Consider the following 55,509-nt stretch of genomic DNA (forward strand, 5'->3'; position numbering starts at 1 on the left):
ACCTCATCGAGATGCCACTTATCCGTGAGATACGGACGTTTGCGCCGTACCTGCTTGGCGTATTGCTGCCCAAACTTATGGCACCAGTCCCGAATGGACTCGTAGGTTACTTCAATCCCGCGATAGAGCATCATCTTCTCAATATCCCGATAGCTGAGTGGGAAGGTGTAGTAGAGCCAAACACAGTAGCTGATAATTTCGGCGGGAAATCGGTGACGAGAATACATGGGACGGTAGGTGCGATCAAGGTTGAACCAGCACGCTTATTCTACATTCGAGTTAACCTGACAATACCGTTGGCTGCTGTGCAGATCGCATTCTGCTTGATGTTGAAATCAAAGAATCCGGCTATGAAGCAGAAGTTTTAGAGGAATTGCAACCGTTGAATTTAGAGACGTTTGTGATTACGTCTTTTCGGCTTGAGGTGATCGATCGGGTTAAACAGCTCAGTCCCCAAATCACCGTCTGTTTTTTGATAGATGCGAAGACGATCGATTTATTGCCCGATGCAAATTCGCTAAACGAAAAACTGAACGCGATCGCAGTTGATTTCCTGGCTCCAAATTGGCAGATTCTCGATCATCCGATCGTAGCTCAGCTCTCGCCGCAAATCTTTTGGGTGTGGACGGTGAATGAGGCGATCGTCATGCAGCAGCTTATTGCAGAAGCACGCTCTCACGATCGACAAATTGCTGCCATCATTACCGATGAACCAGAAATGGGATTCGCAATGGCATCGAGTAGAAATGCAGCTAACCCTGATTAGAGGGATTTGAATTCTTTACAGTTTTCCTGGTGCGTGTTGAACTCCCTTTTCGCCTTGACCCTTTCTGCTGCCTTTGCGGACTGTTTTTTACAGGAGTCTTTGATGCAGGATCGGGGCCGCCATTCAGTTCACCATTCAGTTCACCGTTGAGGTCGCCAAACTTGGGACTCCAGAAACTTCCCTTTGCCGTGTAGAAATACACTGCATCTTTGTGCTTGCTGTCTTGCCTTTGAGTGCGATCGGAACATCGCAGCATGATTTTTTGCTGTCCGTCTTTTTGGTAGGTGTGTTCTTCCAGCGGCTGACGACAAACCGGACAGGGATAGGAAGTAAGTTTGTCGCTTGAGGATTGGGCTGAATTGGATGCAGATTGCCTTCTGGGCAATTCCCACTGCTGCGTTCGATCGCTCCAGAACAAAACGCTATCGCCGCATTGCTGGCACTTCAGGAAAAACCCCTTTGTCAGTTTACGACTCGGAATTCTTGCCATCTCGTGCTGACACTGAGGACAGGGAACATCGGTTAACTCGATAGGCTTACTGGGCATGGACTCAGCAATGTAGCTCAACATCTGCTTTTGTGCCTGGTCGATCGCAGGGGTAAAGTAGCCCTGATTCCAGTTCAGTAGCCATTCTTCCCAACCGACTTCGCCTTGAGCAATGCGATCGAGTGCCTGCTCCATTTCTGCGGTAAACACCGGATCAACGAGTTTGGTGAGCAGCTTTTCCAGAGCGGCATCGAGTTCCAGTCCGAGTTCCGTAGGCTGGAGTTTACCCTTCTCGACATAAACATAGTTGCGCTGTTTCAGCGTTTTGATCGTGGGGGCATAGGTAGAAGGTCGTCCAATGCCTTTGCGCTCCATCAGCTGTACGAGTTTCGGCTCAGAATAGCGGGGGGGCGGCTGCGTTTGCTTTTGGTCTGCCTGCGATCGCTCCAGGGTGAGTGCCTGTCCTTCAGTAAGCAGCGGCAGTTGAGCGTCTGCCTGAAGGTTTTGCCAGTAGCGGGTATACCCTGCAAACTCCACCACCTGTCCTCTGGCTTCCCAATAGAGCGGTCCCGACTGGGTGATCACCCGAGTTTTGCGTAAGCGGGCAGGATTGCACTGAGACGCAACCGATCGCTTCCAGACCATCACATACAGATCAAACTCATCGGTTGATAATTCGGTTCTAAGCTGTGCCGAAGGACGACTAATATCTGTCGGGCGAATTGCCTCGTGTGCTTCTTGTGCCCCTTTGCGGCTGCGGTGCTGCGTCACTCGTTTGGGAACGTTGTCTGGGTCGCGGCCTTCGAGCCATTGCCGCACTGCCTGACAAAACTCAGGACTGAGGCTGACGCTGTCGGTTCGCATATAGGTAATCAGCCCCTTCTCGTAAAGGGATTGGGCAACCTGCATGGTTTTATCTGGGCTGAATCGCAGCTTTGCCCCGGCTGCCTGCTGCAGTGTGGAAGTGGTAAAGGGCGGCGGCGGAGACTGATAAGCAATTTTGCCCTCAACCGAAACGACCTGATGCGGATGCGCTTGAGCAACGGCAACCAATCGATCGGCTTCCGCCTGAGAGAGGACTTGATCTGAATCGATCGCCGCTTTGGGTTCTCCGGTATCGTCAGTGGAATTGGCGGCTTCGGCTTCAGTTGGACCTGTCTGAGCCGAGGCATTGAGCCTGACCCGATAAAATGCCCGGAAGCCCTCGGCATACTCCACCCAGACTGACCAGTAATCGTGGGGCTGAAACACCCGAATTTCTCGCTCGCGCTGGCAAAGCAGATGCAGGGTTGCGCTCTGAACTCGCCCCATTGATTTCGCGCCAATGTTGAGCTTCCAGACCACATACTTGCTGCCCCGATAGCCCACCAGCTTATCCAGACAGTCCCGCGCCCGCCCTGCCGCAATCAAATTGGTATCGAGCGGACGGGGATGTGCGATCGCCTGCCGCACTGCCTGGGGAGTAATTTCGTGGTAAACCACCCGCTGAGGATTTTTGAGGCGCAACTCCTGTGCCAGATGCCAGCTAATCACCTCGCCTTCTCGGTCTTCGTCACAGCCTAAAAAAACGCGATCGGCTTGCTTGACGGCTTGACGCAAATCAGAAAGCACTTTTTTGGCTTTCGCATCACGGGGAACATAGCGACACTGCACCGTTTTGTCGGTAAACTCAAAGCCGAGCGCGTCTTCACCTTCGTCTGCCAGTTCTCGCACATGCCCCATACTGGCTTTGACAATCCAGCCATCACCAAGAATCTGCTTCAGTTTGGCAATTTTTCCCGGAGATTCAATCAAGAGAAGATTGGGCATAGCTAGAACGTCCACCGACAATAGCTGGCAGTATTTTTGTACTAATTATACCGCTTCAGCTTAAATCTGGGATAGTCCTTGAAACGCCGCCAGAAGGCAACCCCTGTTTAACAAGCTTTAATAGCCTTTAACAGGCTTTGATAGGCGTTTAATGGCAAGTTTACTCAGGAAGCACCTGAGCAAAATCCAGACTGCGCCAGAGATACCAGGAGGCGATCGTGCAGTAAGGCTGCCAGGACTGCCCCAATTCTCGGACGGCTTTCTGCGTTGGCAGGTCGGTTAGATGATAAGCGCGTCGAACGGCTGCCCGAATGCCCAAATCATCTACAGGCAGCACATTCCAGCGATGCAGCCGAAAGATCAGCAGCATTTGCACCGTCCAGCGTCCAATTCCTTTAACAGGGGTGAGCGTTTGAATAATCGCTTCATCCTCCATTGCGTCCAGTTCAGTCAGGGTCGGTAGCCCGTCCTGTATTTTTTGTGCCAGGTCTTTGAGGTAAGCAATTTTGGGGCGAGAGATTCCCACTTCGCGCAGCACTTCGTCGGGCGTATCAAGCACCTGCTCTGGCGAAAGCGACTCAGGATAAAGCGCAACAAACCGTTTATGAATTGCGGCAGCGGCTTTAGTCGAAATCTGCTGCGACAAAATTGATTTGCTCAGCACCGAAAACAAATCGCCCGTGTGCTGTTCACGATCGAGCCTGCATTCCCCCACGCGATCGATTAAATCTGCCAAAACTGGATCAGCTTGTTTGAGCGCAGTCAGGGCGATCGGATAGGTTGGGGAGGCAAAGACAGAAGACATGGGTGAATCGATCCATGAGGACAATAGTTCTATCATGGCGCGATCGATCGGGCTTCTGCGGCTCAGCGTTATTCTCGCTGCTTTCTTAAGAAAAACTGATAAGCCGTCAGCGCACTGGCAATCACCGCAAACGAAAACGCTGTGGTTAGCGTTCCCAAGGCATAGAGCGCAGGCGAAGTCACGTTCGTGGTCATCCCGAAGATTTCCAGCGGCAGCGTGTTGTACTGTCCTGAAACCAGCGACGTGCGGGTGAATTCATCGTAGGACAGCGTGAATGCCAGCAAGCCCACCCCGATTAGCGTTGGGGCGATCAGCGGCAGCACCACTTCGCGAAACGTTCTAAAATTACCCGCACCCAGATCTCGCGCCGCTTCTTCGTAGGACGGATTAAAACGGTTAAACACGCCGATCATAATCAGGAACGCAAACGGCACTGTCCAGGTGAGCTGTGCGCCCAGACCCGAAGAAAACCAGTCGGTTTGCAGCCCCAATACCTGAAACGCGATCCCAATGCCCAGCGACACCAGCACACTCGGCACGACTAGACTGGAAATCGTCAGATAAAACAGCACCGTTGACCCGGTAAAGCGACGACGAAATGCCAGTCCTGCCATCACACTGACGCCGATCGACACCAGCAGCACGATCAGACTGAGCAAAAACGATCGCCCAAACGCATCGGTAAAGTTGCCGACTCGCTGTTCCTGAAACACCTGCCCCAGCCAGTAAAAGCTAAAGCCTTTCATGGGAAACGTCAGTCCGCCATCCGGTCCCTGAAGCGACAGGATAAAAATGGCGAACATCGGTCCGTAAAGGAACAGCACAAACAGGACAAAAAAAGCAGCCAGCAGATAAAACGAAAGCGATCGACGTTTCATGATTTCCTACCTATCTCTTACCAGTTCCTACAGTTCCTTGCGAATATCCACCACGCGCAAAATGCCCGCTACCAGAATCAGCGTCACAATCAGCAAAATCACCGCATTCGCCGCCGCCAAGGGATACTGCAAACTGCCAATCTGGGTCTGAATCAGCTTGCCCACCGAAGCCGCCTGCCCGCCGCCCATCAGCTGCACCGTAACAAACTCGCCCATCACCAGCGTCACTACAAAAATCGAGCCGATCGCAATTCCCGGAGCCGCTAGCGGCAAAACCACTTCCTTTAACACCTGCGTTCCTGACGCACCCATATCCAGCGCAGCCGCGATTAGATTGCGATCAATCCGCATCAGGCTGTTAAAGATTGGCGCAATCATAAAAAACGTATAGAGATGCACCATCGCCAGCACGATCGCAAAATCGGAATAAAGCAGAAACTCAAGCGGTGCATTCACGATTCCCAAATTGATCAAAAATTGATTCACCAGCCCTTCTTTTCCTAGCAGCGGAATCCAGGAAATCATCCGAATAATATTCGATGTCCAAAATGGAATGGTGCAGATCAAAAACAACACAATTTGCCACGTCTGACTTTCAATATAGAACGCCAAAAAATATGCCACTGGAAAGGCGATCGCCAAACAAAAAAACCAGACCAGCAAAACATATTTGAACGTATTCAGGTACGTCGCAAACGAAACCTTAGACGTAAAAATTGATAAATAATTCTCAAACGAAAACGCCGGAGTCATCGAATAGCCGTTGAACTGCCAAAAGCTAACGATGAAAATCAAGGCGATCGGAAACACCAGAAACAGCAAAAACACCAGCGTTTGGGGTGTAACAAGGAAGTAAGGAGAGAGGGATTTCCAGAGTTTGGACATGGGAGGGTGAATGAGTGGAAGGGTGCAATGAGTGGGAGGATGGATGGGGAGATGCGTGAGGGGATAGGTGAGGAAATGAGGAGGAAATGGGCAGAAGAGCGAATGGGATGATTGACGATCGTCCTGTCTAGAATTGCAATCCTTAAGGAGCGTGAGTGCCTCGCGCAGGTCTGATGCCAGGCGCTTCCCTAGCGGCGATCGCTTCAATCACCGATATGCCTGCGCTCCTATTCATCCACTTATCCACTCATCTGCTCATCCACTTATTCACCCATCCACCCACTAACTACGACGCAATAAACTCATTCCACTTCTGCACCAAATAAGTGTTTTCCTGCATCGTGGAGTTCCAGACAACAATGTTGCCAAACCGCTCTTCAAAGGAGCCGCCGTCTCGTTTCGCGCCCTGCTTTTCCAGGGTTTTGCCGAAGGGATCAACCATGTTAGTTGCAGCAGTTTTGCCTTCGTACCAGAAGTCCCACTCTTCCGGTTTCATAAACTTGCGTGCCGTTTCGGGAGCTGCGCTGTAGTAGCCCTGACGACCTAGAAACGCGCCCACCCAGCCGTCCAGCATCCAGTTCATGTAGTCATAAGCCGCATCGAGGGCAACCCCCGACAAATTCTTCGACAAACCAATGCCGCCACCCCAACCGCGATAGCCTTCTTTGAGAGGGGCATAAACGCACTCAGTTCCCTTTGCTTTCACAGCCGTCACCGCAGGCGACCACATCGATTGCAGCACCACCTCGCCGGACGACATCAGGTTGACCGATTCATCAAAGGTTTTCCAGAAGGCGCGAAACTGCCCGGCTTGCTTCTGCTCGATCAGGATATTGGTGATCTGGTCGATTTCTGCACGGGTCATGTTGCCCTTGTCGCCGAATTTCATCAGTCCGCCCGCTTCTGCCACCATTGCCGCGTCCATAATGCCGATCTGGGGAATGTCCAGAATCGACGTTTTGCCTTTATATTTCGGGTCAAATAGCTCTGCCCAGCTTTGGATCTGGGTTCCCACCAAGTCGGGACGATAGCCCAGCGTGTCAGCGTTGTACTGGAACGGAATCATCGTCGCAAAATCAGTCGGAGTCGGCGAAAACTCCTTGGAGTCTGCGGCGGTCAGGTATTGCACCCTGTAGGGAGCCGTGCCCTGCGATTGCTCTACGGGCAGTCCCTTAAACTTGCCTGTGGTGAAGAAAGACACAATTTTGTCGTAGTTGGTGATGCGCTTGATGTCGATCGCCTGCAAGTTGCCCGACGGAATCACCAGCGGCAGCGAGAAATACTCCCCGTCAAAAATGTCGTACTGTCCGGGCTGCGTAATCGCAATCTGGTTGTTTTGCTCGGTGCTCAGGGCACGCATTTGCAGCTTGAAACCCAGGTCTTCCTGTGCCTTATCGCGCACTTCGTTGATTTGGGAAACGCCCGTGCCAATAAAGCGCAGCGTCACATCTTTGATCTGATTCGTGTTTACCTGCGGACCCGTTGCCGGATTGTTGGGCGTTCCCACGGGGGCTTCGTTGCGAGCGCAGCGCGTTGCCGTGACCAGGGCAGTTGCTGCTAAACCAGTCCGAATCAGTTGCCGACGAGAAATTTTAGCCATAGTTCTGTGAAAAATCCAAAAAAGAAAAAAGTGAGCGAAGCAATCTGTGAACTGAAATGGGGAAAGTGAATTGATGATCTTTCCACAATCCTCTTTGAGGCTCAGGAGAATGCTTGAGAAGTGACATAAGCTCTGTTTGTTTCGCCCAAACGATCGCCTGAGCGCAGCAAACCATTCTTCAAGTCATCTCCAAATCTGTTTTTCAAGTGTCTCCTATTGCAAGAAAATTTAATCTCCTAATGTGACAAAAACACACAGTCATTTGTTGCCCATTGCAACGTTACAAGCTGCCCTTCTGTGGCTTCCTGCGCGATCCAGTCGTGTGTTCGCACTTTGTAGGTAATTTCTTCTCCGGTTGCTTCCAGCATCAGCGAAACACGGGTGATATATCCCGTAAACTCGATCGCCGTTACCCTTGCTGCAAGCTGATTTGGGGCATCCGGGTCGAGTGCAGGGTAGGGAGCTATGATCATGCGATCGCTTCGCACACAGCAGGCTGCAGTCATGCCCACATCGGCGGCTTGTCCCCGACAGAGAAATGTACCAATGCGATCGACCTCAAGCTGCACCACACAGCCGCTTCCTGCGATCGTATTCGGTGAAACGCCCGTGACCTGGCCCACAAACAGATTGTTATCGCCGACAAAGCGAGCCACAAACCGCGAGGCAGGCGTGGCAAAAATCTGTTCCGGCGTGCCGATCTGATCAATATGCCCGTGATCCATCACCACGATTTGATCAGAAAGGGCGAAGGCTTCATCCTGTCCGTGCGTGACCTGAATAAACGTCATGCCAAATTGCTTTTGCAGCTTTCGCAGCTCGCCCCTGGTTTTGACCCGCAGGTTTTCATCCAGCGCGCTGAGTGGTTCATCCAGCAAGAGAACCTGAGGACGGGTAACGAGTGCCCTTGCGAGTGCGACCCGCTGCTGCTGACCGCCGCTGAGCATCGCAGGCTTACGCTGAGCAAATTTCTCCAGCCCAACGATCGCCAGCATTTCTTCCACTCGCGACTTCCGTTCTGCCGGAGTAACCCCCGCCATCTTCAAGCCAAACTCGATGTTTTGCCACACGGTTTTGTGCGGAAACAGGGCATAGTTTTGAAACACCATTGCCGTATTGCGCCTAGCAGGCGGAAGCTGATCGACCCGCTGATCTCCGATCCAGACTTCGCCGCTGGTGACTTCCTCGTGCCCTGCAATCATTCGCAGCGTACTGGTTTTGCCGCAGCCGCTCGGACCCAGCAAACAGCAGTAAGACCCTGCCGGAATTTCCAGGTTAACGTTTTCAACGGCAGTAAAAGAACCGTACTTTTTCGTGACCGATCGCAGCGTTACTCCTGCCGTTTGAGTGGGCGCTACGTGCAGCGCAGAGTCGATCGCAGAAGGATTGGCAGGATGAGATGCGGAAACAGAAGACTGAGACATAAAAAATTATTCCAGGATGATTAGAAAACACCGCAGCAAACCATCAGTTCTTATCGAAAATTTGGGGCTGCTTTCAGTACAAAGCCTCCGCTAAGGTGAGATTGTGTTTCTTGTTACAAGAGCCAGGTTTTCGGGAAATTTTTCAGGTTTATTCGGATCGAATGCTACTTGCTTTGGCTGAGCCTGCTTCAATTTCAACTGATGATAGTGAGCATCCAGCCGCAGCAGCGTTTGCAGCAGCACATTTGCCCCCGCGACGCACTGTTCGGGCGAGGTGTACTCGGTTCCCGAATGGCTGATGCCTGCCTGACTTGGCACAAAAATCATGCCCATCTCGGTAATGCGTCCCATTTCCATTGCGTCGTGTCCGGCACGGCTGGGCAAATGACAATAGCTCAGGTGCGTCTCCTCACAGATCTGCGCGATCGTCTGCTGAATGTGCTTCGCGGCAGGGGTTGGCTCTACTTCTAGAATCGGCTGAATTTCCATTGTGGTTTGCGTTGCGGTAGCAATCGTCTGCATTTGCTGCTGAATCTGGCTCAGCATGGTGTCCAGCACCTCACAGGACAAATCGCGCAGGTCGATCGAGAGTTCTACCCGTCCCGGCACAATGTTCACCGTATTCGGCGCAACCGTGAGATAGCCAACCGTTCCCACGGGCTGAGACGGCATCGCCAGGGCAATTTGCTGCACTGCCAAAATCAACTGCGCGGCTGCAACCAAAGCATCCTGCCGCAGGGTCATTGGAGTCGTTCCTGCATGGTTGGGCTGTCCGGCAATGCTGACCTGATACCGCTGCATTCCCACCACGCCCTGCACCACGCCAATCTGATTGCCCGTTTTTTCCAGTACCGCGCCCTGCTCAACGTGCAATTCCACAAATGCCGCCAAATCCGATCGCCGGGCTTGTGCCAGAAAATCCCAGTTGCCGCCGATCGCTTCCAGCGCGTCCTGAATCGGAACGCCAGTGGTGGTTTTGTAGCTCTCTGGTGCCGATTTGACGGTTCCCGCGATCGCCCGACTACCGATCATGGTGCTTTCTTCGTCGGTGAAGACAATTAGCTCGATCGGATGGTGCAGCCGTACGTCATTTTCCCGCAGGACGCGCACAATCTCGATCCCGGCAAGCACCCCCAGCACGCCGTCATAGCAACCGCCCGAAGGAACCGTGTCGATGTGGGAACCTGTCGCCAGCACGGGAGCAGTTTCATCCACGCCTGGGTATCTGCCAATCAAATTGCCTGCCGCATCGATTCGCACGGTCATGCCTGCGTCGGTCATCCACTGCTGCACCCGGTAACGTGCCTGCAAATCTTCAGGCGTAAAGGCAAGTCGGCAAATGTCTCCGTTGGATTGCCGCCCGATTTTTGCCAGCCGCTCGATACTGTCATTTAATCGATCGCCGTTCACCGTTAACCGTACTGTACTGTTCACCATCACCTCTACCCTTCCTACGCTCAAAATGATTTTTTCTCCTGTCGGTTTTTCTATCTGTTTTTCCTACCTTTTTCATCTTTTCTTCGATTCGTTCTCTAACTTATTCTCTAGTTTGTTTTCTGATTTGTTCTTAACGTTAACTACTTTGCTGCATCCGAGTGATGCAAATGCTCAATGCTTTTGATCACCCTGGCTTTGCTGGCAGTGAGATGGTCTTGAATCGCTTGAGCGGCTGCCGATCGATCGCGCTGAGCAATTGCCTCATAAATCTGCCGATGCTCTCGCCGTACTTCCAGCACTTCTGGATCATGGCGCAGGGTTTCCATTCGCAATAACGCCATTTTGTCGAATACCTGATCGAGCAGAAACACTAGCCAGGAATTGTTTGCGCTCTCAGCGATCAGGTGATGAAAGCAATAGTCGAGGTTAAGGAGGCGATCGGCACAGGTTTTAGAACGGGGAGCATCAGAGCTTTCCAGCGTCAGCAAATGTTCTGCGTCGGTGACGTATTGCGCCAACTGCTGAATCTGGCTCTGGCTAGCGTGCTGGCAGGCTCCAACCACTGAAAGCTGCTCTAGCGCAAGCCGACAATCATAAAGCTGCATCGCGTCTGTTGCTGAGATCGCCGTAACCCGCAGTCCACCGCTGCCGTCTGCTGTGACTAATCCCTCGCGCTGGAGCTGGCGAATTGCCTCTCGAATCGGGGTGCGGCTTACCTGGAGCTGCTGAGCAAGCTGAGTTTCAACTAGCCGATCGCCCGGAGCTAACTGACCTGCAAGAATGCTCGATCGCAGTGCCTCGTAGGTCTGCTGATGCAATGATTTGGTGCGCTGAATGGGTGGTGCAGAAACGTTCAACAAGACACCTCCAAAAAACAAGCGATCGCCGTTCAGTTTGCTTAAGGTTGAGTTCGCCTAAGGGCAATCAGTTAAAGCCAGATGCAGTAAACCTAGATGCAGTAAAGCGGTGTTGAAACCTATGATGAGACTTGCGAAATTTCGTGAGCTGGCGCATTGATGAACCCGAAAACTGCTCCAGCTAAAGAATTTTTTGAGAAAAGTAACAGTTGAGAAAAGTAACAATTTGTATGCAGAATACTGTATGCAATTTCGATGGAAACAAGTAGCTATTTTCTCCACAGCTTCTAGGATTAAAAAGTAGTTTCTGCTACTATCCCTTCCTAAAAATCAGAAAATTTTTAATTCTTATCATCAAGAAACCCAGGGCGATCGGAAGTTGGGGGAAAGGGGCAGCCCTGTTAAAGGGTGTTTGAAAGGGGAAAATCATGACCCAAACTGCGCCAATTCTCAATGAATGGAAGACTGTTCGCGATCGCGCAGGTGATCTTTGATAGGCTAAGTTGAGCCAATTGAAGGCAAATTTGTCGTTCTTAACCTTGTCGTTCTTACTTTATGTCTGCTGCTGACGCTGCTCAAAGCCTGGTTTCCCCCGTCGCTTCTTCCCATTCGTTTCCAGCACCGCTTCGGCTTGGTGTGATGGCATCAGGCAACGGCAGCAATCTAGAATCGATCGCCCAAGCAATTGCAGACGGTCAGCTTCACGCCCAGATTCAGGTGCTTGTTTATAACAAACCTGATATCAAAGCGGCAGAGCGCGCCGATCGCTGGAACATTCCCAAACATTTGCTCAATCACAAAGAGTTTGCCAGCCGCGAAGCGTTGGACGAGGCGATCGTTTCCCTCCTGCGGCAGTCTCAGGTGGACTGGGTGATTATGGCAGGCTGGATGCGAATTGTTACTCCCGTTTTGATTCAGGCTTTCCCCAATCGAATTCTGAATATCCATCCCAGCCTGTTGCCCAGTTTTCCCGGAGTCCGTGCAGTTGAGCAGGCATTGGCTGCCGGAGTCAAAATTGCAGGCTGCACCGTGCATTACGTGATCCCGGAAGTCGATCGCGGTTCGATCATTATGCAGGCCGCCATCCCCGTGCTGGACAAGGATACGCCCGAAACGTTGCATCAGCGAATCCAGGAACAGGAGCATCGCATTTACCCACAGGCGATCGGATTGGCAGCATCAAAGGCTATGCCGATTGCAGTTGATTGAGAATCTGCCGTCGATAAATCGTGTCTCGCTTTCGATCGGTCTGCACTTCCAACAACCGAATGCCCTCTTGAGGCAACGTTTGAATGCGATCGATCAAACCCTGCCAGTCTCGAATGCGGTGATAGTCCACGCCGTAGGTGGCGCAAAGCTGGGCAAAATCGATGTCCTGAGGGGTAGCGAAAAAGTCTTCAAAGGGTGGCTCAAATTGGGCGATCGGCAGCATTTCAAAGATTCCGCCGCCGTTGTTGTTGATCAGCACGATCGTTAGATGTCCTTGCAGCTTATTTCGCAGCAAAAAGCCGTTCGTGTCATGCAGCAGTGCCAGATCGCCTGTGAGTAAAACGCTACTGGGCTGACGGTGGGCTGTGCCGATCGCCGCCGAAAGCGTGCCATCAATACCGTTTGCGCCCCGGTTGAAGCAGGGCTGAATTTGGCGATTTCCCGGCTGCCAGAACCACTCTATATCGCGCACGGGCATACTGTTGGCGATAAACAGCGGCGTTCCAGGAGGCAAGTGCTGAGACAGTAGCCACGATACTTTGCCTTCAAACAAAAAGTCGGTCTGTGCCAGGGTTCGATCGCGCTTCTGGCGGGCGATCGTCTCCATCTCAAGCCAGGACTTTAAGTAATGAGAAGGCGAACCCGTCCTGCGGGTCATTTGTGCCGCCACTTGCTCGATCGACAGTCGCAGATGAACGGTTCTCAGGTGCAGCGGGTCAAGATTGCGATCGTCCGGGTCGATAATCCACTGCATCAGCAACGGGTCGGAATTGAGCCACTGGCGCAGAGTTTTGCTGGTGGGCATTTCACCAACGCGAATAACCCAGTCGGGCTGGAGTTTATCTGCCCAGTCAGAATTTCGCAGAATCAGGTCGTAAGTAGTAATCAGATTGGGATTCAGGTCGGCAGCATTTCGCACCGGAGACAGCCCTTCTGCCAGCACCGGAACACCCAGGGATTGCGATAAACGGGCGATCGATTCACAGTAGGTTTGACGATCGCCAGGCTGCGCGACGCCTGCAATGATTAAGCCGCGATGCGGGGCTGTTCCTGCTTCGGGATAATCGGACTGCTGCCACAGTGAAGGAACGGCAAATTGAGCCTCGAACTGCACAAACGGCGCAGGAGCAATTCCCCTGAAAAAATCGGTCGGAAAGCGATCGCCGAGTGCCTTTGCTTCAGCCTGGGGAATTGGCGCAAGCGGATCGCGAAAGGGCAGATTCAGATGCACACAGCCCGCTACCGGCTGATGGGCACGTTCCCAGGCATAGACGATCGTTTGCCGCAAATATGCCAGCAGCGACAGTTCTAGCCCCGGTATCGACAGTTCGCTGTACCAGTTAGGATAAGTTCCATACAGCTTTTGCTGATCGATCGTTTGCCCCGCATTGCATTCACGTAGTTCCGGCGGACGATCGCTCGTGAGAATGATCAAAGGCACACGGCTTTCCCGCGCCTCGATCACAGCCGGATAAAAGTTTGCCCCTGCCGTGCCTGAGGTGCAAACCAAGGCAACCGCCCGTCCCGTTTGTTTCGCCAATCCCAGCGCAAAAAAAGCCGCCGATCGCTCATCCAGTACCGGAATTGCCTCGATCGCCTTGTGCAGGGCAAAAGCAACCGTAAGCGGAGCCGATCGCGATCCGGGACAGATAACGGCGGTTTGGAGTCCCAGGCAGTGCAGCGTTTCCACCAGCACCGACGCCCAGACCGAGTTAGTATTGCTGAAATTGATCGGCATTCCTGACAGGCGAACCCAGAAAAAAGAGCAGAAGCTCCATTCTCACACTAATGCCCGCAGGAGTGCCTGAAGCTTCAGCCGGATTTCTGCCAGTTCGCGATCGGGATTAGACCCTGCCACAATGCCCGCCCCGGCATATAATCGGGCGCGATGTCCGTCGATCAGAGCCGATCGAATGCCAACGACAAATTCGGCGTTTCCTTGGGCGTCGATCCAGCCCAGGGGCGCGGCGTAGAGCGATCGTTCAAAGCCTTCGTACTGGCAAATCTGCTCACAGGCAACTTCGCGGGGTCGTCCGGCAACGGCAGGAGTGGGGTGCAGCTCGGCAACCAGGGCAAGCGGATGCAGGCTTGGCGGCAAAATTGCCTGAATCGGCGTATGAAGATGCTGAATATTGGCTAGTTTTCGCAGGGTTGGCGTTGCGGTGAAGCGAGGGGTTAGCCCCACATTGACCAATCTTTGCGTAATAAAATCAACAACGACCTGATGTTCGTGCCGCTCTTTGTCGCTGCGATAAAGCTGATCGCCCAGCGTATCATCCTCGATTGCCGTCCGTCCGCGTGGGGCAGATCCGGCAAGGGCATCGGTGAGAAAGCGGCGGTTTTGAATGCTCAACAATCGCTCCGGGCTCGCCCCAATAAAGCTCTGTCCGTTGCCGTTGCCGATCGAAAAAACCGTGCATCCTGAATGCAACTGCCGCAAATCGTTAAGCGATCGTCCCCATTGAAACGGAAGCTGAGAAATCACATCGATCGCATGAGCCAGCACCACCTTATCAAACTGATGGGTTTCGATCGATTTCAGCACCGAAGTTACGGCAGGCTGAAACGAATTGTGGTCAATAATTTCCCATTGATTGAGGAGTGGAGTAATGCCCTGCGGAAGCTGAAAAACGTCGTACTGCGCCTGACAAATCGATCGAAATTCCTGCCAGATCGTCTGGGTTAACTGCTGCAAATTCGAGTCAGATTGAATCGGCAAATTCACGATCGCCCCGTGATGTTCCTGCCAGCGAATAATCTGCCAGCGAGGGAGAAAAACGGTCGCGCCCGGAAAAGGAGAATCGCAATGAGTTTGCTGATCAAAAAAAGTAAAACTACAAAAAAATCGAGGCGTTGTCCAGGGAAAATCAACCGGATAGCTCGCTAATATTTGGTCAAGCTGAGTTTGAATGAAATTTTGTGCCTGCTTAAATCTTTCTTTGCCGTTCACTGTTAGCGCAACCGCTGAGCCAATCGCCGCAATCGATCGCCCTTGATCACGATTTTCTAAATAGAAATGAAGCTGATTCGATCGATGCAGATGATTAAGAACAATCAATGGATCGATTACGCTGCAAGAGGAAGTGCTTTGCATCGCCTCGATTTCAAGGGCAACACTAGCAATTTTAGGCTGATTTTCTGCAATCGATCGCTTGCGGCAAAAGTCAAGAAACTGATAAATTTGTTTACAGTCTTGCAGGGGTTGCAAGTGAGTAAAAGGCGACTGACAAAGCATCGAAGAAAAACAGTCCTTCTAAAAAATAAGTTGTCAAAAGGATCAGTCAAAAGGGTCACAGTCTGCTGTGTCGAACCGTCAGGAATTCTTACAATTCCTAATTCCTAATTACAGATTTTAACCTGCTTAGACTTTACCCCAGGAAGATGTTTGAGAAGTCATAACCCTGAGCTGCCTTCTAACTCACCAGCACCTTTGCGCCTCGCCGATCGCCCACTCGCATTCGAAACTCCTTCGGCGGCACAAACGTAATGCCCCGTCGCGTCGGTTTTACCACAGGCAGCATTTCGCTCGAACGGGTTAGCGTCACCTGGCGAAGCACCGTCGCCAGCACCAGCTTCATTTCATACATTGCCAACGCCATGCCAATACAGCTTCGACTGCCGCCACCAAACGGCAAATATTCATAGGGCGATTTCGCCTTGCCCAAAAACCGCTCCGGCTCAAACCGATCGGGATTCGGATAGGTATCCGCCCGGCGATGCGCCAGATAAATCGAGGGAATCAGCACGGTTCCCGGTTCAAACCGATAGCCCATAAGCTCGATCGCCTCCTTGGTCCAGCGCGGCTGCGAAATCAGCGCGATCGGATAAATTCGCAATGCTTCTTTACACACTGCGTTGAGATAAGGCTGGTTTGCTACGGTCATCGGGTCAGCCTGTTCGCCCAGCGTATCCAGCTCTTGTAGGAGGCGATCGGCAATTTGCGGTTCGCGCTGAAGCCAGTAAAAAATCCAGGTTAAGCCAGAAGCCGTTGTTTCATGTCCCAGCAGCAGCAGCGTCATGAGCTGATCGCGCAGTTCTACATCGCTGAGCGGCTGTCCTTCTGCATCCGTGGCGCTCATCAGCACCGATAGAATGTCCGATCGATCATGAATGCCCTGGCTCCGGCGATCGGCAATCTCGGCATACAGCAACGCATCAATCTGCTGCCGAATCCGCACAAACTGTCCCCACGGACTCCACGCCCCCAAATCCTGCTGCAACGGCGGCAAAAAAAACTGCACCGAATAGGTCGGCGAATTGATATCCTCCAGCAATCGATGCAAAAGCCGCTGAAGCTGCTGATAGCGACTGCCGGGCTTCAACCCGAACACGACGCGCAAAATGACTTCCAGCGAAATGTCCAGCATCTCTGACTGAATCTTTAGCACCGATCCCACCGACCAGCGATCGATCGCCTCGGTCGTCAAGTCACAAATCACCTGTCCCCAGCGATACAGCCCCTCCCCATGAAGCGCAGGCATAAGCATCTGCCGCTGTTGCTGATGGCGCGATCCGTCCTGCATAATCAGCGATTCATTTCCGGTCAGCGGACGAAACACATCCGTCACCTTGCCCAGTTCCAGCTTGCTCGACAGCGTGGTAAAAATCGCTTGGATCGCATCTGGGTGACTAAAGAACACTACAGGCGGCGAATTGATTCCCAGCACCCGCGTCGTAAAGGGATCGCCGTATCGCTGCGATTGTTGATCAAAAAAGGCGATCGGGTCCGCAATCAAACTCAGCGTTTGCAGCAAAGACGGCAGCCTGGAACCGCTCGGAAGCACCATAGATCTCCGCTCCATCCACAGTTTTGTACTCCACAGTCCATAGTCTACCGCTCAATCCCGCGCCCCCGCCCGTCCTGTAACTTCTCCTTACCCATGCCAATTGCCAGGCAGATTTTCTGCTCGGCGAATATTCAAACAGCACCAGTCCTGCCGCCTCCAGAGGGTTGCCATTGTCCAGCCGTGTTCCTCTAAGCAATCGGCGATCGGCTGGACCTGGTCAATCAAAATCCCGCTGAGAATGCCCCAGGTATCTGGCTTGGAAATGTCGCTAAAGGACGGAATGAGTTGCAGGATGACTTCTGCCAGAATGTTGCATACAAAGCCATCGACCGGAGCGGGCAGCATTTCCTTGAGGCGATCGAGGCTGCCTTCTTCAACCATCAGGCGATCGGGCGGCAGCTCGTTCAGCTCAACATTACTCTTGGTCGCATCGACTGCCAGAATGTCTGTATCGACGGCATAAGCTCGCTCTGCACCCAGCAAAATTGCTCCCACCGAGAGAATGCCGGAGCCGCAGCCAATATCCGCGACGATCGTTCCTGGTAGCGGGTCGTTGAGTCGCATCTCTAATGCTTCCAGGCAAAGCTGGGTCGTGGCATGCGCACCTGTGCCAAAGGCAACGCCCGGATCGAGTTTGATGATCAGCCGATCGGTTTCGGGGATGGGAAGCCAGGCGGGATTGATTAAAAAACGATCGCCGATCGGTTCAGGATGCCAGTGGTCTTTCCAGCTTTTAGACCAGTCTTCTTCATCGATTAAGTGCCATTGGACGATCGGCGCGGGCAGTTCGGCGCAGAGCAGATCTTGTTTGAGCAACAGAGCCAGGGCAGCCAGATCGAGCTGCTGGGATTTGATTTGCGGCAGGTATGCCTTGACGGTGAACGTGTTGCCCCGTAACTCGCTCGCCATGCCGCGACAGCCAAACGCCTGCAATCGCCAAAAGAGGAGTTCCTCTGCCGCCGGATCAGCCCCGACCTGAATTTCCCACCAGCTACTTGCCAAGAGTGATCACCTCACGAGACCTCGGTTCAGGAAATTTCGGCTAGGGTCACGGTGTAGGCATCACGAATTCCCTGTTCTTTTTTGATTTCCTCCAAAACGCCGTCTGGCACGGGGTCATCAATGCTCAGCACCATCACGGCATCGCCGCGCACGATCTTGCGTCCGACCTGCATACTGGCAATATTGACATTCAGGTTGCCCAGCAGTGATCCCAGCTTACCGATGATCCCCGGCATATCGCGGTGCAGCGTAAACAGCATATAGCGGCTTGGCGGCACGTTGATCGGAAAGTCATCGATGCTGGTAATGCGAATTTCATTGTCGCCCAGGAGTGCGCCCGTGACGGAATGTTCGCCCAGCGAGCCGACTGCCGACAGATGCAGCGAGCCTGGATAGTCACGCACCGACGCATCGCGAGTTTCGATCACGCGGATGCCCCGCTCTTTTGCCTCAATGCTGGCGTTGACGTAATTGACCCGCTCCTGCAAAGCGTTGGACAATAAGCCCTTGAGTGCTGCGACGACCATCGGCTGACTGTCGTTCGTTGCCAGATCGCCCTGTAAGCGAATCGTGAGCGACTCGATCCGTTTGCCGGAAAGCTGACTCACCAGATTGCCCAACGTTTCTGCAAGCTGCAAGAAAGGACGCATTTTCTCCATCACGTCGGGACGCAGACCGGGAATATTCACCGCCGATCGCGCCGGGAGCCCCAGCAGCACATCGCGGATTTGCTCTGCCACATCGATCGCCACATTCACCTGCGCTTCTTCAGTGGAGGCTCCCAGGTGCGGCGTGAGCACTAGATTTTTACTCAGGCTGGTAAGGGGCGATTCGCCCAGCGGCTCGTTTTCATACACATCCAGCGCGGCTCCGCCAATTTGCCCGGCGTCGATCGCCTTTGCCAGCGCAGCCTCATCGATAATGCCGCCTCTGGCACAGTTGACAATGCGAACGGTGGGCTTCATTTTTGCCAGCGCGTCGGCATTGATTAAATGATAAGTATCCGGCGTTTTGGGAATGTGAAGCGTGATGTAGTCCGACTCGCGGAAGAGAAAATCAAGCTCGACGAGCTGACAACCGATTTGCTCTGCCCGTTCAGCCGATAAATAAGGATCATACGCTAGCAGACGCATTCCCATAGCGCGAGCGATCCCGGCAACGTGCGACCCGATCTTGCCCAAGCCAACGACGCCTAGCGTTTTCTTGTAAACTTCTACACCCGTAAAGCTCTTGCGATCCCACTTGCCGCCCTTCACCGACTGATTGGCATCAGGAATGTAGCGTGACAGAGCCAGCATCATTGCTACGGCATGTTCCGCAGCGGCGACCGTGTTTCCTTCGGGCGAGTTGACCACCAGAATTCCGCGTCGCGTGGCAGCAGGCACATCCACATTATCGACTCCGACTCCGGCTCGTCCAATGATCTTGAGCTGCGTTCCTGCGTCGATGACTTCTTGAGTTACGCGGGTTCCAGAACGAATCATCAGGGCATCGTAGTCTGGAATGATCTGCACGAGTTCGGCAGCGGAAAGGCTGGTCTTCACGTCAACCTGAGCCACCTGGGAGAGAATATCAATGCCAACTTGATCGATCGGGTCGGAGACAAGAACCTTGGGCATGGGATCAGCTACATGAGATAGAAACCGGGAAAACAAACAGCAAGCAAAAAGCCAGGTTTTCCACAAGTCGCCATTCTACTGCAAACCTGTCCTCGTCATGGGTCTTTCCCGAAAAGTTTTCTGCTTTTATCGCCTTTGCGAATGGGCGGTGAGCAGGGATGTCGAGCTGCATTGAATTTTGAGCTGAATCGATCGTCTTTTGCGTCTTTGCGATAACGTTAAAGGCGGTTTGCGGCGCGGCTATCTGATGCGTTTCAGCCAGGCTGTTGCAGGCGAAAATGCTGGCTATTTTTCATTTGCCAAGGCACAGAATAACCAGTATTCTGCATAAGGTCGCTCTTATCGTCTCGTAAAGCCCATCTGGTTTGTTTTTCGACGTATGCGCTCTCCCAATCTGCTTGTTGCGATCGGCATCACCACCCTGATTACTGTTGGTGCAGTTCATTCTGGCTCTGCTCAAGCAAGTTCGCCTGTCCAAACTCCATCGCCTGCTGAACCCTCAGCTTCCGAAAAGTCAGAGCAGCGATCGCCCCGGTCTGACGTGCCTGCGGCTGAAGCGACATCTCAGGAAACTCCGGCTACCGAAGCCGCACAAACGGAGGCAACTTCCCCGGTCGCTGAACCGGTAGCTGAAACTGCGGCTAAACCCGTGGCTGAATCTGCCCAACCTGGCGAAGCCAAAACACCTGCTTCTGAGACTTCTGCTGCGGATACTGTTTCCCAGGCAGAACCTTCCACAGGAGAAGCAGACGACCCGCAAACGGAACCGTCGCCGGATTCAACCCCGGATTCAACCCCGAATACCTCAGAAACAGATACTTCGGATACTCCAACAGCAGATACTTCCGAGACAAATACTTCCAAGACAAGTACTCCATCAACCGATACTCCAGAGGCAGACACTCTAACGGAAGAAACAGATACTTCTACTTCTTCAGAAACCGAAGCCTCAGATACTCCAGACACAGATACTCCAGACACAGGCACCCCGACAGAAGCAACTCCTTCCTCCCCCAGCACGAGTGGCAGAGTCCAGTCTCCCGACTATCTCAACCCCAGCCCAAATCCGCTCGATTTTCCGACCCGTCCTGAAGAAGTCGAACTCCAGGGAACACAGCCGATTACGCTGCGGCAGGCAGTTGATTTGGCAGTTCGCAATAATCCTCAGCTTCGCCAGGCGCGGCAGCAGCGCGATCAGGCACAGGCACAGCTCGATCAGGCAAGAGCTGCAAATAATCCCACCGTCAGCGTCAATGCAAACCTGGTGCAGCAGGGTCAGGAAAGCCCTGTTACGTCTCAGCAGCCCCCGTTCACTGTGAACAATCAGGGACAGGTTGTACCCAACCCAAACGCGGGACCCGGAGAAACCGAAATTCAATCGAGTGATGCTGCAAGCCTGAGCGGTAATTTAGAAGTGAGCTACGCGCTGTTTACCTCTGGAAGGCGATCGTCGCTGATTCGTGCCTCAGAAGGACAGGTTCGGGTTCAGCAGCTTGAAATCGAGCGGCAAACGAATGAGCTCATTCTGCAAGTCGCGACTGCCTATTTTGATTTGCAGCAGGCAGGGGCACAGGTGAGAATCTTTCAGTCCAACGTGGAGCAGGCAGAACAAAGCTTGCGAGATGCAGAGGCACTGGAGCGGGCAGGCGTTGGAACCCGGTTTGATGTGTTGCAGGCGCAGGTTGATGTGGCAAACGCCCAGCAAAATTTAACGCAGCAGCTCAGCAGTTTTGATATTGCTCGTCGCAATTTAACCCAGTTGCTCAATACGTCGAATGGCGTTGACCTCACCGCAGCCGACCCGATCGAAGTCGCCGGAGACTGGAACCTGAGCCTGGAGCAAAGCATTGTTGAAGCACTCAGAAATCGCGCCGAGCTAGAACAGCAGCTCATCCAGCGAGAGGCATCCGAAGAGCAGCGACAGGCAGCCCTGGCACAGCTTGGACCACAGGTAAACCTGCAAGGCTCCTTTGGTTTGAACAACAACCTGGATGCGGGCAACGGATTCTTAAACAACTATCAGGTCGGCGTCGGGCTGAGCCTTAACCTATACGATGGAGGAGCTGCCAGAGCAGAAGCAAGAGCGCAAGAAACGAATATTGCCCAGGCGGAAAGCCAATTTGAAAGCCTTCAGAATCAAATTCGGTTTGAAACCGAGCAGGCATATTCTCAGCTTCAAGCTAGCGCAACCAACATTCAAACCACGGCTCTCGCAGTACAGCAGGCCGCAGAAGCCCTTCGACTGGCAAGACTTCGCTTTCAGGCAGGTGTTGGAACCCAGACCGACGTGCTGCGGCAGCAAACCGCGCTGGCTCAGACGCAGGTGAATAACCTTCAGGCGATTTTGGGCTACAACCGCGCTTTGGCAACGCTTCAGCGACAGGTTAGCAACCTTCCCGAAGGCTTCATCGGCGATACCCCTTAGACGATCGGTAAGTTTAAGTTTGGCAAGAGAAAACGGCTACCCGCGTCCTACAGGCGCGTAAGTCCTATTGCAGATGACGATGGCTAGCTATCTTCGTTGGCGTTGCGAACAGGGGTCACACTGGAGTCAAAATAAAGCTCGTATTCTGCGTCAGCCTGCTCGATTTCAACCTCATAAAACGTCCCTTGAGGGGTCTGCTCGATCTCGTGTTTGGTGATGGTGTAGCTGGGATATTCTTGTTGGACGCGATCGATCACGGCTTGAGAAAATTCCGCTGCGCTCACTTCATGCTCCGTCTCAAGCCACTGCCCATCGGCGGCGAATTCGGCTTCATACTCCACGCCATTGCGGTAAAAAATTCCCTCGTACCCATAGAGCTGTTTCTTCCAGGTAGCAGTTGTGCTGGGATAGCGGGCGGCAAACGCTTGGGATACCGCAGCCGGAGGTTTGAGCGATTGGGTACTACAGCTAGCAAGCAGGAGGACTGTGCAGGTAATGAATGCAGTGGAGAGCTGTGGGATGATTGCTGCGGAACTTTGAGTATGCCAGTGAGGTTTACCCATTGGGACAGAACCCTTCAGTTTTAGAAAAAACGCTCAGATGTCGATCGAATCCGCACTCAAACTAACAGCCCGACCACGTCACTGGGTACAGTATTTCTTCTGACTCACGCCATCACCATTCCGCCATCGACATTAATCACCTGCCCGGTAATGTAGGCGGCAGCAGGATCGGCAGCGAGGAATCGAATCAGCCCCGCGACGTCTTCTGCCTGTCCGTAGCGGCTAAGCGGAATCATTTTCAGCACTTCCTCCCCTTTCACGTCTGCGGTCATGTCGGTGGCTATAAATCCGGGGGCGACTGCATTCACCGTAATGCCCCGGCTGGCAAGCTCCTTTGCCATCGTTTTGGTGAAGCCAATCACTCCAGCTTTTGCTGCGCTGTAGTTTGCCTGTCCCGCGTTGCCCGTTTCGCCGACTACTGAAGTAACGTTGACAATGCGACCCGATCGCTGCTTCAGCATGATTTTACTGGCGGCTTTGGTGCAGAGAAATACGCCCGTCAGATTGAGGTTAATCACAGCTTGCCAGTCGTCGAGCTTCATTCGCAGCAGCAAGCCATCGCGGGTAATCCCAGCATTGTTCACCAGTACATCGACCTGACCCCATTTCTCCATTGTTTGCTCAAACAGAGCCGTGACCTGATCTTCCTGTGCCACGTCTGCTTTAACGGCGATCGCCTGACTGCCCATTCCCTGAATTTCAGCCACGACTGCTTCGGCTGCATTACTCGAACTGGCATAATTCACCACGACTTTTGCGCCTGCACTTGCCAGAGCCAGAGCCGTTGCCCGTCCGATTCCGCGTGAGGCTCCGGTGACAATCGCAACGCGATCGAGCAAGGGTTGAGAAGCGGCTGAAGATGCAGTCATAGCAAGCTCTTTGAGTAGTTTTAGGGTTAATACTTTGTCCAACGTTTGATCTTACGCCATTTCTGTTCCGGTTTCCCGTCCTGCTCACTTTGAGGAAAGTTGATTACGATCGGGAAGAGTAAGCGTTGACAGCGAACCTATGGCGACTCAACAGCAATTTGGCAGCTTCCAAGAAATGCTTTCTGGCTCCGATGTGCCCGTATTGGTGGACTTTTACGCGACGTGGTGCGGTCCCTGTCAGATGATGGCAAACATTCTGGAACAGGTGAATGGTCAAATGAAAGACCGCCTGCGGATCGTGAAAGTGGACACTGATAAATATCCTGCTCTAGCTTCGCAGTATGGCGTTCAGGCATTGCCGACACTGGTGCTGTTTAAGCAGGGACAGGCGATCGACAAAATTGAAGGCGTGTTACCCTCGGAGCGGCTGATTCAGCGATTGCAGCAAAGGGTTTAGGCGGCAGTTCACAAAAGGGGAATTTAGGCTTCGCCGAACGGGGTAATGCAGGATATCTAACACGCCTCAAGCCTTTCTGAGATCCTTCGATCGCCTCCTGTCCGTTACAAGCTTGCGATTCCCCAATAAAAATGTTGAAATTGGGCTGAACTTGATTCTGCCCGTTTCGCTGTATCTGCAGTCAGTGCGGAAGTGCTTTTAGGCAAAGCCCTGTTAAAAGTGGCATTCCGGCAAAAGTTCGATCGCCAGGAACTAGGCAAAGAAAAAAGGGCGATCGAAATCGCCCTAATGCCGGATCTACTTAATGTAGCGTTCTGAATCTAACTATAACACTTTTACCGCTAGATGTAGCGATCGGACAGAAAAATGATCCTATAATTTTGGGTACTCAGTCGCAGGAGATGGAACCGATGCTGAAAAACGATCGCTGGATCTTAGAACAGGCGCAAAACGGCATGATCGAACCCTTCGAGCCGCATTTGATTCGCTCGATTTCGGTCCACGGCAATGGCTTGACCCGCAAAGTTTTGAGCTACGGCTTATCGTCCTATGGATATGACATTCGCCTGTCTCCGGCAGAATTTTTGGTGTTCCGCCATATTCCCGGTACAGTCGTGAATCCGAAGCGGTTTAATCCCGGCAATCTCGAATCTGTACCGCTTCAGTCCGACAGCGACGGCGACTATTTTGTAATTCCGGCGCATTCCTATGGTTTGGGTGTTGCTCTGGAGCATCTGAATATTCCGCCCAATATTACGGTGATTTGCATTGGTAAAAGCTCTTATGCGCGGGTCGGTTTGATTGCAAACCTGACTCCGGTAGAGGCTTCCTGGCGCGGTTACCTGACGCTGGAATTTAGCAACTCATCGAGCGCAGACTGCCGGATTTACGCGAATGAAGGTGTCGTACAGCTTCTCTTCCTAGAAGGCGAACCCTGCGAAACCACCTATGACGATCGCTTTGGGAAATATCAGGATCAGCCGCAGCGAGTAACGCTGGCAAAAGTCTAGATAGACTGGGGGGAATCCCCCTTCTTGATTTCTTGCCAATGGACACACTGCCTCCCCTGCATACAAAAGATCCAACGAATCGGTTCTCAAATCGCGCCGCCGACTACGCCAAATATCGACCCACTTACCCTCCTGAAGCGATCGACCTGCTGGTGGAGGGTTTCGCGCATTCGGTAACGGCAGCAGATGTAGGGGCAGGCACGGGAATTTCAGCCAGATTGCTAGCAGACCGAGGGGCAGCGGTGATCGCGATCGAACCCAATGCGGAAATGCGATCGGCAGCAGAACCCCATCCGGGCGTAACTTTCCGGGAAGGAACGGCAGAACAGACCGAACTCCCCACGCAATCGGTCGATCTCGTCCTGTGCGCACAGTCGTTTCACTGGTTCAATAAAGCAGCCGCCCTTACAGAGTTTCACCGCATTCTCAAGCCAGAGGGACGGATCGCGCTGATGTGGAACGATCGCGATCCTGATGATCCCTTTACAGAGGAATACAGCGAAATTTTGTGCCGCACTGCCGATCGCGAAATCTTTGACCGGGGCGAGCGAAAGTCTCCTGATCGGCTTGCGGAAAGCGAATTGTTTGAAAATTTCCAGACTCACCGTTTTACTCACACCTATCTGCTCGATCGCGACGCACTGATCGGGCTAGTGCTGAGTTCTTCGTATATGCCCAAGGAAGGCAAGGCGTATGAGCAGCTTTTAGGCGACTTACAGGATTTGTTCGATCGTTGGTCAACCGACGGCAAAGTAACGCTCTCTTATCGAACAATGGTGTACGTGGCAAAGACCGTGGACAGTCGAGACAGCGAGTAAAATCAAAGCATCGTTTTCCCTCAATTCCGACAATAGACACAGGACACAAGAAGCAGATTTATCAAAATAAAATGCACGTCCCGGAATATTTTTGGTACGACCCGTTTAATCCCGCCGGTTGGGCAGGTTTCTAGCTTGAGAAAGGCACTTACCAGCCGATCGTCCCAAACGACAGCGAGCCAATCGCGCCGAATCACAGGTCTTCCAAATTGCCCGGGCTCTGCTGCAAACCGGAATAGACGCTGCTCGGGTCAACCAAATCACCGGACTCTCAGTCGATTCCCTCACGAATTTGCACTGAGCCATTCCAGAATCTCGGCATTCACTCGATCGCTTGCCTCATCGTAGGGGCAATGCCCCGCTTCAGGAATTTCGATCAGGCGCAGATTCGGATGCAGATCGGGCAACTGCCGGCCCCAGGTTAAGGGAATCACCCGATCGCCCTCACCCCACAGTACCAAAATCGGCAGCTTCACCCGATCGAGCAAATCTCGTGTATCCAGACAAAAATCAAAGCGGGTGCGGGCTTGCGATAATCGAGAAAAGGCTCTAGCTGCGCCTCGATCGCGTCCGGCAATCAAAAAGCCTTCGATCAGCTCTTCGGTGATGCGGCTATGGTTGACATACGCCAGCTTCAAAATCGATCGCACCACTCGCGGACGGGCAATCAGCCGAAATAGGGGACCAATCACGATCGGCGACGAAAACCAGCTCTCAATCCGGCTCACCGTGGGCTGCAACCATCCCGGCAAAACCTCTTGCCGGGAGGCAGGCAGCGTAATCAAAATCAAATTCTCTGCGAGTTCGGGATAGGCAGCCGCCGCCGTCAGGGCAACCAGTGCACCGAGGGAATGTCCAATTAAGGCGATCGGTCGATTGATAAACGTGCACCAAAATTCATAAACCTGATCAACCCAAAATCCCACGTTATAAGCAGCTGAAGCCTTCTCCGATGCACCAAACCCCACCAGATCCAGCGCGTACACCGTTCGATGCTGGCTCAACGGCAGCAGGTTTTCTTGCCACTGAGTCAAAGATGCCCCAAACCCATGCAGCAGTAAGATCGGCGGCAGAGCATGAGCTTCAGCATGAGGCGATCGAATATAGCTGTAGCGCACCTGCCATCCGCGCCAGATCCAATCGCGCTGTAGACCGATTCGAGGTGGCTGAAGGGGAAGTGAATTAATCGGCATATCAATCGGGAAATTTGCGAGGTGAATCGGATTAATTTCAGTCTAAATGGCGATCGAGTTAACTGGGGGTACAGAAAATCATTGTCCTATTCTTTGACGAGCAATCCCTCATAGAGATATCCCTATAAAGACATCACAAAAAGTATCTTTGCTCTGCAGTGAAAGGAGACGAAAATTCTAATTCTGGTCTGATCTTGACAGCAAAAAATTCCCATGACTTAATTGAAGTAGCAGATGAATATCAAAACTTTGGTGTTCGTCTCATGGGTACTACCTCCAAGCCGCAAGCAGATGTATGTCCAGTATTCTGGTCTGGTATTTGTCGAGGTTTAGGGTAATTCTCTACAGCAAATACTGGCTCAGCATACTGGATATGCGCTGGTTTGTGGCTTAGAGGTAGTGCGTTTGAGACGCTGACCACAGGAGAAGATTACTGGCTTGTTTGAGCCAGCCTATTTTCTGTACTTGATATTTCGATGCTGTTCAAATTTATAACCAGGACAGCTATCAATGGCTTCAAAACAGAAAAAGCGTAAGAAAGATCAACTCATTCGTGAATATGGGTCTCAATGCTGGTGGTGCAGGCATCAATTACCTGCAAAGAGCCTAACGCTTGATCATATAAAACCGAAAAGCAAAGGCGGTTCTAACTCATTGGAAAACCTTCGGCTTGCCTGCTCCCCATGCAACAAATCGCGCGGAAATAGTCTTTATCCCCCTGAATCGCTCATTCCAAATTCTGCTCCGAACATTTCTCCAGTTAATTCTGTAAACTTCAGCTAGCCAGAAAAAGAAATGCATAAGCTTCTAATGTTTAACGATGAAAAACTGCTTCGTCGTGCCCTGACTCATCGCTCTTATATGAATGAAAATCCGGACGAACTCGGACACAATGAGCGACTAGAATTTCTTGGTGATTCAATCCTTAATTTTATTAGCGGGCAGTATCTCTATCGAATTCTTCCAGAGATGGCAGAAGATGAAATGACACGGCGGCGATCGGCTCTTGTGGATGAAAAACAATTGGCTCGATTTGCGATCGAAGTGGGAATCGATTTGCGGATGCGATTGGGAAAGGGAGTCATCCGGGAAGGGGGCTATCAAAACCCAAATCTTTTGAGCAGCACTTTTGAAGCGGTTGTTGGAGCCTACTACCTGGATAAGAATTCAGTCATTGAGATGGTGCGTCCGATGGTAGAAGAATTGTTTACTTCTGTGCCTCAAGAAGTCGTGATCACTCGTTCTGCAAAGGATTCAAAGAATAAGTTGCAGGAAATTGTTCAGGCGACGGGTGCAGCCGCTCTACCTAAATATAAAACCGAACAAATTGGCGGTACGGACCATGCACCAGAATTTATTGCCAGAGTTTATGTCGGTGACAGGGCATACGGCGAGGGAAAGGGACGCAATAAAAAAGAGGCTGAAAAGGAAGCTGCTGAAGATGCTTTGAGAAAATTTAAAAAGAAAGGGTTAATTTGAAATCTTTAAACCCCAACTTCATTGTGCGAACAAGATGCACTGAAGAATCAATTCTCTACAACTGTGACGTGATCTTCTCGACCTATCAACTGGAGGAGTATAGTTTGATCGTAGTAGAACGATCGCGCTTCCTGTGCCTGACCTGGTGGTCTGACCTGGCTTAATTTGGGTTCAATGGGGTTTAGATAATTTTTTGAGTTAAGGGTGCGATCGTGTGGATGCGTCTTCGGGGGGTCTGCCATGAGTCTTTGCATTAATCCGCGCTGTCCTCAGCCCGACCATCCTGGGAATGGGGGCAATCATTACTGTCAGGCGTGTGGCTCAGAGTTAGTGCTGCAAGGACGCTATCGAGTGATGCGGCTACTGAGCGACAAGAGTGGCTTTGGTAAGGTGTACGAAGCGTTTGAGCGCAGCGTTCCCAAAATTCTCAAAATCCTGAAAGACAGCTATAGCAACAACGAAAAAGCAGTTGACCTGTTTCAGCAAGAGGCAGTGGTGCTGAGTCAGCTTCATCACTCTGGCATTCCATCGATCGAGCCAGATGGCTACTTTCAGTACAAGCCGCGCCAGACCGGAGAAGTGCTGCACTGCATTGTGATGGAAAAGATCGACGGTCCCAATCTGCGGGAATGGATGCGGCAGCAGGGCAACCATCCGATCGGCGAAAAGCAGGCGCGACAGTGGCTCCATCAGCTTGCGGAGATTTTGCATTTGGTGCATCAGCACAACTATTTTCATCGCGACATTAAGCCCGAAAATATTATGCTGCGATCGAGTGGGCAGGTGGTTCTGGTCGATTTTGGCGCAGCGCGTGAGATGACCTATACCTACCTGGCGCAGTTAGGCAAAACGGGCGGAATTACGCGCATCAGCTCTGCCGGATACACCCCGCCGGAACAGGAAAAAGGCCAGGCAGTACCGCAGTCAGATTTTTACGCGCTGGGCTGCACTTTCATTTATTTATTAACCGGGAAACAGCCGACCGATGGCGGAATGTATGATTCGCTGAACAACGAGTTTCACTGGCGGCAGTTTGCGCCTCAGATCACGCCCGCCTTTGCTGACTTTATTGATCGCCTGATTGCCCCCAAAGCAAGCGATCGTCCCAGAGATACCCGTGCTTTGCTCGACAGTCTGCATCAGCTTGTCCAAACTCCGGTCAACTCCACCAGTCCAACTTTCATTCAGTCCACTGCATGGCAGCAATTCAGCGCACCCACGACTCCTGAAACGACTCCTGAAACGACTCCCGGAACGACTCCCGGAATGGCAACGGGCGGATCGGTTCAAGTGTTAGCTCAGGCTCCGGGCTATTCACTGATTCTGCCTGGTAAAAAAGGTTTAAAATGCTGGGTCTGGGGCGGCACGATCGCGCTCCTCCTGGCTCTGGGTGGATATGGCATCTGGCAGGTGACAGGTCGGCAACATTCAACGGCCGTGACACAGGCAATTACAGTCGATCGTGATCTCAAGGGTCACACCAGCTTTATTAATACCCAGGTGATTGCGCCCGACGGCAAAACTTTGATTAGCGGCAGTGCTGACAACACCATTCGCATCTGGGATATGACCAGCGGACAAACCCTCCGCACCCTGGCAGGCCATACAAGCTTTGTCAACGCCCTCACCCTCACCCCCGACGGCAAAACCCTGATTAGCGGCAGTGCCGATCGCACCATCAAAATCTGGGACTTGGCAACGGGCAAGCTAGTGCATACACTGCTAGGTCATACAGGCTATGTCAATGCGCTTGATGTCAGCCCGGATGGACAAGTCCTGGCGAGCAGCAGTGCCGACAGCACGATCAAAATCTGGGATTTGCCGACCGCAAAGCTGGCTCGTACCCTGATCGGACATACGGGCTTTGTCAATAGCGTCATTTTCAGTCCCGATGGTCAAACCCTGGTGAGCGGCAGCACCGATCGCACCCTTAAAGTATGGAGTTTGGCAACCGGAACCGTCGAAAAAACCCTCACCGGACACACGGGATTTGTGAATGCGATCGTGATCACGCCAGACGGAGAAAAAGCAATCAGTAGCAGCGCCGACAAAACAATTCGGATCTGGAATCTCAGCGACGGGCAAACGATTCGCACCCTGGTCGGAACGAGCTTTTTTAATCCGCTCTGGCTCAGTCCCGATGGCCAAACCCTGGTGAGCGGAAGTGCAGAGGGTACGGTGCAAATTTGGAACGTCCCGACTGGAGAGCTAATGCAAAGACTGACGGGCTACGGCTCTGAGGTTCGGCATTTTGCCATCAGTCCCGACGGACAAACGATCGCCAGCGGCAGCGGTAGCCACGACATTAAAATCTGGAAGTTTCCCCGCCCTGCGACTCAGTAAGAATTTCAGATTGCGACTTCAGATTGCTACTGGGTCAGCCCATGCTCCAGCGCGTAGCGCACCAGTTCTGTCCGGCTATTGGTTCCTGTTTTGCTAAAAAGGCGGCTAACGTATTTTTCAACATTGCGAACGCTGGTATCAAGGCGACGTGCGATTTCCTTATTCATCAAGCCTTCTGCCACGAGTTCTAAAACGCTTTGTTCGCGGGGCGTAAAGTCGTGCTTGATCGGGGCAGGGGTTTGAGCAATGCCGCCGCGCTGGTTGAGCATGGCGCGAATTTCGGCAATCTGTTTCGCCATGTCCGCAATGTTAGGCGTTTCACTGTCGGAGGCGGCTTTGTTGAGGGCTGCCCGGCGGCTCAGCAAATTCGTGATCACAGCCACCAATTCATCAGGGTCAAACGGCTTCGAGAGATAAGCATCGACTCCGGCACTGTAGCCCTGAATGCGATCGGTCGTCATGCCCCTTGCCGTCAAAAAAATCACAGGCAGCGTCTCAAACCGGGGGTCATCGCGCATTTGCTGAAGAAACTGGTATCCATCCACCTGTGGCATCATGATGTCTGTGATGACAAGGTCGGGGGACGATCGCTGTAGCAAATCCCAGCCTTCGCGGGCATTACTCGCAGTCTGCACCGTAAAGCCTTCATCTTCCAGGTATGCCTGCACTGCCTGACGCAATCCTGGCTCATCATCTACCAACAAAAGCTGACCTGCCATAGTTCCTTTTGCTAACTCACAAGGGGCGAACTGAGGAGCTAACTCAGTATATTTCTCACTCTAGCGAATTTCCCTGTTCTAAGAGTCTATCCAAAGCCAGTTAGCGAATGTTTTGAACGATCGCGATCGTTGCCCAAACCGCTTTCAATTCTGCTGCCTAATCTCTACCAGTCGTCGAATCCGCTTCGTTTGAGCTTTGTTCAGGTTTGTTCAGCCCCTAAATTTCCTAATGCTGGGGGACCTTGATTAGTTTAGTGTCTTTAAGTTGAGAGGTTAGGGGACGTTTTATCAAGAATTCTCCCTCATTCTGAATTTGTCTAAATTTGTGGGTAGACAGCCGTAAACTCTGGAAAAGAGTAACTCTCCTTATCGTCCTCAAAATTATCGTTCCCAAAGTTCTCCACAATTGGGAAATGTAAGGGGCAATGGAGCACCTCAGATACTTCTCAAACCGCCTCTTTAGTTCTCAAACTGCCTCTGTCAGTCAACCGATAGAAGCAAAGTTTGATTGATGGAATTACGCTTTAGCCCCAAAGCTGGCGAGTCATTAGGGGAACTTTGCTTCACGATCGTCAGTTTTACTCATAGGTTCAATAAATTTTACTAAGTTAAATTGATTTTTCGGGAAGTGATCCCCGAATCTGGTAAAAACCAAAACTTAAGCGTTAAATTGCAGCCTGCGAATTTCTGCAAGCGTAGACAGTTCTGGACATCTCCAATCTCCCGATGGACTAGGACAACCCACCATGACTCCTCACTTTCCTCTGGCTCCTCGCTATCGCTTAGATGATGAACTGCCCTGGCTCGAAGGCATCGACCCGGCGCGGAACTACTGGATTTGGACCAATGGTGAGCGGGAAGCAACTGTGGCGATTCCTGGGATTGTGGCGCCTTCCTTAACCGAATTTAAATCGCTGCTTCGCCAGTTTCGTGCCCTGCAACCGGGCGATCGCATGACGCTGACCCGCACCGCAGACGCTCTGGTAATTCACTGCATCAGCCCAAACTGCTACGCGATCGAAACTCAGATTTCTAAAGCACCTGTCTGGCATTTGTTTGATCAAGAAACCCTCGATAGCCTGCTGATGACCGGACATCCTGACTGGCAGTGTGCCCCCAAAGATATTGAACTGGGCCGACGGTTGCTGCTTCGCGCCTGGACTGCTGCCTGAAGAATTCGTAAAGCTCCCAACGGTGCAAACTCAATCCAATTAGTCGGGACTAAGATAGTCTTGATAGACTAGGGAGAAAAGGGTAGGAACAAAGTCCAATCCCTTTTTCAGATCTCTGCGTCAAGCTGTTGTTAGAAATAAGCTCTTTGTCCATGCTCATTGCCGCTTACCCCGTGGGGGAAACTGCTTTGCATCACCTGCCCGGATTTGTGCCCCTGATTGGTGGATTGTTGCCCGCATTGCCCCTGGATAGTCTGCTCTCCACGCAGGGGGTCATGGTCATGCTTCTGGTTGCCTATGCAGGAGCAATGTGGATGTTTCTCACCAGTGCGCCCAAGGTTTACACCGTAATGGTGTCTGACCTGGAACTGGCACGGCGATTTTATGAGGGAATGCTGGAACTGCCCGCTGCTGATGTGCCCTTGCACTACTACTACAACTACGAGCAGACGCTCGGAACCGCAGGCATCGACCCGTTCTATGGCTCAACCGCGAGCCTGGGCAGATCCAACGAGAGCTATCAGTACTCCGAAGGGCTGTGGTATCAGCTTCGCAAAAACACCCAGCTCCATATTGTTTCGGGGGCAGGACTCGGACCAAAAGATCGCCAGCGTCACGTCTGCTTCGACCGCGACTGTCTAGAGCAACTCTTAATGCGGGTTCAATCCTATGGCGTGAAATACAAGCTGCGTCGGGAAAAGCCGCTCAACTTCCTGGTGAAGGACTACGACGGTCGTATCATCGAAATGGCGGAGGTCTCTAACTAAACTCGCCGGATTCGTTGCTGTAATTAAGAGAAGCTGCAATTAAGAGAAAGAGTGAGCAATATAGAGAACCGAGACAGGTTGAAATAGCCGAGCCTGTTTATTTTAAATCCATCGATCGGTGAGCAAAGCTTATCTATGCCCGAAAATACCTCTCAGGAACTTGCAATTCTTGAAAGTCTGATTTAGTGTCTAGTAGGTTCGTTAAATCCTGATATTCGCGACTCATCCCTGACAAGAGTTTTAGTAAGCTAGTTAGGTCTTACCCTCGCTAGGGATATCCTCTCACATCTCATAAAAGTTGTTTAGGTTCAAGGGATCATTATGGAGCCTGAAGTGAAGCAAGAAGCTGGATCTCCTGGTTACAGTGCTGAAAACGTCAACGTCACGATTAGCACCGACGACTCAGGCACGCTGGCAAACTATTCCTCTACCGATGCATCCAATGAACAGTGGCGGCAGATTGGGGAGAAGATTTCTGCATTCCTGGCAGATCTGCCTGACTACCTGACTGACTTCTTCGGGGAATACAAACGCCCGATCGTCACGGTTGGGTTAATTTTTGGCGCGATCGTTGCTGCTAAGCTGCTGCTTGCCATTCTGGATGCAATCAACGACATTCCCCTGCTGGCTCCTCTGTTTGAGCTGGTGGGCATGGGTTATACTGCCTGGTTTGTCTATCGCTATCTCTGGAAAGCCTCCAATCGTCAGGAATTGGGCAGAGATTTTAACGCGCTGAAAGAGCAAGTCCTGGGCAAGTTTGACTAGGAAGTTTCATAGTTTGATGGGGTGGGTACTGCCCACCTGGTCCGCGCCTTGAGAGAGAAACAATACAAGCAAACAATACAAGATAGCGATCGGTTTCTAACGATCAAAAAAAGGGGGCTAAAGCCCCTTTCTGTTTGTAATGCCACTATTGGTGTAGTACTGCTATTGAATCGATCGAGATGGATAGGCACTCACTCTCAGGGGTCGTTTGAGCAGTTGCATCAGTTCATCCGTTGCCCCCTAAATCCCCCACCCTAAATTCCTCAAAGCGCCCTTATGCGTTTGGGAAGTGCTTGTCCAGGAGCGTGGGCACTTCTTTGGCTGAAATTTTGCTGTAGCGTGTTTTGTCCGGCATCACCACATTGGGACCCGCCTTGCAGCGTTTCATGCAGCCCGTTGGCTTAATCGTAATTTCCTGATCTAGTCCCCGATCGCTCAATTCTTCCTGAAGCGATGCGATTACTGCCCGTCCTCCTTTTTTGCAGCAATCTGATTTACCGCAAACAAAAATACAGCTCTTTTGATTTTTTGCCTTTGGAGCTTCTGAAGGAGTGGGCGGTTGAATCGATGGCTGAACGAATGATTCCATCGGTGGTTCCATCGGCTTCACGATCGTAGTTGACCCGTTGACCGTCAATGTACCTGTTAACTCACCAAGAGACTCGCGCAGCGTGCTATAGGAGCTTTCATCCAGCGTCAGCGGATTCACCTGATAGGCTTTGCGCTTCACCGAGCCTTTCTCAAGGTTCCACTTTTGATTACCTAATACTTCAACTCGCATTCCCGGTAGGAGCGATCGATACAGCAGGGGACGAATTGACTTCGACAGTTTAATCTGCTGCTCTCCGTCATCGGTTGCCAACCGCAGATACTTAAGTTTGTAACCATCGCCCAAAGCAAATCCCAGAAATTGCCCTTCAAGCCGAAAATCAACTGTTCGCGAAGTAAAACACTGAGTCATTTTAGGTAGAAAGAAGAGAAAGGATAGATTAGGTCGAAAGACTGAAAAGTGATGATCTTAAAAAGGTTCAAACTGCAAAGTTTTAGCACAAATTTTTAACGGCACTAGCCAGAGCACTGCCAGCATTTTTCGAGCTGCCCCACCAGTGCAGAACGCGACATTGACCACTGCTGCAAAACGCTGCGAACCTGCATAAGCGCAACGGGAGTGTTAGCAAGAACCCGCAGCCTACCATCAGCTAAACAGTCACAGCAAATATCGAGTTCCTGAAGCCTGTGGCAAACCTGCCAGCGGGCACTGCGATCGCACGAAATGACCTGAGCGTGATCGGTTTGGGAATGAGCCTGTTCCATGAGTGTGAGCGTCGTTCTGATAAAAATTTGCGGCGTAGTGCAAGCGTATTTCTAACTTGGATAGAAAAGGAGTTAGACGATTGGACGCAGCATCTTCCTCTGCAAAACTCCCGTTAAAAGAGGAAGTTTTCAGCAGAGCTTTGATCAGTCCACCCTCAAACTAAGCCGATCCAGGAAATCTTCGAGCGGCACTTATTGAGAATCTTAATCAATAACTCCTGACATCTAATGTACGATGCAATCGCTTCTTTTGCAAACAATTCGCAATTAGAAGCAACAAAACCGCTCGACCAGTCTGATAAATCCTGAAAAGTCACCCTGATGCGTCTGTTATACGCTCTCTTGGTGCTGCTCACTTCATTGGTTCAATTTAGACTTCCTGAGTAGGAAATTTTTCGATTCGCCCTTGCTCTGATTGCTCTGTATCGGCTATATGAGCTGTCCAACGATCGCTCAGGAAGCTCAGCAGATCGCCTACCGTGTCAAAGTCTGAGTCGTGAAGCAGTTCTTCAATATCAATTGCAAAACTTTGCCAGAAGTCCTGACTGAGGGTAAACATCCAATCAAACCAGCAGATTTGGCTCCAGTGCAGATCTGCTTCCAGTCGATCGGTGAGCCGCACTCGTCCGATTTCTAAACCAGAGTATTGCTGGAGATGAGTATAGGCAAAGAGGGCGATCGGTACAGCAATTCCCTCTGGTTGACAGTATTGCTCAATCCATTCCTGTTCGATCAGGTAAGGACGCTGATCGAGCTGTTGCCGCACTCGACGACGCACCTGCAAATCTGGACTCATTGCCCTATAAGCCTTGAATCCCCGGTACCAATTTCTCCAGTTTTTCAACCGTTGCCACATAGTTCTCAGTGCGACGGGCTGCTGAACTGTCAGACAAGCCTTGTTCCCAGTATTCCCAGCTTAGGCTGAATTGCGCGAAAGTGGAGTGGGAGAGGGGCGAAGGGGTGGAGGGGTAGAATGCGCGGATGAGGAGTTGAAGGGGTCAGGAGGGGTGATTTGAGTCGGGCAAGAGGCTATCTTTTAGTATTGGGAGCAGAAATTTTATTCGCCTACTACCTATCCACCTATCCACCTATCTCCCTATCCACCCATTTATTTAGAAGAAAGACAATGACGCTTACCGTCTATGGCATTCCTACTTGTGGAACCTGCAAAAAGGCTTTGCAGTGGCTAGACAATCACGCGCTCAACTACGAGTTTGTGAATACCAAAGAGCATCCACCTTCGCGGGAAGCGATCGCATCCTGGGTTCAAGCGTTGGGAGCAAAGCCGATGCGAAATACTTCTGGGCAAGCCTATCGGGCGCTGGGGGACGAGAAAAATGGCTGGACAGAGGCACAGTGGACTGATGCTTTTGCCCAGGATGTGATGCTGCTGAAGCGACCGCTGTTCGTTCAGGATGGTCAGGCGATCGCGGTGGGGTTTCGCGATGCGGAGGCAATTCGAGCCAGAATCCAGCCTTAAAGGGTTTGCTTGAAGGGTCTTGGGGGCGAGACCAGTTCACGGCTGATCGTTGTTCCAAACTGACTCTTCCCCTTCCCGCACAATCAAAATTTCTTCTGATCGAATGCTGACCTCTACCCGATCGCCATACTGAATGCCTAGAATTCTGGGCAGGATTAGCTCGATCGTGCCGGGGTCTTGAAAATGACCCAGTTTCGTTTCCGGGCGCGGGTAATAGACCCATCCGCCATAAATGCGCGAGTAATAGCTCAGGCGACAGGGCGAAAAGGAGAAATCTTCCGGCGCGTGTTCGGGCGACCATTTGACGCCGTGAAATGTGTACTGGGGCATTTGCACAACAAACTGAGCCGGGCGCAGCGACACATTCAGCGTGGCGGGATAATCGCTCGATAAATCTAAGCCTAGTTCTTTAAAGAACGGTATCTGCATCTCGATACTGCCCCTGGGATAAGGACTCTCCTTCGATCGCCCCGACGCGATCTGATGCCCTGCAACAACCACACCCGCCACCGTTTTCCACACCATTTCCTGTGTCCTTTTCCTGACTCTTTTCTTAGCTTTTAATAACAAGCTAAAGACAGACGATCGCTCAAATTCCTCATGCTAGCCTGTGAGCAATTGTTATGCTCGCTTCACGTTTAAGCTCACTTTTTACTTTGACACCAGGAGGAATTTTTCATGGTTCAAACGCCCCCTCCCCCAATTTCCCCTAAACAAATGACCATTCTGCGAATTGCCACCGCAATGGCTTGGTCAGATGGTGGACTGACAACCGAAGAAGTGAATGTTCTGCTCGATCGCCTCAGCCAACTGTTTGCCAGCGATAGCCACCAGCAGCAGCTTCACCAAGAACTCCAGGATTACATGATGCAAAACCTTCCCCTGGATGAACTCCTACCTAAGCTGCAAACTGAAGAAGAAAAAGAGCTGGTGCTGCGCCTAGCCTACGAAGTGATTCGATCGAGTTCTCGCGTTCCCAGCGAAGCCAAAATCAACCAGGAAGAAGCCACTGCTTACGAAAAACTGATTAGCTCCCTCAACCTGCCCTCAGAGAAAGTTAAACAAATCGAGTTCGAGATCGACGCTTTAGATAAAAAAGATGATCTGATTGATTTGTTGACAGAGCGGTTGGGGAGTTCTGCTTGAAGGCAGAAGGGGGATGGGTGGATCAGTTGAAATATCCCTCCGCCCTTCTAACTCATCTCCAACATCCGCCGAATCGGATGCAAAGCCGCCTGCTGAATCTCAGGGGTGAGCGTGACTTCAGGCGATCGATTTTTCATTGCCAGGTAAATCTTCTCCAAAGTGTTGAGCCGCATGTGGGGGCACTCGTTGCAGGCACACTGATTTTGTGGCGGAGCGGGAATAAATTCTTTGTGTGGAGCGGCTTTCTGCATCTGGTGAATGATGCCGGGTTCGGTGACAACGATAAAGCGATCGGCTTCGCCCTTGAGCGCGTAGTTCAGCAGAGCCGTCGTCGAGCCAATATAATCAGCATGTTGCAGAACGGCGGGTTCACATTCAGGGTGGGCAATCACCTTTGCCTGCGGGTGTTCCATCTTGAGCTGAATAATCTTGCGCTCCGAGAAGGTTTCATGCACGATGCAGCTTCCCTGCCACAGCACCAGATTTCGTCCGGTTTGCTCCATTACATAGCGTCCTAGGTTGCGATCGGGCGCGAAGATGATCGGCTGATCGGCGGGGATTTGCGACACGATTTTGACAGCGTTTGAGCTAGTGCAGATGATATCGCTCATCGCCTTAATTTCTGCTGTGCAGTTGATGTAAGACACCACCAAATGGTCTGGGTGAGCCGCCTTAAAACGGGCAAACTCCGCCGGAGGGCAGCTATCTGCCAGCGAACAGCCTGCGTTTAGATCGGGCAGCAGCACCAGCTTATCGGGATTGAGGATTTTTGCCGTCTCTGCCATAAAGTGAACTCCGGCAAAGACAATCACATCTGCGCTGGTTTTGGCGGCTTCCTGAGAAAGTCCTAGCGAGTCGCCCAAATAATCAGCAATGTCCTGAATCTCTGGGTCTTGATAATAGTGCGCCAGAATGACAGCGTTTAGCTCTTGCTTCAACGCCTGGATCGTGCCAACGAGGTCAAACGGAATGCGATTTTCCCTTTGGGAAACGGCAGAATTTTGGTGAGAAAGTACAGTTGTAAACACGGGAAATTCTGAGTTTTGTCTGGGTCTTGCAGTTGAAAAGCTCACTCGTTGAAGGAGTGATGTCAACAATTATAGTTGTTTTTACCAAAAGTACCAGATAAATTCCGTTGCCGCCTGTTGACGCGGTAGGGCTACTCTTTCTCACCGACTCCCTACTCACTGACTCCCTACGAACCGAATTGTTCTTCTTCGTGTCCGACCCACCACTCGCCCAGGTTCATCAAATCCTGGTGAATGTCTGTGAGTTCTTGCTCGTATTCGCCAGGAGTCAGGTCTTCCCGCCGCTCTTTTAGTTTTTGCAGCCGCAACTGAGCGAGTAACCAGGGCTTTGAGATGCTGTCGGTTGCTTCTAGATATTTTGCTAAATCGTCGCTGTTCATGGCGTTATCCCTGTTCAGTTGGTAGAGGTTAAGTTAAGTCTGGTGGAATCGATCGATTTAGAGGCCGCCTGATCAGTTGCGTGATTAGGTTGCGTAATTCAGTTTCGAATCTTCTAGATTTCCCCCTAAATTCCCCAAGATTGGGAGGCTTTGAAAGCGAGTTGAGAAGGGGTTTCTCCTGAATTAAGGGTCGTTTGGATCAGGGGTATTCCGTCTCCAACTTCCGCTCATTGCCGATCGCCTAAAACAGCTTCTTCCGCAGCCACACTTTCAATCGCCTGACGCGCAATCCGGCTAATGTAAAGGGTGACGGCGATCGTCGCGATCAAACCCATAATCCTGACTGCCCACTGCAGTTTAGAATTGGCTAGCTGAGCCGTTCCCAGGTTTGCCAGGCTTCCGGCGATCGACCCTAAGTAGACATACAGCACCGTTCCCGGAATCATACCGACGCTGCCCAGCACGTAATCCTTCAGCGATACACCCGTCACGCCCAACGCATAGTTGAGCAGGTTAAACGGAATAATTGGCGACAGCCGCGACAACAGTACAACTTTAAACCCCGACTGACTTACCGCCCGATCGATCGCCTGAAAGCGCGAATCGTTTGCAATCCGGCGGCTCACCCAACCCCGAACTCCGTAGCGTCCGATCAGAAATGCCAGCGTTGCGCCGATCGTTGCCCCCAGGAATGCCCAGACTGATCCCCACACCAGCCCAAAGACTGCGCCTGCACCAAGCGTCAGCAGCGATCCGGGCACAAACGCAACGGTAGTCAAGCTATAAAGGACAATAAACTGGATTGCTCCCCAGTTAGACTGTTGAATCGCCTCCAACAAATGTTTTGTGGTTTCTTGCAGAGGAAGTGCCGCCAGCATTACGCCTCAGTGAGGGCAGGAACAGCTCCCTTTATCTCAAAAATTCGCTCGATCACGGCTTCCACAATGCGATCGGGCGTAGAGGCTCCAGAGGTAATCCCAACCGTAATCTTGCCAGGGGGTAGCCAGTTCTCCTCAATCTGCAAGTCTTGATGCAGGGGCTTGTGCTGTACTTGATTGCCGGGACCAATGCGATCGGGACTGTCGATGTGATACGAAGGAATGTCGTACTCGATGCCGATTTCCTGAAGGTGCGTAGTGTTTGAGGAGTTGTAGCCACCGATCACCACCATCAGGTCGAGCTTTTCCTTGACGAGCTGATACATCGCGTCCTGCCGTTCCTGCGTGGCGTCGCAGATGGTGTTAAACGCTAGAAAATGCTGATTCAGGCGATCGGGCCCGTATTTCTTCATCAGCGTATGCTCAAACAGTTTGCCGATCTGCTCGGTTTCGCCTTTGAGCATTGTCGTCTGATTGGCAATGCCGAGGGATTGCAGGTCGCGATCGGGGTCGAATCCCGCAGAGCAGGCGCGGCTAAACTTTGCTATAAACTCATCCCGGTTGCCGCCTTGTAGAATGTAGTCGCATACATACTGCGCTTCTGCCAGGTTTAGCACAATCAGATAGGTTCCGGCAAAAGAGCTAGTCGCTACGGTTTCTTCGTGGTTGTACTTGCCGTGAATAATCGAGGTGTAGCTGCTTTTTTTGTGCTTTTCGACCGTGTTCCACACCTTCGATACCCAGGGACAGGTCGTATCGACGATCGTGCAGCCTTTCTCACTCAGGAGCTTCATTTCCTGAACGCTCGCGCCAAACGCAGGCAGAATTACCACATCGCCAGAATCGACCACCGAAAAATCCTTGTTACCCTTCTCCACCGGAATAAAGCCCACGTTCATTTCCCCCAGGCGTTGATTCACCGACGGGTTATGAATGATTTCGTTGGTAATCCAGATCTGCTCGTTGGGGAAGTGCCTCCGCGTTTCATACGCCATCGCCACGGCTCGCTCCACGCCCCAGCAAAACCCAAATGCCTCTGCCAGTCGAATCGTCACATCGCCCCGCGTCAGGGAATACTGGTTTGTCCGAATCTGCTGAATCAGCTCGCTCTGATACTCGGACTCCATCTGTCCAGACACCTCTTCCGCATGACCAAATCCTTTGCGGTGATACTGTTCAGACTGATTGAGCGATCGTTTAAAGGCTTTGGTATCCATGCCGTCTTGCTGCGAAACTCCTTGCCAATTTCAGCGTATCAGATTTACCCTTCACTCCCAGACCTTTCCGCCGCACAAACTATCCGCCGCTAAACTATCTACCCCACAAACTATCTACTGCACAGACTACTGCAACTCAGGCTCCAGCAATTCATGCCCATACACTTGCAGTGCAACGCTCCAAATCTCGTAGCCTTTAGGATTCAAATGCAGACCGTCTGTGCTGTATTCCATCCGCAGGTCTCCGGCGGAGTCGGTAAAGATGGGGTAAAGGTTGAGGAAATAAACGCCTTCCTCGCGGGCGATCGTCTCTAGCTCGTCGTTGAGTTCCTGAATGCGGCGATTTGGAATTGCCAGCAGCCGATCGCGTCCTTCCCAGGTGGCAGCGTCTCCGGCATGGGGCAGAATCGACTGAAGCACAATCTGCGCTTTGGGGTGGCTCTCTTTCAGGTCGCGCACAATCTCTTGCTGGTTGGCGAGAATCGTGCGATCGTTTACGCCTCGGATGACATCATTAATGCCAATCATCACAAAAATTGTTTCGGGCGCGGTTTCTCCAAATAAATCCAGACGCTTAAGCAGACCCGCAGACGTTTCTCCCGAAATAGCCTGATTCAGCCAGACTCGCTCTCGCGGCAGCATCTCGACGGGAAACCAGAGACTAATAGAGTCGCCTGCCAGGACGGTAAGCCGTTTGGGTTTTTGCTGGGCGATCGCTTTGGCTTCGCGTCCGAGCTGCTCGATCCACTCCTCATAGGACAATTGCCGTCGAGGGTTTGCTTCCAGGCTTGTGGAGGAATCCATCGAAACCGTTGATGCCTGATTGCGGGGCGATGTGGTGCTAGACAATGTGGTGCTAGACGATGTGGTGGCTTGCGCGGCTTGATTCGCACGGGCACCTGAGGGAAGCGGCATCTCGAGCGATCGCAGCATTGTCAACAGCACAAACGCCAGAAACCCATTCATTGCCAGAGACAAAAATACCCAACGCGGCAGCAGTGACCACCGGAGCCGCACCGACGAAAACAGCAGAAATTGACGAACTGCGCGAAGCCGACGCTGGCTGACCCGTCGCAGGGAATGTTTATCTTGCACGCCGAACCTTACAGACGCGATCTAAAAGACATCGCCAATCATAACCTGAACTTTCTGCTTTGTTGTGCTAATTTCTCCTGACAACAATCAGACTCAAGATGAGGGCAATCAAGCTAATTCCAGGCGCGGCTTTTGAGCGAGCGATCGAGGTAAACCAGAATGCCGATCGCCACCCCCACACTCCCAATTCCCACAAGCCAGAAAGAGTGGGCAATCTCGATCGACTGACCCATTGCCCAGCCGCCTATGATGGGACCAATAAAATAGCCTACTGCCCAGCAAAGCGAATTAATCGATAAGTACACACCTCGCATAGACTCAGGCGCAAGATTTGCCACCAGTGCCGAAGCCGCAGGCGTATAAGCGATCGTTGCAATTGCCATCACCGCGACGCTCAACCCAGCCCAGAGTGCCGTTCCTCCCGGTAAGCTTCCCGTTAGCCACACCAGCAAAAAGCCGATCGCCCAAAACACCGCCGACACACTCAACACTTGTGGATGGGTATAGCGATTGAGCCAACGAGCCACTGGAAGCTGAAGCAGCGCAGCCAGCACAATATACCAGGTAAACAGCAAACTCAGGGCAGTAAAATTTGCCTCACCGTTTGCCGCCTGTCCTGAACGCTGTCCGAATCCCACAAAGTTCGTCAGGTAAAGGGGCAGAGCCGTATTCAGCAACGACAGATAAGTGGTAAACAAAACATTAACCGCGACATAGATTCGCAGCGGATGATCTCGCAGAGCCACAGCCCAACCCCGCCAGATTTGTTTCGTCGCGCGATCGACGTTCAGCGTTTCCCGAATTGCCCCATGGATAATGCCCAAAAACACCACAAACGAGATGCCGTCAATCCAAAATAGCAGCCGAAACGCTCCCGTCGCGCCAATTAGCAGCCCGCCAAACACGACTCCCAACGCCAAACCCAAATTATCTGCAAGCCGGGTCAGCGCATAAGCCTCGTTGCGTTGATCGATCGCCGTTAAATCCGCCACGGCCGACTCCATTGAGGGCCAATACAGCCCCACCCCCAACCCCATCAGCAAATTGCTCAGCAAAAATGTCGGAAAATTGTAGCTGAGTGCCAGCATAATATCTGCCACAGCCGAAAATGCTGCCGATAACAGCAACGTCTTGCGTCGTCCCCAGCGCGGCGAGTCAGACATTAGCCCACCTATAATTCGCCCAAACACCCCCGAAATCGATTCACTGCCAATGCCAATTCCCACTGCCGTCGCAGATAGCCCCACCTCATTCACAAAAAACACCGCCGCATAAAACAGCACAAACCCAGTACCAACCTGAGATAGCAGCCTGCCCAGCATCAAAATCCAAACGGCACGATTGAGCTTGGGCAACTGAGCCTGAAATTTACGGGAAATTGGATTCATGCGGCATTGGTAGAGTGTTCTCTGTCAGTGTAGGAGATGAGGAAGGGAGTGGGTAGGTGAGGAGATGGGGAGGTGGGGGAACGGTTCTGAAAAACAGTAATAAAGTTTGAATACCAATGCTTTGCCTAACCTGGATGCCGTGACCTGGATGCCATGACCTGAATGCCGTGGCCTGGAAAATTAACAGATGGGTTGTAATGATATGTCTTAAAAGACAACCCATGAAAAACTGGCAGCATTGACCTGGCACAACCGCAGGAATTTGATATGAATTCAACCTCATCTACCCGCCAAACAAATATCACGATCTGGCATCTGGAATTGTTCAAAGCACAGCATTCTTCCTCTGAGGATAATCCGCAATTTCGCCCGAGTCGATCGCAGCCAGAGGATCTAAAAATCGAACAGGCAATGATTCCCTCTCCAGAACTGAGCCGCTTTCTCTACACCAGTGTCGGCGGCGACTGGTACTGGATCGATCGCCTTCACTGGACTTACGATCGCTGGATGCAATATCTCGATCGCCCCGAACTCGAAACCTGGGTCGCATCCCTTAAAGGCACTCCAGCAGGCTACATCGAATTAGAAGTACAGCCAGACAACAGCGTTAAAATTGCCTATTTCGGACTGCTCAAAGCCTTCATCGGAAAGGGCATCGGCGGATATTTGCTCAGCCTTGGCATCGATCGTGCCTGGAACTTGAGCGCAACTCGCATTTTTGTCGATACGTGCAGCCTCGATGGAGAATTCGCGCTAAAAAACTACCAGTCTCGCGGCTTTCAAATCTACAAAACAGAAACGGTCGTTAAAGAATTGCCGATTCGGGCGATCGGACCCTGGGAAGGGGCGTATTCCTGAACTTGTTCTTCTTTGGATTTGGCACAGGGAAAAAACCTGACTTGTCCTTCCCATGCTCTAGCAAGACTGTACTCAGCAATCAGAATAATTTCCTCGATCGCTAAACGATTGGAACACAGCTGTATTGAAAGCTACTGCCGATTTTTTCTAAAGCTTACAGCGTCGGAAAAAATAGCCGCAAATACCCAGCAATCATCGCATCCCCAAAAAACAGGGAAATTCCTGCCCCGATCGCCAAAAACGGACCAAACGGCATCGGCTGACGACGATCGATTAATCCCAACGCCAGTGCCCCGCCGCCTGCAAAAGCCCCGATTGCACAAGCCAGAAACCCCGCCAATAAAGCCAGTTTCCAGCCCAGCCACGCGCCCATCATTGCTGCTAATTTTGCATCGCCACCGCCCATTGCGGTTTTGCCAAAGGCGATCGATCCAAGGAGGGTCACGATATCGAAAATCCAGATCGCCACAACTGCGCCAATAATCCCCATCATGAGGGAATTGGCTGCACCGGAAACGCCTGCATTTGCCCAACCTACGATGAGTTGAAATATCAGTCCGGCAATCAGCCCCGATTGGGTCAGCGAATTCGGCAGCGTCAGCGTATCCCAATCAATCAGCGACAGAGCCAGCAGCCAGCTCACAAACGCCCAGTAGCCCAACCCTGGCAGAGGCAAACTAAACACCCAAAACACCAGCACAAACAAAATTCCGGTTACCGCCTCGATCGCCGGATAGCGCGGCGAAATCTTAGTCCGACAGTGACGACATTTTCCCTTCAGCCACAGCCAGCCCAAAATCGGCACATTGTCATAGGGTTTCAGCCGATGCAAACAGCGCGGACAGCGAGACGGCGGATAGAGCAGCGACACTCCTGCCGGAATTCGGTAAATCACCACATTCAAAAAACTGCCGATACAGGCTCCGATCGCAAACACAAGCAGGCTCAAAATGCCTGAAATCAGCAGTTCCATAAACGGTCGATCCAGCGCGAAGGTCTATTCCGGTTGCAGGTTCGGACAAATGGTGTGGCTTTCCTGCAATTCTGCGGGGTCATGCCACCCAGCCAGAATACCCTGAAGCTGTGATCGAAGCACTTGCAGCGATTCAATTTGCCGACTAATTTCAGCCACTTTTTGTTCTAGATACTGCTTTACCTGACCGCAGGGCAACTCTCCCTGATCATGAACCGATAAAATCTGCTGAATTTCGTTCAGATGCAGTCCCAAAGCCTGCGCCCGTTTAATAAATGCCAGGCGATCGAGGACATCGACCCTGAATAAACGATAGCCCGTGTCCGATCGCTCAACGATGGGAGCCAGCAAGCCAATGTCGTCGTAATAGCGAATCGTTTTAATCGGCAGACCGCTTTCCGATGCCACTTCCCCAATTTTGAGTAGCTTTTCTGCTTGAGTTGTCCCGCTTGTGATCATGGCTTGTGTTGAGGTTTACCCTGCTGCTGATTGAGCAAAATATCTAAAATGCGGCGGTTCTCAGATTGCATCCCTCTAATCCCCGACGGCATCTCGTTCATTTCGTTGGCTTTCAAACTTTACGAGCATCGACATCGATCGTCGCCAGATGAGCATCCGAATCCAGCAAATAGCGCGCGTGACGCGACTGCGATTTTGGCTGAGGCTGGATTGGTTCCTGGCGAATTTGCTGCATGAGCTTCCAGCGCACCCCGATCGCCAGTCCTACCGTGCCTAGACCGATCGCCAACAGCGTTTGATAGCCACTTGTTCCGCCAATGATCGCATCAACCAAGCCTATTGTCAGCATGAATCCGGTAATGGGTTCTTTGCGGTAAAGCGATCGAATCTTTCTCGTCCAGTTCATGGTCGGACTCCTGAGCAGGAGAACAATTGAGGAATCTTTTACCTATCTAATGTAGCGTGTGGCTAGGTAAGTAAGCGGAGCCTATTACTCCTGAACAGTAGCAGCAGGGGGTAGGCTATCTAAGTTAGAAAATACAACAGGAAACACTGAGATAAACCTTCGCCAAAGATGAGTATATGCACCCAAGAATCAATATAACAATCTTAAAAGACACCTAATAGACACACTGAATTTATCAAAAGAAGCTTTATTTAACTGAAATCATTCATATTTGCCATTAGCGACGAGAACGATACCAGAGCACAAAAACATAGGTTAGACAGGTCAATACGGCTCCGAGCAGATTGCCTTTCTGTCGCTGCTGCTGTTGAGTTTTCAATGCTAATCCCGGTTGATTCGCAGCGGGTAGGAGGAGCATGAGGGGTAGTCCCAGCAATCCATTTCCTACAAAGATCCAGAAACACCAGCGATATCCTTTTCGATGGGCAATGCGAGCTGTTGTAACGTAAAGCCGAATTTGGGCTACAAAGAGGGCAAGAACAAAGAGTCCGATAAACAATTCAGGCAATTAGCACCTCGCAGTACAGTACAAGATTTTGCATCAATTCTCGGAAGTTATGAAAATTCTCCTGACAGTACTGATTTGCCGCTGATTTCATTTGCCCCTCAGGATTTCCCTTCACCTGCTGAATGTGCTTTTATGCCGTCTTCCTCCGTGAGTCGTGCTGTTCGTTTCTGTGCTGCCTGCTGCCATTTTATCCTCACAACCTTGCTCGTTATTCCTGCCTGTTCTGATGTAGCGCATCACTATGCAAGTCCTAAAACTCAGTTTGTGTTCTCCTGGGTGGTCGGTTTGATCTTACTAGAGTCGGCATGAGCGTTGCCTTTGCTAGCTCCCTTCATCTTGTTTGCTGCTGTGCAGGTATATCGAGGACGATCGCACTCTCACGCTTTGATCCGTTAGTTTGTTCGTCAGAGCTGTTCTCTATTGATTGAAGGTTTAAAAAGGATTGTGACGAACTCCAGAACGCTCTGCTAGCTTCTGATTTTGACAGCTGCCTCAACCTCGATCGAGTAAATCGCTAGGATAAAAAAGGATTGATTCGATTGTCTTTTTCCCATATTCTATGCTTCCCCTCTTTTTTGCCGAACTTCAGCGAAGCTGGCTGCAACTGCGGCGCTATTCTTCAGAAGTGATCGGCGGCATTATTGGTACGACGATAATTTTTTACGGGCTATTTCTCAGCGCAAAGTATATTGCGGGTCCGGCGTTTCAACTTGGCGATCGGCTGGATTCGATCGTGATTGGCTATGTGCTATGGACGCTGATGCTGTTTATTCAGGGCGATATTGCCGGAGGACTTCAGCAAGAGGCACGCACCGGAACACTGGAGCAATTGTTTCTCACCCCCTATGGTGCGTCGCGACTGTTTTTTATCCGTGCGCTTGCCAGCCTGCTGCTGAATCTGGGCATTAACCTGACGATTCTGCTGCTGATTATTGTGATTACGGGCAGTAAGCTTGCCTTTCCGCTGACACTGATTCCGCCGCTGCTGGCAGTGCTGATGGGTGCGTATGGGCTGGCATTTTCGATCGGCTCTCTGGCTTTATTGCTGAAGCAAGTGCAGCAGTTGCTTAGCGTGTTTCAGTTCGCGCTGCTGTTTTTGTTCACCACTCCCGTCGAAACCTGGACAGGGAGTTTGCGCTTTGTGGGCTGGCTCTTGCCGATGGCTCCCGGTGCAGGACTGCTGCGATCGGTGATGGCACGGGGCGAAGGGCTAAACTGGGCAAGTTTAACAATTGCCTTACTCAACGGTGCGCTTTATCTGACGATCGGCTTAACGCTGTTTCGCTGGTCAGAGCGGGAGACAAAGCGGCGGGGAAAACTAGGCGGGTATTGATGTTTTGACCATGACTTTACGATTTTGAAAATTCGCTGATTTGGAGATCTGTCCATCCTCGTCGCACAAGCCCAGCCTCCAGAAACTGAGCACAAAAAAATGAGGGCAATGAATGCCCCCACGCTGAATTTCTAATCAGTTGGTTGCTGATCTAATTGGTTGACGATCAGGTGCTACCCGTGAACACGACATCAGGAAACTTCGCCTGTGCTTCGGCTAAAGGTTGCCGTCTGCCTTCTTCTTGCCAGTAGTTGATCACTTCCGTGGCTTTGTTGAGCAGCTCAATTCGATCGGACTCAGAAATCCAGTGCTTCGCTTCTAGCTCGCCTTTCAACTGCTCCCAGGCATCGTTGCGGGGCCAGAAGAAATAAGAGGTCAGCGGGCTGGTTCCTTTGCCCACGACCTGATCCACTGCAAGCGCAACGTTTTGATCGAGCCAAAGAACTTTCAGAATAAACTTGGACAAAAACACCTCCCGGATCGTTTCGTTGTTCCCATAACTTCTACAATCCTCTATGGTAATCTACAGGTTCCCACGATCGCCATTTGCAAGAGCGACATCGTGCAGTTTAGCTTGAGCAAGGAGTGTATTTTGGTGCAGCCTGCGGGTAGTTCAGCGATCGTGGTGTTTGATATTGATGGTGTAATCCGCGATGTGGGCAACTCTTATCGTCGTGCCCTGGCAGATACAGTCGAGCAGTTTACCCACGGAGCCTATCGACCCAACCAGGCAGATATCGACGCGCTCAAGGCAGAAGGGACGTGGAACAACGATTGGGAAGCCTCTCAAGAGCTGGTGTATCGCTACTTTGAGGCACAAGGAATCGATCGCTCCGCGCAGATCGTGAACTATGAGGCGATCGTGACTTTTTTCCAGAGTCGCTATCGAGGCACTGATCCGGTTCACTGGAATGGCTATATTTGTCACGAACCCTTACTGCTTCAATCCGCCTATCTGCAAGGCTTAACCCAGTCGGGCATTTCTTGGGGATTTTTTAGCGGGGCAACGCGAGGGTCTGCAACGTATGTTCTAGAAAAGCGGCTAGGACTGAAACCGCCAATTCTCGTTGCAATGGAAGATGCACCTGGAAAGCCTGACCCCACTGGATTATTTCAGGCGGTGCGGCAGCTTGAAGTTCGTGACCAGCTCACTGCAAATCTCCCCGTTCTCTACGCCGGGGATACAGTTGCTGATATGCACACCATGAAGCAAGCGCAGATTCAGCAGCCCGATCGATCGTGGATCGGCGTCGGAATTCTGCCACCCCATCTACAGGAACAGTCAGCCGATTATCGCCAGTCCTACAGCCAAAAGCTGACCGAAGCAGGAGCAGCGATCGTTCTACCCAACATTGAGCAGCTCAATCCTGACCAGGTGGCTGAGCTTGTTGGTTCAGCGATTTCCTGAATGCTGCTGGGCAGTTAACCAGCGGACAACAATACGGTGAAGCCACTCTAACCCGACCTGGCTCACCCACTGAGGTGTCGGTAGCTGCCCACCTTCACCAGCCGTCGATTTGGGGTGGGGGATCTTCATAGGGACACTAAAAATCCGCTAACAGGTCTAATTACCAAAATTCTAGGTAGCGGCTTGCGTTAGTGCGATAAATTTCTCATGAAGATCCGTACAACAACAATATAGAAGCTCTCCTTAACCGAAAAACTAATCTGCCTCTGCTTCTTAGAACGACGACAAAAGTCAAGCCTAATGCGGAGTTTCAAGCACAGGCAATGCGCTATTTTGATGGGAAAAATTTCACCGCCATCCTGCACGGTCTTGTATCATAGCTTACCTGAAGGCTAAGTAGATTTGGGTGCAAAAGTGAGTACAAAAGTGAGTACAAAAGTGAGCACGAAAGACGGTCTGAGGACTGAAAGAACGCCCCTTCGCCACGTCAATCCGAGCTGATTCTGTTCCGTTGTGAGCTGCCTCTTGAACTGGCTTTAGACCTTAGTTCCACGTTTTCCACGGACATTCTGGTTTGGGCAAAATATCTCGACGAAATAATTTACGTGTCAGCTCGATGATCGATAAAGGAATGGTAATAAACCAGATAAAAGAGCCAATGCAAACTAGCAGCCAAGAGAGTCGATCGGACTTTGGCGTAGTATGATCAGCCCAAAAAACTCCAAGCAGCGTGATGAAGACAACTAGCGAAACCAGCAGATATACCAAAAGCAGTCGAATCAGCATTACCCTATTTCTCGCCCTGATGGGTTGCTCCTACCAATCGGATTGAGCAAAATAAACTTCTATAAATACAAACAGCCACAACCGTGAACTCGTGCACCTTACCTAATTTTTACTATCATTCCTTCATACTTTATGAAAAATACATATAAAGTTGCAGGAGATTAAGGAGAAGCTTCCCTAAGCTCGAGAATTTGCCAAATCACTGCAATTTTGGTGAGTTGCTACGTGTGATTAAAAAATTCGACGATGGCAGATTATGAGCATCGCAGTACAGTTGCTTTTTGCGAAACCTTTGCTGCCCGAAACGCCTTACTTATCTCATTTCTGAAAGAATCTGTTGCAAAGAATTTATTGCAATGTCAAAAACTTCTCTAGAGCAGCGACCATTGTGGGGGGCCATCGACGAACAGTGGCAACCCAGTCCAAGTCTTTGTAGCGTTTATCTAGCCCAACGGCTGCAACCCAGTTACTTTCTGCTTCGCCCTGTTTTCCCTGAACCCAGAGTACGGCGGTAAGAGCTGCTCGCATATCGGCAAACTGGGGATACTTCCGCACTAGATTTCGCATCTCTCGAATCGCTGCCTCTGTTTCGCCTGTCTGGTAAAGGGCGAGGGCATAGTTTGCCCTGGCAAAGGCATAGTCCGGCACTAAACCAGCTGCTTTTTTGTAATCCTGAACTGCCTGCTCCCATTGCCCCAAACCTGCCTCTGCATTGCCGCGATTATTGTAGGCAGCCGGATCACTTGGGTCTAGCACTAACACACGGTTGTAGTCATCGATCGCCGCTGCGTACTGTCCCAAACCCTCATAAGCCGTACCCCGATTCAGATACGGGTCGGGTGCATCAGGAGCCAGCTCGATCGCCCGATTGTAATCCTGGATGGCGGACTCCAGCTTATTTTGGCTCACTCTAGCATTGCCGCGATTGCTCCAGACAGCAGGCTCGTCGGGGAAAGCTTCAAGGAGCTGAGTCCAGTAGGTTTCTGCGGCGGCAAAGTTCCCCTTGTTTGTGGCAGCAAAGGCTTTTGCTTTCAGATTAGCCAGGGATTCAGCGTTCGCAGGTTCTATGCTGGTAGATTCTACTTGAGCAACGATTAAAGCCAGAGGACTTGCCTGAACCGGGGCAAAATAGCTACACCAGAGGACGATCGACAGCAGAACTGAAAAAAGCAGGTTTCGCATCATGCCCATTATCATGCCAGGGATTGAGTTTTGTGACAAATCCTCTCGCCCCGTAGCTTACTGACTGATCAATTCTCCGCACTCAGCAGCGTTTGCACTAGCTCAAACAGTTCAGCTTCCGATCGCCCCTCAAGTTGCCGATCCTTTAAATCAATTAGCCCATGCGCGAGTTCTGCCGCCCGCTTGCGATACTGCACATGACCGGAAAGCAGATCAGTGAAAATCTCCTGCTCAATTTGCAAACGGCTGGCATCTTCAGCCAAAGGCGAACTGTAAGCCACGTTGTCCACGTCATACTTAAGCAAAAAGATCAGCGCATTGCTAAGTTGCTGAAGCTGTCGTTGCAGTTGGCGCACGTCAAAATCGAGCCGATCGAATCCCACCTCCCCTTCGATCCGCAGTTCCACGATTGGCTGATCGGCTGGGTTCATCTGCTCCTGCTGAATGGCAGTTTGCACCAACGTAATCGCTGCCTGCTCCAGTTCTTCTAGCGTTTCCTGTCCTTTCGTTTTCAATTTCAAACGAACAATCGATCGCTGATAGTAGCCGGTCTTCAGTTCTGCCTGTACGCCGCGATCGCTGATCTCCACCAAATACACGCCGCGCCGAAATCGAGATTCCTCAATATTATTTGCCTCGATCGAGCCAGGGTTAAAAATCCAGCCTTCCTGTTCGTAATTCTTGTGAATGTGTCCCAGTGCCAGGTAATCGACTCCCGCCTGTTTTAAAGGCAGCACATCTGAGTAGCGCAACGCCCCCTGATAGCGGGCAATCTGTCCCTCCATGCCGTGATGCAGCAAAAAAACAGTTTGTCCCGGACTGGGCGGTAAGTCTTGCATTGCCTGACTCATTTGCTCGATCGCCTTCGGAGCAGCCGCGCCGTACCACTGCGACCCCATCACTCGCACGCCGCAGTCCAGGTCAATATAGCCGCCGTAGCCATCTTTCCAGTGCGAATAAAGCGGTTCACCCGCTGCCACGTCTCCCGGCTCCAGCAAAATTAGCAGTTCCCAGTCCGCCAGGTAGCGGAGCCAGTTCGTCCGCGCTCCATAAGGGCGATTATCGTGGTTTCCCTCGATCGCAATAGTCGGAATCCCTGCCTGTTTCAGTTGTCGAAGACAGTGCTGCGCTTGGTTTAGCGTGGCAGGCTGAATGTTACGGTGCTCAAACAAATCACCCGCAATCACCACAAAATCGACTCGTTCTGCGATCGCATATTTTTCGAGGGCATTTTCCAATGCCAGGAAAAAATCCTGGGTTCGCGGTTTGCTGTCGTAGCGATCGAACCCCAGATGAATATCAGCCAGATGCAAAAAACGAGCCATAGTACAAATGGACGCAACTGACGTTATTGTAAGCGGTTCTCTCTAATTCCGTCCAAATCTTCTGTTCTTGCTTGCCCAAGGCAAACTTGGCAGCTTTTGCGGAGGACTGGGACAGCCCTGAAATGGGCATCTACGACACCTTATGACGCAGCCAAATCTAACGATTAGGCAAAATGACGTTGTTTTGGTGAGGTAAATTAAGTAGCGATTGCTAGCGATCGCCCTCCAAGCAACCTCTAAAACAAACACATGCTAAAAAGGGCAGGTGAAAACACTCACCCTGTGAAAGCAGATCCGAGCGCCTTACAGCGAAGAACCAGAAGTCGAAGCCGCCAATTCCTCAAGCTGCTCCTGCTGATCCTGGGAAATGCAGGACTGAATCACAGTCTCCAACTCGCCTTCCAGAATAGCTGTGAGCGTAAAGTTCTGCCCTAGGCGGTGATCAGTCGCACGATTGTCCTTGTAGTTATAGGTGCGGATTTTTTCCGATCGCGATCCCGTTCCGACCTGCGATCGCCGCATCGATGTCACCGCTTCCTGCTGTTCTCGGAGCTTGATTTCGTACAGCTTTGCCCGCAGGATTTGCATGGCTCGCTCTCGGTTTTGAAGCTGCGATCGTTCCTCGGTACAAAAGATTCGGATTCCAGTGGGTTTGTGGAACAGGTCTACCGCCGTTTCAACCTTGTTCACGTTCTGTCCACCTGCACCACCCGATCGCGCCGTTGTCAGTTCAATGTCTTTCGGGTCGATCTCAACTTCCACATCATCTACTTCTGGCATCACCGCCACAGTTGCGGTTGAAGTGTGAACCCGTCCGCCTGCCTCCGTTGCCGGAACGCGCTGGACGCGATGCACCCCCGCCTCATACTTCAGCTTGCTGTAAACCTGATTGCCCTGGATCTCCAGAATCGCTTCCTTGAAGCCGCCCATATCGGCAGGGGATTCGCTCACCAGCTTGACTCGCCAGCGTTGAACGTCCGCGTAGCGTGAATACATTCTCACCAGATCGCCTGCCCAGATGCTTGCCTCATCACCGCCTGTCCCGGCACGAATTTCCAGCATGATGTTCTTGTCATCATTTGGGTCGCGGGGCAGCAGGAGAACCATCAGCTGATGCTCAAGCTGATCAAGCTTTTCAGCCAGTTCTTCTACTTCCATTGTCGCCATTTCCCGCAGTTCAACATCTCCGGCGGCATCTTTTAAGATTTGTCGGGCATCCTCTAGCTCTTGCTGAGTTTGCTTCCACGTTTCAAAGGTGTTAACCGTTTCTTCCAGACCCGATCGCGCCTTCGCCACTTTCTGATATTCACCAGGATCGCGCGCAATGTCAGGGTCAGCCAGCCGCTTCGTTAACTCGTTAAAGGTCTGCTCAACCGACTTTAGTTTTTCTAATAAATAAGACTCAGCCATCGTAGCCTCCACAAGCCTATTGCCTGGATTTCTCGTTCAAATACCTGCTCAAAAAATTAAATTGCAAAAATCGTCCCTGACTTTACTTAGGTGTCAGGGGCGATCGGTAATATAAGCGAATTCCGGCTACTTTTTGTTGTCTTTCTTGTCTTCGGTGCCAGCAGTACTGTCGCTCATGCCGTACTTCCGCAGGAAGCGTTCTACACGACCCTCAGTGTCAATAATCTTCTGAGTTCCGGTATAGTAGGGGTGATTTCCAGACCACACATCAACGTGCAGTTCAGGCTTGGTCGAACCGACGGTCATCACGACTTCGCCGTTACAGTAAACCTTCGCCTCTGGATACCATTGAGGATGAATATCTTTCGCCATGATTCCAAAACCAGTAGAGATGGGCTGCTTTATCTATTTTAACGGCTTCACCTGACAAGCTTCCGCAAGAGGAAGTTAGAAAAGGATTGTTTCCTGAACCGCTTCCTAACCCCAATCCGGGAAGGAACCAGAACCATTACAGACATTCCTTTTACGATCGGAAGTCTTCCTGTATCATAGTCCTCCAGCATTGAGGAATTTAGAAGGCAATGCAAAACCACTAATCCTCTTTCACCCCCCTTCAAGAGGAGGCAGGTCAAGCGAGAGAAGTTATCGCTTCGAGTACTGAGGAGCTTTCCGGGCTTTGTGCAGACCGTACTTCTTCCGTTCCTTCGCACGGGGATCGCGGGTGAGGTAG

58 protein-coding genes and 2 pseudogenes (1 of these 60 only partly in view) are annotated in these 55,509 nt (G+C 51.5%); 19 read left to right on the forward strand and 41 right to left on the reverse strand.

Features of this window, described 5'->3' with window-relative positions:
* A pseudogene (locus NDI45_RS21050) lies at window positions 1-227 on the reverse strand (IS6 family transposase); the annotation flags it as partial.
* 107 nt (window positions 228-334) lie between these two features.
* Here NDI45_RS21050 and NDI45_RS21055 point away from each other — a divergent pair.
* Window positions 335-766 (forward strand): glycerophosphodiester phosphodiesterase family protein, encoded by a 432-nt coding sequence (locus tag NDI45_RS21055; RefSeq protein WP_348248624.1) that lies wholly within the window; start codon window positions 335-337, stop codon window positions 764-766.
* Here NDI45_RS21055 and topA read toward each other — a convergent pair.
* From topA to NDI45_RS21095, 8 genes are all read right to left on the reverse strand, one after another.
* Complete coding sequence (gene topA / locus NDI45_RS21060) at window positions 753-3,062, reverse strand: type I DNA topoisomerase (RefSeq protein WP_348248594.1); 2,310 nt, start codon at window positions 3,060-3,062, stop codon at window positions 753-755. The two genes, NDI45_RS21055 and topA, sit on opposite strands and share 14 nt — an antisense overlap.
* Window positions 3,063-3,222: 160 nt before the next feature.
* A complete protein-coding gene (locus NDI45_RS21065) occupies window positions 3,223-3,867 on the reverse strand; it encodes a DNA-3-methyladenine glycosylase (protein ID WP_190789954.1) in 645 nt (214 codons plus the stop codon).
* 68 nt (window positions 3,868-3,935) lie between these two features.
* Complete coding sequence (locus NDI45_RS21070; RefSeq protein WP_190789955.1) at window positions 3,936-4,745, reverse strand: ABC transporter permease; 810 nt, start codon at window positions 4,743-4,745, stop codon at window positions 3,936-3,938.
* 27 nt (window positions 4,746-4,772) lie between these two features.
* Window positions 4,773-5,630, reverse strand: a complete 858-nt coding sequence (locus NDI45_RS21075; RefSeq protein ID WP_190789956.1) for an ABC transporter permease — start codon at window positions 5,628-5,630, stop codon at window positions 4,773-4,775.
* Between the two features lie 286 nt (window positions 5,631-5,916).
* Window positions 5,917-7,230, reverse strand: coding sequence for an extracellular solute-binding protein (locus NDI45_RS21080; RefSeq protein WP_190789957.1), 1,314 nt, complete (start codon window positions 7,228-7,230; stop codon window positions 5,917-5,919).
* Window positions 7,231-7,466: 236 nt separating this feature from the next.
* The gene (locus NDI45_RS21085) at window positions 7,467-8,654 is read right to left on the reverse strand and encodes an ABC transporter ATP-binding protein (RefSeq protein ID WP_348248595.1); all 1,188 of its coding nucleotides are present in this window, start codon (window positions 8,652-8,654) and stop codon (window positions 7,467-7,469) included.
* A gap of 90 nt (window positions 8,655-8,744) precedes the next feature.
* Window positions 8,745-10,091, reverse strand: a complete 1,347-nt coding sequence (locus tag NDI45_RS21090; protein WP_348248596.1) for a Zn-dependent hydrolase — start codon at window positions 10,089-10,091, stop codon at window positions 8,745-8,747.
* A gap of 140 nt (window positions 10,092-10,231) precedes the next feature.
* Window positions 10,232-10,948: a GntR family transcriptional regulator gene (locus NDI45_RS21095; RefSeq protein ID WP_348248597.1), complete on the reverse strand. Its 717-nt coding sequence runs from the start codon at window positions 10,946-10,948 to the stop codon at window positions 10,232-10,234.
* 555 nt (window positions 10,949-11,503) lie between these two features.
* On the opposite strand from NDI45_RS21095, the gene purN reads away from it, so the two are divergent.
* The gene (purN, locus tag NDI45_RS21100) at window positions 11,504-12,157 is read left to right on the forward strand and encodes a phosphoribosylglycinamide formyltransferase (RefSeq protein WP_348248598.1); all 654 of its coding nucleotides are present in this window, start codon (window positions 11,504-11,506) and stop codon (window positions 12,155-12,157) included.
* On the opposite strand, the gene menD is transcribed toward purN, so the two are convergent.
* The 5 genes from menD to serA form a co-directional block, all read right to left on the reverse strand.
* Window positions 12,135-13,895, reverse strand: coding sequence for a 2-succinyl-5-enolpyruvyl-6-hydroxy-3-cyclohexene-1-carboxylic-acid synthase (gene menD / locus NDI45_RS21105; protein WP_348248599.1), 1,761 nt, complete (start codon window positions 13,893-13,895; stop codon window positions 12,135-12,137). The two genes, purN and menD, sit on opposite strands and share 23 nt — an antisense overlap.
* A 42-nt stretch (window positions 13,896-13,937) precedes the next feature.
* Entirely contained in the window at window positions 13,938-15,365 is a 1,428-nt protein-coding gene (locus tag NDI45_RS21110; protein WP_199296615.1) for an isochorismate synthase, read from the reverse strand.
* Between the two features lie 205 nt (window positions 15,366-15,570).
* The gene (locus NDI45_RS21115; RefSeq protein ID WP_190792512.1) at window positions 15,571-16,944 is read right to left on the reverse strand and encodes a cytochrome P450; all 1,374 of its coding nucleotides are present in this window, start codon (window positions 16,942-16,944) and stop codon (window positions 15,571-15,573) included.
* 87 nt (window positions 16,945-17,031) lie between these two features.
* A complete protein-coding gene (gene prmA, locus NDI45_RS21120) occupies window positions 17,032-17,946 on the reverse strand; it encodes a 50S ribosomal protein L11 methyltransferase (RefSeq protein WP_190792513.1) in 915 nt (304 codons plus the stop codon).
* Window positions 17,947-17,972: 26 nt separating this feature from the next.
* Entirely contained in the window at window positions 17,973-19,565 is a 1,593-nt protein-coding gene (serA, locus tag NDI45_RS21125; protein ID WP_190792514.1) for a phosphoglycerate dehydrogenase, read from the reverse strand.
* A 379-nt stretch (window positions 19,566-19,944) separates the two neighbouring features.
* Between serA and NDI45_RS21130 the strand changes: the two genes are divergently transcribed.
* The gene (locus NDI45_RS21130) at window positions 19,945-21,990 is read left to right on the forward strand and encodes a TolC family protein (RefSeq protein ID WP_348248600.1); all 2,046 of its coding nucleotides are present in this window, start codon (window positions 19,945-19,947) and stop codon (window positions 21,988-21,990) included.
* Between the two features lie 83 nt (window positions 21,991-22,073).
* On the opposite strand, the gene NDI45_RS21135 is transcribed toward NDI45_RS21130, so the two are convergent.
* Together NDI45_RS21135 and fabG are read right to left on the reverse strand one after the other, a co-directional pair.
* The gene (locus NDI45_RS21135) at window positions 22,074-22,553 is read right to left on the reverse strand and encodes a PepSY-like domain-containing protein (protein WP_348248601.1); all 480 of its coding nucleotides are present in this window, start codon (window positions 22,551-22,553) and stop codon (window positions 22,074-22,076) included.
* Between the two features lie 104 nt (window positions 22,554-22,657).
* Window positions 22,658-23,422: a 3-oxoacyl-[acyl-carrier-protein] reductase gene (gene fabG, locus NDI45_RS21140; protein ID WP_348248602.1), complete on the reverse strand. Its 765-nt coding sequence runs from the start codon at window positions 23,420-23,422 to the stop codon at window positions 22,658-22,660.
* A 139-nt stretch (window positions 23,423-23,561) separates the two neighbouring features.
* Between fabG and trxA the strand changes: the two genes are divergently transcribed.
* The 4 genes and pseudogenes from trxA to NDI45_RS21160 form a co-directional block, all read left to right on the forward strand.
* On the forward strand, window positions 23,562-23,879 hold the full coding sequence (gene trxA, locus NDI45_RS21145) for a thioredoxin (protein ID WP_190791340.1): 318 nt from the start codon (window positions 23,562-23,564) through the stop codon (window positions 23,877-23,879).
* A gap of 410 nt (window positions 23,880-24,289) precedes the next feature.
* Entirely contained in the window at window positions 24,290-24,889 is a 600-nt protein-coding gene (gene dcd / locus NDI45_RS21150; protein WP_190791339.1) for a dCTP deaminase, read from the forward strand.
* A 38-nt stretch (window positions 24,890-24,927) separates the two neighbouring features.
* A complete protein-coding gene (locus tag NDI45_RS21155) occupies window positions 24,928-25,707 on the forward strand; it encodes a class I SAM-dependent methyltransferase (RefSeq protein WP_348248603.1) in 780 nt (259 codons plus the stop codon).
* A 47-nt stretch (window positions 25,708-25,754) separates the two neighbouring features.
* Window positions 25,755-26,008, forward strand: a pseudogene (locus NDI45_RS21160) (Uma2 family endonuclease); the annotation flags it as partial.
* Here NDI45_RS21160 and NDI45_RS21165 read toward each other — a convergent pair.
* A complete protein-coding gene (locus NDI45_RS21165) occupies window positions 25,992-26,900 on the reverse strand; it encodes an alpha/beta fold hydrolase (RefSeq protein ID WP_348248604.1) in 909 nt (302 codons plus the stop codon). The pseudogene NDI45_RS21160 and the gene NDI45_RS21165 overlap by 17 nt on opposite strands.
* Before the next feature lie 510 nt (window positions 26,901-27,410).
* Between NDI45_RS21165 and NDI45_RS21170 the strand changes: the two genes are divergently transcribed.
* Entirely contained in the window at window positions 27,411-27,683 is a 273-nt protein-coding gene (locus tag NDI45_RS21170) for an HNH endonuclease signature motif containing protein (protein ID WP_348248605.1), read from the forward strand.
* A 12-nt stretch (window positions 27,684-27,695) separates the two neighbouring features.
* Complete coding sequence (rnc, locus tag NDI45_RS21175; protein WP_190792566.1) at window positions 27,696-28,379, forward strand: ribonuclease III; 684 nt, start codon at window positions 27,696-27,698, stop codon at window positions 28,377-28,379.
* 47 nt (window positions 28,380-28,426) lie between these two features.
* Here rnc and NDI45_RS21180 read toward each other — a convergent pair whose 3' ends face one another.
* On the reverse strand, window positions 28,427-28,621 hold the full coding sequence (locus NDI45_RS21180; RefSeq protein WP_190792565.1) for a hypothetical protein: 195 nt from the start codon (window positions 28,619-28,621) through the stop codon (window positions 28,427-28,429).
* Here NDI45_RS21180 and NDI45_RS21185 point away from each other — a divergent pair.
* Window positions 28,620-30,722 (forward strand): serine/threonine-protein kinase, encoded by a 2,103-nt coding sequence (locus NDI45_RS21185; protein WP_190792564.1) that lies wholly within the window; start codon window positions 28,620-28,622, stop codon window positions 30,720-30,722. The genes NDI45_RS21180 and NDI45_RS21185 overlap by 2 nt on opposite strands.
* A gap of 26 nt (window positions 30,723-30,748) precedes the next feature.
* Here NDI45_RS21185 and NDI45_RS21190 read toward each other — a convergent pair whose 3' ends face one another.
* Window positions 30,749-31,441 carry a response regulator transcription factor gene (locus NDI45_RS21190; RefSeq protein ID WP_190792563.1) on the reverse strand — a complete coding sequence of 231 codons (693 nt, stop codon included), beginning with the start codon at window positions 31,439-31,441 and terminating at the stop codon, window positions 30,749-30,751.
* A 746-nt stretch (window positions 31,442-32,187) separates the two neighbouring features.
* Between NDI45_RS21190 and NDI45_RS21195 the strand changes: the two genes are divergently transcribed.
* The 3 genes from NDI45_RS21195 to NDI45_RS21205 all read left to right on the forward strand — a co-directional run bounded on the left by NDI45_RS21195 (window position 32,188) and on the right by NDI45_RS21205 (window position 34,145).
* On the forward strand, window positions 32,188-32,613 hold the full coding sequence (locus NDI45_RS21195; RefSeq protein WP_348248606.1) for a hypothetical protein: 426 nt from the start codon (window positions 32,188-32,190) through the stop codon (window positions 32,611-32,613).
* Between the two features lie 152 nt (window positions 32,614-32,765).
* Window positions 32,766-33,380: a glyoxalase-like domain protein gene (locus NDI45_RS21200; RefSeq protein ID WP_347277887.1), complete on the forward strand. Its 615-nt coding sequence runs from the start codon at window positions 32,766-32,768 to the stop codon at window positions 33,378-33,380.
* A gap of 321 nt (window positions 33,381-33,701) precedes the next feature.
* A complete protein-coding gene (locus tag NDI45_RS21205) occupies window positions 33,702-34,145 on the forward strand; it encodes a CAAD domain-containing protein (protein ID WP_348248607.1) in 444 nt (147 codons plus the stop codon).
* Between the two features lie 274 nt (window positions 34,146-34,419).
* Here NDI45_RS21205 and NDI45_RS21210 read toward each other — a convergent pair whose 3' ends face one another.
* The 3 genes from NDI45_RS21210 to NDI45_RS21220 all read right to left on the reverse strand — a co-directional run bounded on the left by NDI45_RS21210 (window position 34,420) and on the right by NDI45_RS21220 (window position 36,255).
* Window positions 34,420-35,106, reverse strand: coding sequence for a (2Fe-2S) ferredoxin domain-containing protein (locus NDI45_RS21210; protein ID WP_348248608.1), 687 nt, complete (start codon window positions 35,104-35,106; stop codon window positions 34,420-34,422).
* 104 nt (window positions 35,107-35,210) lie between these two features.
* Window positions 35,211-35,459 (reverse strand): Asr1405/Asl0597 family protein, encoded by a 249-nt coding sequence (locus NDI45_RS21215; RefSeq protein ID WP_190792560.1) that lies wholly within the window; start codon window positions 35,457-35,459, stop codon window positions 35,211-35,213.
* A 370-nt stretch (window positions 35,460-35,829) separates the two neighbouring features.
* Window positions 35,830-36,255 carry a hypothetical protein gene (locus NDI45_RS21220; protein ID WP_190792559.1) on the reverse strand — a complete coding sequence of 142 codons (426 nt, stop codon included), beginning with the start codon at window positions 36,253-36,255 and terminating at the stop codon, window positions 35,830-35,832.
* A gap of 330 nt (window positions 36,256-36,585) precedes the next feature.
* Between NDI45_RS21220 and NDI45_RS21225 the strand changes: the two genes are divergently transcribed.
* The gene (locus tag NDI45_RS21225; RefSeq protein ID WP_190792558.1) at window positions 36,586-36,939 is read left to right on the forward strand and encodes a Spx/MgsR family RNA polymerase-binding regulatory protein; all 354 of its coding nucleotides are present in this window, start codon (window positions 36,586-36,588) and stop codon (window positions 36,937-36,939) included.
* 36 nt (window positions 36,940-36,975) lie between these two features.
* Here the strand turns inward: NDI45_RS21225 and NDI45_RS21230 are convergent, their stop codons facing one another.
* A complete protein-coding gene (locus NDI45_RS21230) occupies window positions 36,976-37,464 on the reverse strand; it encodes a hypothetical protein (RefSeq protein WP_190792557.1) in 489 nt (162 codons plus the stop codon).
* Between the two features lie 153 nt (window positions 37,465-37,617).
* Here NDI45_RS21230 and NDI45_RS21235 point away from each other — a divergent pair, with 153 nt between their 5' ends.
* The gene (locus tag NDI45_RS21235; protein WP_348248609.1) at window positions 37,618-38,085 is read left to right on the forward strand and encodes a TerB family tellurite resistance protein; all 468 of its coding nucleotides are present in this window, start codon (window positions 37,618-37,620) and stop codon (window positions 38,083-38,085) included.
* A 47-nt stretch (window positions 38,086-38,132) separates the two neighbouring features.
* Here the strand turns inward: NDI45_RS21235 and nadA are convergent, their stop codons facing one another.
* The 6 genes from nadA to NDI45_RS21265 all read right to left on the reverse strand — a co-directional run bounded on the left by nadA (window position 38,133) and on the right by NDI45_RS21265 (window position 44,071).
* Window positions 38,133-39,113 (reverse strand): quinolinate synthase NadA, encoded by a 981-nt coding sequence (nadA, locus tag NDI45_RS21240; RefSeq protein ID WP_348248610.1) that lies wholly within the window; start codon window positions 39,111-39,113, stop codon window positions 38,133-38,135.
* A gap of 167 nt (window positions 39,114-39,280) precedes the next feature.
* On the reverse strand, window positions 39,281-39,493 hold the full coding sequence (locus NDI45_RS21245) for a hypothetical protein (protein ID WP_190791343.1): 213 nt from the start codon (window positions 39,491-39,493) through the stop codon (window positions 39,281-39,283).
* 227 nt (window positions 39,494-39,720) lie between these two features.
* The gene (locus NDI45_RS21250; RefSeq protein WP_190791344.1) at window positions 39,721-40,371 is read right to left on the reverse strand and encodes a TVP38/TMEM64 family protein; all 651 of its coding nucleotides are present in this window, start codon (window positions 40,369-40,371) and stop codon (window positions 39,721-39,723) included.
* Window positions 40,371-41,588 (reverse strand): 4-hydroxy-3-methylbut-2-enyl diphosphate reductase, encoded by a 1,218-nt coding sequence (locus NDI45_RS21255; RefSeq protein WP_348248611.1) that lies wholly within the window; start codon window positions 41,586-41,588, stop codon window positions 40,371-40,373. The genes NDI45_RS21250 and NDI45_RS21255 overlap by 1 nt, the downstream gene beginning before the upstream one ends.
* A 126-nt stretch (window positions 41,589-41,714) precedes the next feature.
* Window positions 41,715-42,683, reverse strand: a complete 969-nt coding sequence (locus NDI45_RS21260) for an SGNH/GDSL hydrolase family protein (RefSeq protein ID WP_348248612.1) — start codon at window positions 42,681-42,683, stop codon at window positions 41,715-41,717.
* Between the two features lie 113 nt (window positions 42,684-42,796).
* Window positions 42,797-44,071 (reverse strand): MFS transporter, encoded by a 1,275-nt coding sequence (locus tag NDI45_RS21265; protein ID WP_348248613.1) that lies wholly within the window; start codon window positions 44,069-44,071, stop codon window positions 42,797-42,799.
* A gap of 267 nt (window positions 44,072-44,338) precedes the next feature.
* Here NDI45_RS21265 and NDI45_RS21270 point away from each other — a divergent pair, with 267 nt between their 5' ends.
* Window positions 44,339-44,929, forward strand: coding sequence for a GNAT family N-acetyltransferase (locus NDI45_RS21270; protein ID WP_348248614.1), 591 nt, complete (start codon window positions 44,339-44,341; stop codon window positions 44,927-44,929).
* Window positions 44,930-45,083: 154 nt separating this feature from the next.
* Here the strand turns inward: NDI45_RS21270 and NDI45_RS21275 are convergent, their stop codons facing one another.
* From NDI45_RS21275 to NDI45_RS21290, 4 genes are all read right to left on the reverse strand, one after another.
* Entirely contained in the window at window positions 45,084-45,902 is an 819-nt protein-coding gene (locus NDI45_RS21275) for a prepilin peptidase (protein ID WP_348248615.1), read from the reverse strand.
* Between the two features lie 24 nt (window positions 45,903-45,926).
* Window positions 45,927-46,361 carry a heavy metal-responsive transcriptional regulator gene (locus NDI45_RS21280; RefSeq protein WP_348248616.1) on the reverse strand — a complete coding sequence of 145 codons (435 nt, stop codon included), beginning with the start codon at window positions 46,359-46,361 and terminating at the stop codon, window positions 45,927-45,929.
* Between the two features lie 112 nt (window positions 46,362-46,473).
* Window positions 46,474-46,767: a hypothetical protein gene (locus NDI45_RS21285; protein WP_348248617.1), complete on the reverse strand. Its 294-nt coding sequence runs from the start codon at window positions 46,765-46,767 to the stop codon at window positions 46,474-46,476.
* A gap of 277 nt (window positions 46,768-47,044) precedes the next feature.
* Window positions 47,045-47,185 (reverse strand): hypothetical protein, encoded by a 141-nt coding sequence (locus NDI45_RS21290; RefSeq protein ID WP_348248618.1) that lies wholly within the window; start codon window positions 47,183-47,185, stop codon window positions 47,045-47,047.
* 99 nt (window positions 47,186-47,284) lie between these two features.
* Between NDI45_RS21290 and NDI45_RS21295 the strand changes: the two genes are divergently transcribed.
* Together NDI45_RS21295 and NDI45_RS21300 are read left to right on the forward strand one after the other, a co-directional pair.
* Window positions 47,285-47,644, forward strand: a complete 360-nt coding sequence (locus NDI45_RS21295; protein WP_348248619.1) for a hypothetical protein — start codon at window positions 47,285-47,287, stop codon at window positions 47,642-47,644.
* Window positions 47,645-47,894: 250 nt separating this feature from the next.
* Window positions 47,895-48,668: an ABC transporter permease gene (locus tag NDI45_RS21300; RefSeq protein WP_190794694.1), complete on the forward strand. Its 774-nt coding sequence runs from the start codon at window positions 47,895-47,897 to the stop codon at window positions 48,666-48,668.
* Between the two features lie 166 nt (window positions 48,669-48,834).
* Here NDI45_RS21300 and NDI45_RS21305 read toward each other — a convergent pair whose 3' ends face one another.
* A complete protein-coding gene (locus NDI45_RS21305) occupies window positions 48,835-49,140 on the reverse strand; it encodes a 30S ribosomal protein PSRP-3 (protein ID WP_190794695.1) in 306 nt (101 codons plus the stop codon).
* A 90-nt stretch (window positions 49,141-49,230) separates the two neighbouring features.
* On the opposite strand from NDI45_RS21305, the gene NDI45_RS21310 reads away from it, so the two are divergent.
* Window positions 49,231-50,076, forward strand: coding sequence for a TIGR01548 family HAD-type hydrolase (locus NDI45_RS21310; RefSeq protein WP_348248620.1), 846 nt, complete (start codon window positions 49,231-49,233; stop codon window positions 50,074-50,076).
* Here the strand turns inward: NDI45_RS21310 and NDI45_RS21315 are convergent.
* From NDI45_RS21315 to rpsI, 7 genes are all read right to left on the reverse strand, one after another.
* On the reverse strand, window positions 50,062-50,205 hold the full coding sequence (locus NDI45_RS21315; protein ID WP_190794696.1) for a hypothetical protein: 144 nt from the start codon (window positions 50,203-50,205) through the stop codon (window positions 50,062-50,064). The genes NDI45_RS21310 and NDI45_RS21315 overlap by 15 nt on opposite strands.
* Before the next feature lie 414 nt (window positions 50,206-50,619).
* Complete coding sequence (locus tag NDI45_RS21320) at window positions 50,620-50,862, reverse strand: hypothetical protein (protein ID WP_190794697.1); 243 nt, start codon at window positions 50,860-50,862, stop codon at window positions 50,620-50,622.
* A gap of 348 nt (window positions 50,863-51,210) precedes the next feature.
* Window positions 51,211-52,047 carry a tetratricopeptide repeat protein gene (locus NDI45_RS21325; RefSeq protein ID WP_190794698.1) on the reverse strand — a complete coding sequence of 279 codons (837 nt, stop codon included), beginning with the start codon at window positions 52,045-52,047 and terminating at the stop codon, window positions 51,211-51,213.
* A gap of 65 nt (window positions 52,048-52,112) precedes the next feature.
* The gene (locus tag NDI45_RS21330; protein WP_190794699.1) at window positions 52,113-53,369 is read right to left on the reverse strand and encodes a DNA repair exonuclease; all 1,257 of its coding nucleotides are present in this window, start codon (window positions 53,367-53,369) and stop codon (window positions 52,113-52,115) included.
* A 303-nt stretch (window positions 53,370-53,672) separates the two neighbouring features.
* A complete protein-coding gene (prfA, locus tag NDI45_RS21335; RefSeq protein ID WP_190794049.1) occupies window positions 53,673-54,779 on the reverse strand; it encodes a peptide chain release factor 1 in 1,107 nt (368 codons plus the stop codon).
* 126 nt (window positions 54,780-54,905) lie between these two features.
* Complete coding sequence (gene rpmE / locus NDI45_RS21340) at window positions 54,906-55,151, reverse strand: 50S ribosomal protein L31 (protein ID WP_190794050.1); 246 nt, start codon at window positions 55,149-55,151, stop codon at window positions 54,906-54,908.
* A gap of 270 nt (window positions 55,152-55,421) precedes the next feature.
* A protein-coding gene (gene rpsI / locus NDI45_RS21345) for a 30S ribosomal protein S9 (protein ID WP_190794051.1) crosses the window boundary here: on the reverse strand, window positions 55,422-55,509 show its end. The gene runs 326 nt beyond the window's last position; 88 of the gene's 414 nt are visible here — the last part of the coding sequence; its start codon lies beyond the right edge, outside the window — the gene reads right to left on this strand; it ends in the stop codon at window positions 55,422-55,424.

This window comes from Leptolyngbya sp. GB1-A1, assembly GCF_039962475.1.
Classification (GTDB): Bacteria; Cyanobacteriota; Cyanobacteriia; order Elainellales; family Elainellaceae; genus Leptolyngbya_A.

What these genes read in the sequence shown, in the direction of transcription:
- NDI45_RS21115 (WP_190792512.1), bottom strand. Translation starts at nt 16,944, where the DNA reads ATGGTGCTTCCGAGCGGTTCCAGGCTGCCGTCTTTGCTGCAAACGCTG.
- topA (WP_348248594.1), bottom strand. Translation starts at nt 3,062, where the DNA reads ATGCCCAATCTTCTCTTGATTGAATCTCCGGGAAAAATTGCCAAACTG.
- purN (WP_348248598.1), top strand. Translation starts at nt 11,504, where the DNA reads ATGTCTGCTGCTGACGCTGCTCAAAGCCTGGTTTCCCCCGTCGCTTCT.
- NDI45_RS21085 (WP_348248595.1), bottom strand. Translation starts at nt 8,654, where the DNA reads ATGTCTCAGTCTTCTGTTTCCGCATCTCATCCTGCCAATCCTTCTGCG.
- trxA (WP_190791340.1), top strand. Translation starts at nt 23,562, where the DNA reads ATGGCGACTCAACAGCAATTTGGCAGCTTCCAAGAAATGCTTTCTGGC.
- NDI45_RS21285 (WP_348248617.1), bottom strand. Translation starts at nt 46,767, where the DNA reads ATGAACTGGACGAGAAAGATTCGATCGCTTTACCGCAAAGAACCCATT.
- NDI45_RS21270 (WP_348248614.1), top strand. Translation starts at nt 44,339, where the DNA reads ATGAATTCAACCTCATCTACCCGCCAAACAAATATCACGATCTGGCAT.
- NDI45_RS21210 (WP_348248608.1), bottom strand. Translation starts at nt 35,106, where the DNA reads ATGACTCAGTGTTTTACTTCGCGAACAGTTGATTTTCGGCTTGAAGGG.
- NDI45_RS21190 (WP_190792563.1), bottom strand. Translation starts at nt 31,441, where the DNA reads ATGGCAGGTCAGCTTTTGTTGGTAGATGATGAGCCAGGATTGCGTCAG.
- NDI45_RS21170 (WP_348248605.1), top strand. Translation starts at nt 27,411, where the DNA reads ATGGCTTCAAAACAGAAAAAGCGTAAGAAAGATCAACTCATTCGTGAA.
- dcd (WP_190791339.1), top strand. Translation starts at nt 24,290, where the DNA reads ATGCTGAAAAACGATCGCTGGATCTTAGAACAGGCGCAAAACGGCATG.
- NDI45_RS21200 (WP_347277887.1), top strand. Translation starts at nt 32,766, where the DNA reads ATGCTCATTGCCGCTTACCCCGTGGGGGAAACTGCTTTGCATCACCTG.
- NDI45_RS21320 (WP_190794697.1), bottom strand. Translation starts at nt 50,862, where the DNA reads ATGCTGATTCGACTGCTTTTGGTATATCTGCTGGTTTCGCTAGTTGTC.
- NDI45_RS21245 (WP_190791343.1), bottom strand. Translation starts at nt 39,493, where the DNA reads ATGAACAGCGACGATTTAGCAAAATATCTAGAAGCAACCGACAGCATC.
- NDI45_RS21275 (WP_348248615.1), bottom strand. Translation starts at nt 45,902, where the DNA reads ATGGAACTGCTGATTTCAGGCATTTTGAGCCTGCTTGTGTTTGCGATC.
- NDI45_RS21075 (WP_190789956.1), bottom strand. Translation starts at nt 5,630, where the DNA reads ATGTCCAAACTCTGGAAATCCCTCTCTCCTTACTTCCTTGTTACACCC.
- rpmE (WP_190794050.1), bottom strand. Translation starts at nt 55,151, where the DNA reads ATGGCGAAAGATATTCATCCTCAATGGTATCCAGAGGCGAAGGTTTAC.
- NDI45_RS21130 (WP_348248600.1), top strand. Translation starts at nt 19,945, where the DNA reads ATGCGCTCTCCCAATCTGCTTGTTGCGATCGGCATCACCACCCTGATT.
- prfA (WP_190794049.1), bottom strand. Translation starts at nt 54,779, where the DNA reads ATGGCTGAGTCTTATTTATTAGAAAAACTAAAGTCGGTTGAGCAGACC.
- NDI45_RS21220 (WP_190792559.1), bottom strand. Translation starts at nt 36,255, where the DNA reads ATGAGTCCAGATTTGCAGGTGCGTCGTCGAGTGCGGCAACAGCTCGAT.
- rnc (WP_190792566.1), top strand. Translation starts at nt 27,696, where the DNA reads ATGCATAAGCTTCTAATGTTTAACGATGAAAAACTGCTTCGTCGTGCC.
- NDI45_RS21070 (WP_190789955.1), bottom strand. Translation starts at nt 4,745, where the DNA reads ATGAAACGTCGATCGCTTTCGTTTTATCTGCTGGCTGCTTTTTTTGTC.
- NDI45_RS21290 (WP_348248618.1), bottom strand. Translation starts at nt 47,185, where the DNA reads ATGCTCCTCCTACCCGCTGCGAATCAACCGGGATTAGCATTGAAAACT.
- NDI45_RS21090 (WP_348248596.1), bottom strand. Translation starts at nt 10,091, where the DNA reads ATGGTGAACAGTACAGTACGGTTAACGGTGAACGGCGATCGATTAAAT.
- NDI45_RS21300 (WP_190794694.1), top strand. Translation starts at nt 47,895, where the DNA reads ATGCTTCCCCTCTTTTTTGCCGAACTTCAGCGAAGCTGGCTGCAACTG.
- NDI45_RS21195 (WP_348248606.1), top strand. Translation starts at nt 32,188, where the DNA reads ATGACTCCTCACTTTCCTCTGGCTCCTCGCTATCGCTTAGATGATGAA.
- NDI45_RS21225 (WP_190792558.1), top strand. Translation starts at nt 36,586, where the DNA reads ATGACGCTTACCGTCTATGGCATTCCTACTTGTGGAACCTGCAAAAAG.
- NDI45_RS21330 (WP_190794699.1), bottom strand. Translation starts at nt 53,369, where the DNA reads ATGGCTCGTTTTTTGCATCTGGCTGATATTCATCTGGGGTTCGATCGC.
- NDI45_RS21215 (WP_190792560.1), bottom strand. Translation starts at nt 35,459, where the DNA reads ATGGAACAGGCTCATTCCCAAACCGATCACGCTCAGGTCATTTCGTGC.
- NDI45_RS21180 (WP_190792565.1), bottom strand. Translation starts at nt 28,621, where the DNA reads ATGGCAGACCCCCCGAAGACGCATCCACACGATCGCACCCTTAACTCA.
- NDI45_RS21080 (WP_190789957.1), bottom strand. Translation starts at nt 7,230, where the DNA reads ATGGCTAAAATTTCTCGTCGGCAACTGATTCGGACTGGTTTAGCAGCA.
- NDI45_RS21230 (WP_190792557.1), bottom strand. Translation starts at nt 37,464, where the DNA reads ATGGTGTGGAAAACGGTGGCGGGTGTGGTTGTTGCAGGGCATCAGATC.
- NDI45_RS21165 (WP_348248604.1), bottom strand. Translation starts at nt 26,900, where the DNA reads ATGCCGATTAATTCACTTCCCCTTCAGCCACCTCGAATCGGTCTACAG.
- NDI45_RS21265 (WP_348248613.1), bottom strand. Translation starts at nt 44,071, where the DNA reads ATGAATCCAATTTCCCGTAAATTTCAGGCTCAGTTGCCCAAGCTCAAT.
- NDI45_RS21205 (WP_348248607.1), top strand. Translation starts at nt 33,702, where the DNA reads ATGGAGCCTGAAGTGAAGCAAGAAGCTGGATCTCCTGGTTACAGTGCT.
- menD (WP_348248599.1), bottom strand. Translation starts at nt 13,895, where the DNA reads ATGCCGATCAATTTCAGCAATACTAACTCGGTCTGGGCGTCGGTGCTG.
- NDI45_RS21065 (WP_190789954.1), bottom strand. Translation starts at nt 3,867, where the DNA reads ATGTCTTCTGTCTTTGCCTCCCCAACCTATCCGATCGCCCTGACTGCG.
- NDI45_RS21185 (WP_190792564.1), top strand. Translation starts at nt 28,620, where the DNA reads ATGAGTCTTTGCATTAATCCGCGCTGTCCTCAGCCCGACCATCCTGGG.
- NDI45_RS21325 (WP_190794698.1), bottom strand. Translation starts at nt 52,047, where the DNA reads ATGATGCGAAACCTGCTTTTTTCAGTTCTGCTGTCGATCGTCCTCTGG.
- NDI45_RS21135 (WP_348248601.1), bottom strand. Translation starts at nt 22,553, where the DNA reads ATGGGTAAACCTCACTGGCATACTCAAAGTTCCGCAGCAATCATCCCA.
- NDI45_RS21280 (WP_348248616.1), bottom strand. Translation starts at nt 46,361, where the DNA reads ATGATCACAAGCGGGACAACTCAAGCAGAAAAGCTACTCAAAATTGGG.
- NDI45_RS21255 (WP_348248611.1), bottom strand. Translation starts at nt 41,588, where the DNA reads ATGGATACCAAAGCCTTTAAACGATCGCTCAATCAGTCTGAACAGTAT.
- NDI45_RS21250 (WP_190791344.1), bottom strand. Translation starts at nt 40,371, where the DNA reads ATGCTGGCGGCACTTCCTCTGCAAGAAACCACAAAACATTTGTTGGAG.
- NDI45_RS21155 (WP_348248603.1), top strand. Translation starts at nt 24,928, where the DNA reads ATGGACACACTGCCTCCCCTGCATACAAAAGATCCAACGAATCGGTTC.
- fabG (WP_348248602.1), bottom strand. Translation starts at nt 23,422, where the DNA reads ATGACTGCATCTTCAGCCGCTTCTCAACCCTTGCTCGATCGCGTTGCG.
- serA (WP_190792514.1), bottom strand. Translation starts at nt 19,565, where the DNA reads ATGCCCAAGGTTCTTGTCTCCGACCCGATCGATCAAGTTGGCATTGAT.
- NDI45_RS21235 (WP_348248609.1), top strand. Translation starts at nt 37,618, where the DNA reads ATGGTTCAAACGCCCCCTCCCCCAATTTCCCCTAAACAAATGACCATT.
- NDI45_RS21315 (WP_190794696.1), bottom strand. Translation starts at nt 50,205, where the DNA reads ATGAAGATCCCCCACCCCAAATCGACGGCTGGTGAAGGTGGGCAGCTA.